The organism is Xanthomonas cucurbitae (assembly GCF_002939885.1).
Taxonomy (GTDB): domain Bacteria; phylum Pseudomonadota; class Gammaproteobacteria; order Xanthomonadales; family Xanthomonadaceae; genus Xanthomonas; species Xanthomonas cucurbitae.
In genome coordinates this window covers 1-57671 of sequence record NZ_MDED01000025.1, presented here as the reverse complement: position 1 = coordinate 57671, position 57671 = coordinate 1, and the positions used below count along the sequence as shown (strand labels likewise).

The 57671-nt window shown below is 66.1% G+C and carries 47 protein-coding genes, 4 tRNA genes and 2 pseudogenes (1 of these 53 running past the window's edge); 31 read left to right on the top strand and 22 right to left on the bottom strand.

The window, feature by feature from the left end; all coding sequences use genetic code 11:
• Both XcuCFBP2542_RS13715 and XcuCFBP2542_RS13710 read left to right on the top strand, forming a co-directional pair.
• On the top strand, positions 1–609 hold the 3' end of the coding sequence (locus XcuCFBP2542_RS13715; RefSeq protein ID WP_104604108.1) for a class II 3-deoxy-7-phosphoheptulonate synthase. Its footprint begins 789 nt before the window's first position; only the last 609 of its 1398 coding nucleotides appear in the window; the start codon falls outside the window, past its left edge; it ends in the stop codon at positions 607–609.
• Positions 610–694: 85 nt separating this feature from the next.
• On the top strand, positions 695–1822 hold the full coding sequence (locus XcuCFBP2542_RS13710) for a mechanosensitive ion channel family protein (RefSeq protein WP_104604107.1): 1128 nt from the start codon (positions 695–697) through the stop codon (positions 1820–1822).
• Between the two features lie 152 nt (positions 1823–1974).
• Here the strand turns inward: XcuCFBP2542_RS13710 and XcuCFBP2542_RS13705 are convergent, their stop codons facing one another.
• The 3 genes from XcuCFBP2542_RS13705 to typA all read right to left on the bottom strand — a co-directional run bounded on the left by XcuCFBP2542_RS13705 (position 1975) and on the right by typA (position 6028).
• Positions 1975–3606: an amidase gene (locus XcuCFBP2542_RS13705; protein ID WP_208800620.1), complete on the bottom strand. Its 1632-nt coding sequence runs from the start codon at positions 3604–3606 to the stop codon at positions 1975–1977.
• 106 nt (positions 3607–3712) lie between these two features.
• Positions 3713–4180 (bottom strand): DUF2127 domain-containing protein, encoded by a 468-nt coding sequence (locus XcuCFBP2542_RS13700; RefSeq protein ID WP_104604105.1) that lies wholly within the window; start codon positions 4178–4180, stop codon positions 3713–3715.
• Between the two features lie 18 nt (positions 4181–4198).
• Entirely contained in the window at positions 4199–6028 is a 1830-nt protein-coding gene (gene typA, locus XcuCFBP2542_RS13695; protein ID WP_104604104.1) for a translational GTPase TypA, read from the bottom strand.
• 243 nt (positions 6029–6271) lie between these two features.
• Here typA and XcuCFBP2542_RS13690 point away from each other — a divergent pair, with 243 nt between their 5' ends.
• The gene (locus tag XcuCFBP2542_RS13690; RefSeq protein ID WP_010368631.1) at positions 6272–6766 is read left to right on the top strand and encodes a peptidylprolyl isomerase; all 495 of its coding nucleotides are present in this window, start codon (positions 6272–6274) and stop codon (positions 6764–6766) included.
• A 121-nt stretch (positions 6767–6887) separates the two neighbouring features.
• A complete protein-coding gene (locus tag XcuCFBP2542_RS13685) occupies positions 6888–7874 on the top strand; it encodes a malate dehydrogenase (RefSeq protein WP_104539831.1) in 987 nt (328 codons plus the stop codon).
• 170 nt (positions 7875–8044) lie between these two features.
• On the opposite strand, the gene XcuCFBP2542_RS13680 is transcribed toward XcuCFBP2542_RS13685, so the two are convergent.
• The 4 genes from XcuCFBP2542_RS13680 to XcuCFBP2542_RS13665 all read right to left on the bottom strand — a co-directional run bounded on the left by XcuCFBP2542_RS13680 (position 8045) and on the right by XcuCFBP2542_RS13665 (position 12929).
• Positions 8045–8659 (bottom strand): glutathione binding-like protein, encoded by a 615-nt coding sequence (locus tag XcuCFBP2542_RS13680; RefSeq protein WP_104604103.1) that lies wholly within the window; start codon positions 8657–8659, stop codon positions 8045–8047.
• 226 nt (positions 8660–8885) lie between these two features.
• Entirely contained in the window at positions 8886–9347 is a 462-nt protein-coding gene (locus XcuCFBP2542_RS13675) for a cell wall hydrolase (protein ID WP_104604102.1), read from the bottom strand.
• A 270-nt stretch (positions 9348–9617) separates the two neighbouring features.
• Complete coding sequence (locus tag XcuCFBP2542_RS13670; RefSeq protein ID WP_104604101.1) at positions 9618–11657, bottom strand: NADPH-dependent 2,4-dienoyl-CoA reductase; 2040 nt, start codon at positions 11655–11657, stop codon at positions 9618–9620.
• A 249-nt stretch (positions 11658–11906) separates the two neighbouring features.
• Positions 11907–12929, bottom strand: a complete 1023-nt coding sequence (locus XcuCFBP2542_RS13665; RefSeq protein WP_104604100.1) for a zinc-binding alcohol dehydrogenase family protein — start codon at positions 12927–12929, stop codon at positions 11907–11909.
• 414 nt (positions 12930–13343) lie between these two features.
• Here XcuCFBP2542_RS13665 and XcuCFBP2542_RS13660 point away from each other — a divergent pair, with 414 nt between their 5' ends.
• From XcuCFBP2542_RS13660 to XcuCFBP2542_RS13650, 3 genes are all read left to right on the top strand, one after another.
• Entirely contained in the window at positions 13344–14438 is a 1095-nt protein-coding gene (locus tag XcuCFBP2542_RS13660) for an OmpA family protein (RefSeq protein WP_104604099.1), read from the top strand.
• Positions 14439–14641: 203 nt separating this feature from the next.
• Positions 14642–15157: a hypothetical protein gene (locus tag XcuCFBP2542_RS13655; RefSeq protein ID WP_104604098.1), complete on the top strand. Its 516-nt coding sequence runs from the start codon at positions 14642–14644 to the stop codon at positions 15155–15157.
• 19 nt (positions 15158–15176) lie between these two features.
• Positions 15177–16037 (top strand): pseudouridine synthase, encoded by an 861-nt coding sequence (locus XcuCFBP2542_RS13650; RefSeq protein ID WP_104604097.1) that lies wholly within the window; start codon positions 15177–15179, stop codon positions 16035–16037.
• Here the strand turns inward: XcuCFBP2542_RS13650 and XcuCFBP2542_RS13645 are convergent.
• Both XcuCFBP2542_RS13645 and kbl read right to left on the bottom strand, forming a co-directional pair.
• Positions 15976–16380 carry an HNH endonuclease gene (locus XcuCFBP2542_RS13645; RefSeq protein WP_104604096.1) on the bottom strand — a complete coding sequence of 135 codons (405 nt, stop codon included), beginning with the start codon at positions 16378–16380 and terminating at the stop codon, positions 15976–15978. The two genes, XcuCFBP2542_RS13650 and XcuCFBP2542_RS13645, sit on opposite strands and share 62 nt — an antisense overlap.
• Before the next feature lie 2 nt (positions 16381–16382).
• A complete protein-coding gene (gene kbl / locus XcuCFBP2542_RS13640) occupies positions 16383–17591 on the bottom strand; it encodes a glycine C-acetyltransferase (protein WP_104604095.1) in 1209 nt (402 codons plus the stop codon).
• Between the two features lie 170 nt (positions 17592–17761).
• Here kbl and XcuCFBP2542_RS13635 point away from each other — a divergent pair, with 170 nt between their 5' ends.
• From XcuCFBP2542_RS13635 to XcuCFBP2542_RS13615, 5 genes are all read left to right on the top strand, one after another.
• The gene (locus XcuCFBP2542_RS13635; protein WP_104604119.1) at positions 17762–18778 is read left to right on the top strand and encodes a sulfate ABC transporter substrate-binding protein; all 1017 of its coding nucleotides are present in this window, start codon (positions 17762–17764) and stop codon (positions 18776–18778) included.
• Between the two features lie 2 nt (positions 18779–18780).
• On the top strand, positions 18781–19641 hold the full coding sequence (gene cysT / locus XcuCFBP2542_RS13630; protein WP_104604094.1) for a sulfate ABC transporter permease subunit CysT: 861 nt from the start codon (positions 18781–18783) through the stop codon (positions 19639–19641).
• Positions 19638–20591 carry a sulfate ABC transporter permease subunit CysW gene (gene cysW, locus XcuCFBP2542_RS13625; protein ID WP_104604093.1) on the top strand — a complete coding sequence of 318 codons (954 nt, stop codon included), beginning with the start codon at positions 19638–19640 and terminating at the stop codon, positions 20589–20591. The genes cysT and cysW overlap by 4 nt, the downstream gene beginning before the upstream one ends.
• Positions 20592–20598: 7 nt before the next feature.
• Entirely contained in the window at positions 20599–21630 is a 1032-nt protein-coding gene (locus tag XcuCFBP2542_RS13620; protein WP_104604092.1) for a sulfate/molybdate ABC transporter ATP-binding protein, read from the top strand.
• A 273-nt stretch (positions 21631–21903) separates the two neighbouring features.
• Positions 21904–22620 (top strand): TorF family putative porin, encoded by a 717-nt coding sequence (locus XcuCFBP2542_RS13615; protein WP_104604091.1) that lies wholly within the window; start codon positions 21904–21906, stop codon positions 22618–22620.
• Positions 22621–22789: 169 nt separating this feature from the next.
• Here XcuCFBP2542_RS13615 and tdh read toward each other — a convergent pair whose 3' ends face one another.
• Complete coding sequence (tdh, locus tag XcuCFBP2542_RS13610) at positions 22790–23824, bottom strand: L-threonine 3-dehydrogenase (RefSeq protein ID WP_167526823.1); 1035 nt, start codon at positions 23822–23824, stop codon at positions 22790–22792.
• Between the two features lie 381 nt (positions 23825–24205).
• A complete protein-coding gene (locus XcuCFBP2542_RS13605) occupies positions 24206–26620 on the bottom strand; it encodes a TonB-dependent receptor (protein WP_104604090.1) in 2415 nt (804 codons plus the stop codon).
• A gap of 104 nt (positions 26621–26724) precedes the next feature.
• Between XcuCFBP2542_RS13605 and XcuCFBP2542_RS13600 the strand changes: the two genes are divergently transcribed.
• The 10 genes and pseudogenes from XcuCFBP2542_RS13600 (at position 26725) to XcuCFBP2542_RS13555 (ending at position 39806) form a co-directional block, all read left to right on the top strand.
• Entirely contained in the window at positions 26725–28806 is a 2082-nt protein-coding gene (locus XcuCFBP2542_RS13600; protein ID WP_104604089.1) for a phosphocholine-specific phospholipase C, read from the top strand.
• Between the two features lie 192 nt (positions 28807–28998).
• Positions 28999–31081: pseudogene (locus XcuCFBP2542_RS13595) on the top strand (S46 family peptidase).
• An 89-nt stretch (positions 31082–31170) separates the two neighbouring features.
• A complete protein-coding gene (locus tag XcuCFBP2542_RS13590; RefSeq protein WP_104604088.1) occupies positions 31171–31815 on the top strand; it encodes a histidine phosphatase family protein in 645 nt (214 codons plus the stop codon).
• Between the two features lie 137 nt (positions 31816–31952).
• On the top strand, positions 31953–33221 hold the full coding sequence (gene folC / locus XcuCFBP2542_RS13585) for a bifunctional tetrahydrofolate synthase/dihydrofolate synthase (RefSeq protein ID WP_104604087.1): 1269 nt from the start codon (positions 31953–31955) through the stop codon (positions 33219–33221).
• Between the two features lie 68 nt (positions 33222–33289).
• Entirely contained in the window at positions 33290–34363 is a 1074-nt protein-coding gene (locus XcuCFBP2542_RS13580) for an SPOR domain-containing protein (RefSeq protein ID WP_104604086.1), read from the top strand.
• A 202-nt stretch (positions 34364–34565) separates the two neighbouring features.
• Entirely contained in the window at positions 34566–35312 is a 747-nt protein-coding gene (locus XcuCFBP2542_RS13575) for a CvpA family protein (protein ID WP_104604085.1), read from the top strand.
• 30 nt (positions 35313–35342) lie between these two features.
• Positions 35343–36809, top strand: a complete 1467-nt coding sequence (gene purF / locus XcuCFBP2542_RS13570; RefSeq protein ID WP_104604084.1) for an amidophosphoribosyltransferase — start codon at positions 35343–35345, stop codon at positions 36807–36809.
• A 120-nt stretch (positions 36810–36929) separates the two neighbouring features.
• Positions 36930–37733, top strand: coding sequence for a ferritin-like domain-containing protein (locus XcuCFBP2542_RS13565; protein ID WP_104604083.1), 804 nt, complete (start codon positions 36930–36932; stop codon positions 37731–37733).
• Between the two features lie 274 nt (positions 37734–38007).
• Positions 38008–39255, top strand: a complete 1248-nt coding sequence (locus XcuCFBP2542_RS13560) for a zinc-dependent metalloprotease (protein ID WP_104604082.1) — start codon at positions 38008–38010, stop codon at positions 39253–39255.
• A gap of 131 nt (positions 39256–39386) precedes the next feature.
• Positions 39387–39806, top strand: a complete 420-nt coding sequence (locus XcuCFBP2542_RS13555) for a hypothetical protein (protein WP_104604081.1) — start codon at positions 39387–39389, stop codon at positions 39804–39806.
• Between the two features lie 60 nt (positions 39807–39866).
• Here the strand turns inward: XcuCFBP2542_RS13555 and lpxH are convergent, their stop codons facing one another.
• The 8 genes from lpxH to XcuCFBP2542_RS13515 all read right to left on the bottom strand — a co-directional run bounded on the left by lpxH (position 39867) and on the right by XcuCFBP2542_RS13515 (position 50266).
• Positions 39867–40610 (bottom strand): UDP-2,3-diacylglucosamine diphosphatase, encoded by a 744-nt coding sequence (lpxH, locus tag XcuCFBP2542_RS13550; protein ID WP_104604080.1) that lies wholly within the window; start codon positions 40608–40610, stop codon positions 39867–39869.
• Between the two features lie 50 nt (positions 40611–40660).
• Positions 40661–41203, bottom strand: coding sequence for a phosphatase PAP2 family protein (locus XcuCFBP2542_RS13545; RefSeq protein ID WP_104604079.1), 543 nt, complete (start codon positions 41201–41203; stop codon positions 40661–40663).
• Positions 41184–42323, bottom strand: a complete 1140-nt coding sequence (locus tag XcuCFBP2542_RS13540) for a glycosyltransferase family 4 protein (RefSeq protein WP_104604078.1) — start codon at positions 42321–42323, stop codon at positions 41184–41186. Before XcuCFBP2542_RS13540 ends, XcuCFBP2542_RS13545 begins: the two co-directional genes overlap by 20 nt.
• A gap of 197 nt (positions 42324–42520) precedes the next feature.
• Positions 42521–44041, bottom strand: a complete 1521-nt coding sequence (ppx, locus tag XcuCFBP2542_RS13535) for an exopolyphosphatase (RefSeq protein WP_208800624.1) — start codon at positions 44039–44041, stop codon at positions 42521–42523.
• A 63-nt stretch (positions 44042–44104) separates the two neighbouring features.
• Positions 44105–46207: a polyphosphate kinase 1 gene (gene ppk1, locus XcuCFBP2542_RS13530; RefSeq protein ID WP_104604117.1), complete on the bottom strand. Its 2103-nt coding sequence runs from the start codon at positions 46205–46207 to the stop codon at positions 44105–44107.
• A gap of 121 nt (positions 46208–46328) precedes the next feature.
• Positions 46329–47657, bottom strand: a complete 1329-nt coding sequence (gene phoR / locus XcuCFBP2542_RS13525; RefSeq protein ID WP_167526825.1) for a phosphate regulon sensor histidine kinase PhoR — start codon at positions 47655–47657, stop codon at positions 46329–46331.
• Between the two features lie 75 nt (positions 47658–47732).
• Positions 47733–48422 (bottom strand): phosphate regulon transcriptional regulator PhoB, encoded by a 690-nt coding sequence (gene phoB, locus XcuCFBP2542_RS13520; protein ID WP_002806631.1) that lies wholly within the window; start codon positions 48420–48422, stop codon positions 47733–47735.
• 197 nt (positions 48423–48619) lie between these two features.
• Entirely contained in the window at positions 48620–50266 is a 1647-nt protein-coding gene (locus XcuCFBP2542_RS13515; RefSeq protein WP_104604075.1) for a M48 family metalloprotease, read from the bottom strand.
• A 149-nt stretch (positions 50267–50415) separates the two neighbouring features.
• Here XcuCFBP2542_RS13515 and grxC point away from each other — a divergent pair, with 149 nt between their 5' ends.
• The 3 genes from grxC (at position 50416) to XcuCFBP2542_RS13500 (ending at position 52484) form a co-directional block, all read left to right on the top strand.
• Positions 50416–50721: a glutaredoxin 3 gene (grxC, locus tag XcuCFBP2542_RS13510; RefSeq protein WP_104604074.1), complete on the top strand. Its 306-nt coding sequence runs from the start codon at positions 50416–50418 to the stop codon at positions 50719–50721.
• Positions 50718–51113: a carboxymuconolactone decarboxylase family protein gene (locus XcuCFBP2542_RS13505; RefSeq protein WP_104604073.1), complete on the top strand. Its 396-nt coding sequence runs from the start codon at positions 50718–50720 to the stop codon at positions 51111–51113. The genes grxC and XcuCFBP2542_RS13505 overlap by 4 nt, the downstream gene beginning before the upstream one ends.
• Positions 51114–51476: 363 nt before the next feature.
• Positions 51477–52484 carry an isocitrate dehydrogenase gene (locus XcuCFBP2542_RS13500; protein WP_104604072.1) on the top strand — a complete coding sequence of 336 codons (1008 nt, stop codon included), beginning with the start codon at positions 51477–51479 and terminating at the stop codon, positions 52482–52484.
• 139 nt (positions 52485–52623) lie between these two features.
• On the opposite strand, the gene XcuCFBP2542_RS13495 is transcribed toward XcuCFBP2542_RS13500, so the two are convergent.
• Complete coding sequence (locus tag XcuCFBP2542_RS13495) at positions 52624–53385, bottom strand: Bax inhibitor-1/YccA family protein (RefSeq protein WP_104604071.1); 762 nt, start codon at positions 53383–53385, stop codon at positions 52624–52626.
• A gap of 166 nt (positions 53386–53551) precedes the next feature.
• Here XcuCFBP2542_RS13495 and XcuCFBP2542_RS13490 point away from each other — a divergent pair.
• The 6 genes and pseudogenes from XcuCFBP2542_RS13490 to XcuCFBP2542_RS20065 all read left to right on the top strand — a co-directional run.
• Positions 53552–53628 (top strand) — tRNA-Pro (locus XcuCFBP2542_RS13490).
• Between the two features lie 42 nt (positions 53629–53670).
• Positions 53671–53747, top strand: a tRNA-Arg gene (locus XcuCFBP2542_RS13485).
• 32 nt (positions 53748–53779) lie between these two features.
• Positions 53780–53856 (top strand) — tRNA-His (locus tag XcuCFBP2542_RS13480).
• Positions 53857–53947: 91 nt separating this feature from the next.
• Positions 53948–54023, top strand: a tRNA-Lys gene (locus XcuCFBP2542_RS13475).
• Between the two features lie 90 nt (positions 54024–54113).
• Positions 54114–54452: a hypothetical protein gene (locus XcuCFBP2542_RS13470; protein ID WP_146090334.1), complete on the top strand. Its 339-nt coding sequence runs from the start codon at positions 54114–54116 to the stop codon at positions 54450–54452.
• 25 nt (positions 54453–54477) lie between these two features.
• Positions 54478–54588, top strand: a pseudogene (locus XcuCFBP2542_RS20065) (site-specific DNA-methyltransferase); the annotation flags it as partial.
• A 36-nt stretch (positions 54589–54624) separates the two neighbouring features.
• Here XcuCFBP2542_RS20065 and XcuCFBP2542_RS13460 read toward each other — a convergent pair.
• Entirely contained in the window at positions 54625–55371 is a 747-nt protein-coding gene (locus XcuCFBP2542_RS13460; RefSeq protein WP_104604069.1) for a hypothetical protein, read from the bottom strand.
• On the bottom strand, positions 55301–57671 hold a 2371-nt coding region (locus XcuCFBP2542_RS19600), incomplete at its 5' end, for a coiled-coil domain-containing protein (RefSeq protein ID WP_484606940.1). The genes XcuCFBP2542_RS13460 and XcuCFBP2542_RS19600, both read right to left, overlap by 71 nt.

Here is a 57671-nt window from a genome sequence, read left to right as displayed (position 1 = left end):
TGGGGCTGGTTCAACCTCAGTACGCACTACCCGTGGATCGGCATGCGCACGGCGGCGCTGGACGGCGCACATGTGGAGTACCTGCGCGGTGTGCGTAACCCGATCGCGATCAAGGTCGGCCCGTCGGTGCAGCCGGACCAATTGCTGCGGCTGATCGATGTGCTCAATCCGGAAGACGAACCCGGGCGGTTGAGTTTCATCCACCGCATGGGCGCGGCGCAGATCGCCGAGAAGTTGCCGCCGCTGCTGGATGCGGTCAAGCGTGACGGGCGCCGGGTACTGTGGGTCTGCGATGCGATGCACGGCAATACCGAAAGTACCGGCAACGGCTATAAAACCCGGCGTTTCGACAATATCCGCAGCGAGGTGGAAACCTCCTTAGACCTGCATGCGGCCGCCGGTACGCGACTGGGTGGCGTGCATCTGGAGCTCACCGGCGAGGATGTCACCGAGTGCACCGGTGGTGCGCGCGAGCTGACCGAGCGCGATCTGGAACGCGCCTACCGCTCCAGCGTGGATCCGCGATTGAACTACGAGCAGTCGCTGGAGATCGCGATGGCGATCGTGCGCAAGCAGCAACAGGCCGCATCGCAGCCGCTGGGGAGCTGACCGGGCCGTGTGCATGACGTGATGCTCATGCCGCTTGCGGCATGCTCTTGCAGCCATCCCTCTTTCCCCCCACAGGAGGAACGGTTTGACTGCCGATTGGAACGTCATCCGCGAATACGCAATTCCCTTGGGTGCCGCGCTGCTGGCCGGTGCCGTCATCTGGTCGCTGATGCTGTGGTTGTTCCGCCGCATGCAGGGCCGCGATTACCGGCGCGCGCGCATCATTCGCGTGGTTGCCTTGCCTGCGGCCTTCATCCTGCCATTGCTGTTCCTGGGGATTGCCACCGAGGCCACGCCGCTGACCGGCAAGGCGTTGGCAGCGGTGCAGCACCTGCTGCATGTGGGCATCGTCGGCTGCGTGACGTGGTTGCTGGTACGCGCGGTGGCCGCTGGCGAAGCGGCAATCCTGCGCAGCAACCCGATCGAGGTGTCGGACAATCTCACCGCCCGTCGCATCCAGACCCAGACCCGGGTGCTGAGCCGGGTAGTGATGGGTGCGGTGATCCTGCTCGGTCTCTCGGTGGTGCTGCTGGGGTTTGAGCAGGTGCGCCAGATCGGCAAGACCCTGCTGGCCTCGGCCGGCATCATTGGCCTGGTGGCGGGCATCGCGGCCAAGCCGGTGTTCGGTAACCTGATTGCCGGTCTGCAGATCGCGTTGACCCAGCCGATCCGACTGGATGACGTGGTGATCGTGGAAGGCGAGTGGGGCCGCATCGAGGAGATCGGCAGCTCGTATGTGGTGGTGCGGATCTGGGACGAACGACGCATGGTGGTGCCGCTCACCTGGTTCATCGAAAATCCGTTCCAGAACTGGACACGCGCCAGTGCGGATCTGCTGGGCACCGCGTTCCTGTGGCTGGATTACCGTACGCCGATTGCGGCAGTGCGCGCGGAGCTGGAGCGCATCTGCCGGAGCGAGACGCTGTGGGATGGGCGCGTGTGCGTCACGCAGATCACCGATACCAGCGACAACACCATCCAGGTCCGCCTGCTGGTGAGTGCGCGCAATTCCGGCGACGCCTTCGATCTGCGTTGCCTGGTGCGCGAGCGGATGATCGACTTCCTGACCCGCGAGCATCCGTATGCGCTGCCCAGGATGCGCGCCGAGATCGCCGCGCAGGAACAGCCGGCCTCGCGCGCCGCCGCGCCGATCGCGCCGGATGGCGTGCGTTCGCCGGGCGCCGAAGACGGCGAGCCGGCGGCGCTGGTGTAGTGCGTCGACTGCTGCCTTCTGCCTGCTGTGGGAGTCGAAGGTGTACGGCCGGTGTCGCTGTACGCCGCGCCGGCGACGGTGCCGACGTGCGTGCAGGCACCATCGGCGCCTGCACGCGCTACGGGCAATGCCGGATGTCAGCCGGTCGTCGGCTACCGCTTGCCAGCTGATTCATCACGCTTGGGCGGGGCTGGCGCCGCATCCGGTGCAGCGCGCGCACTCGGCGCGTAGCCGGGTGCGAAGCGCGCATGGCTACGTTGTTCGTACGCGTACGCCAGCTCGATCAGGCGTGGCTCGCTCCATGCGGTGCCCATGAACAACAAACCCAGCGGCAGGCCTCGGGTCTGGCCCATCGGCACGCTCAGGCTTGGATAGCCGGCCACTGCAGCGGCGCCATAGCCGGCACCGGGAAAGGTATCCCCCTTGCCGAGCGTGGTGACCCAGGCGGGGCCGGTGGTCGGGACGATCAAGGCATCCAGACGATCTGCCAGCAGCGTCGCATCGATGCCTTCCGGCCCGGCCAGCCGTCTGGCGTTGGCGCGCGCGCTCAGATAGCCCGGATCGTCGAGACCGCGTGCGGCCTGCGCTTGTTCGAACAGCTCCTGCCCGAAGTACGGCATCTGGCGCTGCGCATGGTTGCGATTGAAGGCAATCAGTTGTTCCAGGTTCGCCACCGGTGCGTTGTGGCTGCGCAGATACGCGTTCAGGCCCGCCTTGAATTCGACCAACAAGACCGTCTGCTCATCGGTATCCCACTTGCCATCGGTGGCCAGGCGGGTTTCGATCACGGTGGCGCCGGCCGCACGCAGCGTCTGCACGGCGCGGTCCAGCGTGGCGGCGATGGCGGGGTCTTCGCGTAGCCGATTGCGCAACAGACCCAGGCGCGCGCCGCGCAGGCCGTCGGCTTTCAGGTGCGCGGGATAGTCGACGCGCGTGGCGGGCGCCGTGCCGGTGGCCGGGTCCTGCGGATCGGGCGCGGCGATCGCCTGCAACACGGCGGCGGCATCGGCCACGCTGCGCGTCATCGGCCCGGCGGTGTCCTGGCTGGCCGAAATCGGGATGATGCCGTCGCGGCTGACCAGGCCCACCGTCGGCTTGAGCCCCACCAGGCCGTTGACCGAGGCCGGGCAGGTGATGCTGCCGTCGGTTTCGGTGCCGATCCCCACCGTGGCCAGGCTGGCAGCGATTGCCGCACCGGTGCCAGCGCTGGAGCCACACGGGTTGCGGTCGAGCGCGTAGGGATTGCGGGTCAGCCCGCCACGGGCACTCCAGCCGGAGCTGGACTGGGTGGAGCGGAAGTTGGCCCACTCGCTCAGGTTGGTCTTGCCCAGGATCACTGCGCCGGCCGCGCGCAGGCGCTGCACCAGAAAGGCATCGCGCGTGGGTTTGAAATCGGCCAGCGCCAGCGAGCCGGCGCTGTTGACCATGGGCACGGCATCGATGTTGTCCTTGAGCAGCACCGGGATGCCATGCAGTGGCCCGCGGGTGTGCCCGGCGCGGCGTTCTGCATCCAATGCGCGCGCGTCGGCCTCGGCCTGTGGATTGCGTTCGATCACCGCGTTGAGCTGCGGGCCGGCGCGGTCGATGCTGGCGATGCGTTGCAGGTAGGCGCGGGTCAGTTCGAGGCTGGTGGTAGTGCCGGCCTGCATGCGTGCCTGCAGGCCGGCCACATCGGCCTCGACCAGATCGAGCGGTTCGGCGCCGGCGGCGGTGGCGGGCCCATGGCGTGTCGGCGCGTCGGCATGCGCACAGCCGCACAGCGCCAGCAGCAAGGCAAAGGACAAGGTGGTGGATCGCATCGGCGCTGGCTCCCGGGAAGTCTGCGCAGGCTAACGGCGCAGGAGCGGGGTGACAACGGATGGCCACGTCCAGATGGACGGGCAGGGGGGATCAGCGGCGACGCCGGACCAGGTCGCGTGCCAGCACGCCGACCACGATCAGATTGACCGCCAGCACCGCCCAGGCCGTCCAGCCGGGATGGCGGACGATGGCGTAGATATCGAAGGGTAGATAGATGGCCGCCGACAGGCAGCCCAGCAACGAGGCCCAGGCCTTGGCGCGCCACAGGCCCCAGGCTTCCACCACATGCAGCAGGCCGTAGCCCAGCATGGCGGCAGCGGCCAGATGCACCGCATCGGGGCTGATGGTCTTGAGCAACGACGGCAGGGCGCCGTGGTCGGGATCCAGATTGAACCGGTGGATCAACGTACGCACCGCATGCTGCAGCGGGAGCGGGCCCAGAATTTCCAGGCCCGTCGCCGCCAACAGTGCAAGCACGCCCTTGGTCGCCTCCAGCAAGGCGATCGCGTGTAGGCCCGGATGCGCACGCGGATCCGGGCTGTAGGGCTTGCGCTGCATGAGCGTGGACGCCGGGGCTTAGCCGGAACGGCCCGCGCGCTTACGGTCGCTTTCGGTCAGGAACTTCTTGCGCAGGCGGATTTCCTTCGGGGTGACTTCCACCAGCTCGTCGTCCTCGATGAAGTCCAGTGCCTGTTCCAGCGTGTACTTGATCGCCGGGGTCAGCTTGATCGCATCGTCCTTGCCCGAGGCGCGCATGTTGGTCAGCGGCTTGGTCTTGATCGCGTTGACGGTCAGATCGTTATCCTTGGAGTGGATACCGATCAGCTGGCCTTCGTACACGTTGTCGCCTTCGGCGGCGAACAGGCGGCCACGCTCTTCCAGCGGCCCCAGTGCATAGGCCGGGGTTGCGCCCGGTGCATTGGCAATCATCACGCCGTTCTGGCGCTTGGCGATGGCGCCCTGTTCCTTCGGGCCGTAATGGTCGAACACATGGAACAGCAGGCCCGAGCCCTGGGTCAGGGTGCGGAACTCGTTCTGGAAGCCGATCAGGCCACGCGCCGGGATCATGTAGTCCAGGCGCACGCGGCCCTTGCCATCCGGCTCCATGTTCTTCAGCTGGCCCTTGCGGGTGCCCAGCTTTTCCATCACGCCGCCCTGGTGCTGTTCTTCGATGTCCACCACCAGCTGTTCGATCGGCTCCATCTGCTTGCCGTCGATTTCCTTGATGATGACTTCCGGGCGCGACACGGCCAGCTCGTAGCCTTCACGGCGCATGTTTTCGATCAGCACCGACAGATGCAGTTCGCCACGGCCGGAGACCAGGAACTTGTCGGCGTCGGAGCCTTCCTCGACCTTCAGTGCCACGTTGTGCACCTTCTCGCGGTCCAGACGGTCGCGCAGCTGGCGGCTGGTCAGGAACTTGCCGCCAGACAGGTCCTTATTGCCGGCGAACGGCGAGTTGTTGACCTGGAAGGTCATCGAGATGGTGGGTTCGTCCACGGTCAGCGCCGGCAGCGCTTCCGGGGTGTCGAGGGCGCACACGGTGTCGGAAATGGTCAGCTCGGCCACGCCGGAGATGGCGACGATGTCGCCGGCTTCGGCGGTGTCCTGCTCGATGCGCTCCAGGCCCAGGAAGCCCAGCACCTGCAGCACCTTGCCCTGGCGCTTCTTGCCTTCACGGTCGATCACGCTGACCGGCATGTTCTTCTTCAGCACGCCGCGCTGGATGCGGCCGATGCCGATCACGCCGACGAAGTTGTTGTAGTCCAGCTGGCTGATGCGCATCTGGAACGGGCCGTCCGGATCGACGTCCGGTGCCGAGACGTGCTGCATGATCGCTTCGTACAGCGGGGTCATGTCGCCGTCGCGCACGCTCGAATCCAGGCTGGCGTAGCCGTTTAACGCCGAGGTGTAGACGATCGGGAAGTCCAGCTGCTCGTCGGTGGCGCCGAGCTTGTCGAACAGGTCGAACACCTGGTCGATCACCCAGTCCGGGCGTGCGCCCGGGCGGTCGATCTTGTTGACCACCACGATCGGCTTGAAGCCCATCGCGAAGGCTTTCTGGGTCACGAAGCGGGTCTGCGGCATCGGGCCGTCCATCGCGTCGACCAGGATCAGCACCGAATCCACCATCGACAGCACGCGCTCGACTTCGCCACCGAAGTCGGCGTGTCCAGGGGTGTCGACGATGTTGATGCGGTTGCCCTGCCAGGTGATGGCGGTGTTCTTGGCCAGGATCGTGATGCCACGTTCCTTTTCCTGATCGTTGCTGTCCATCACGCGCTCAGCGAGGACGGTGCGTTCGGACAGGGTGCCGGACTGCTTCAGCAGGCAGTCGACGAGGGTAGTCTTGCCGTGGTCGACGTGCGCGACGATGGCGATATTGCGGAGTTTTTCAATGGACATGCGGAAAAGGCCCCTGTCTGGCGCCAGTCTATGAGATGAGGTAAGCCGAATATTATAGCGGTTTCGTGGCACTGCCGTGGCGGAGTGCCCAATGCCGTCCCGGATCGCCCATTCAGGCAGCGTGAAGACAGGCGACGACGAGGCGGGCGAGACGCTTGGACCATGGTCGTAGCCGCGCAGCCGGGCGCGTGCGCGGGTGTATCCTAATGGGCTGTTGATTCCCCAGAACCTGCAAGGATTTCCATGTCCCTGATCGCCACTTTCGATACCTCCCGCGGCCCCATCGTCGTCGAGCTGTACCCGGAGAAAGCGCCGCTGACGGTTGCCAACTTCGTCAACCTGGCCAAGCGCGGCTTCTACAACGGCCTGAGCTTCCACCGCGTGATCGCTGACTTCATGATCCAGGGCGGTTGCCCGGAAGGTTCCGGCCGCGGCGGCCCGGGCTACCGCTTCGAAGACGAGGCCAACAATGGTGTCGGTCACGAGCGCGGCGTGCTGTCCATGGCCAACGCCGGCCCCAACACCAATGGCAGCCAGTTCTTCATCACCCACACCGCCACCCCGTGGCTGGACGGCAAGCACACCGTGTTCGGCAAGGTCACCCAGGGCCTGGACGTGGTGGACAGCGTTGCCCAGGGCGACACCATCAACACGCTGACCATCGAAGGCGATACCGACGCCGTGCTGGCCGCCAAGGCCGACCGTGTCGCGGAGTGGAACAAGATCCTCGCCGCCTGATCGCAGCCCCCATCGAACGGCCGCCTTGTGCGGCCGTTTGCGTGTCAATGCGCGCCGCCACGCCTTGCGGCCCCGCCAGCGCGCCACCCCCACCAACGCTTCTTAGCAGAGGAAACACCCCATGAAAGCACCTGTTCGTGTTGCCGTGACCGGCGCTGCCGGCCAGATCGGCTATGCCCTGCTGTTCCGCATCGCCTCGGGCGAAATGCTGGGCAAGGATCAGCCGGTGATCCTGCAATTGCTGGAACTGTCCAACGAGAAGGCCCAGGCCGCGCTCAAGGGCGTGATGATGGAGCTGGAAGACTGCGCGTTCCCGCTGCTGGCCGGCATGGTCGGTACCGACGACGCCGAAGTGGCGTTCAAGGATATCGACGTGGCCCTGCTGGTCGGCGCGCGTCCGCGCGGCCCGGGCATGGAGCGCAAGGACCTGCTGCTGGAAAACGCCAAGATCTTCACCGCGCAGGGCGCGGCGTTGAACAAGGTGGCCAAGCGCGACGTCAAGGTGCTGGTGGTCGGTAACCCGGCCAACACCAATGCCTACATCGCCATGAAGTCGGCGCCGGATCTGAACCCGAAGAACTTCACCGCCATGCTGCGCCTGGACCACAATCGCGCCCTGAGCCAGCTCTCGCTCAAGCTCGGCAAGCCGGTCGGCGGCATCGAGAAGCTGGTGGTGTGGGGCAACCACAGCCCGACCATGTATCCGGACTACCGTTTCGCCACCGCCGATGGCGCGTCCATTGGCGATGCGATCAACGACCAGGAATGGAACGCCAACACCTTCATCCCGACCGTGGGCAAGCGCGGCGCGGCGATCATCGAAGCGCGCGGGCTGTCCTCGGCTGCGTCGGCCGCCAATGCCGCCATCGACCACGTGCGTGACTGGGTGCTGGGCAGCAACGGCAAGTGGGTGACCATGGGCGTGCCGTCCGACGGCTCCTACGGCATTCCGGAAGGCGTGATCTTCGGCTTCCCGGTCACCACCGAGAACGGCCAGTACACCCTGGTCAAGGACCTGCCGATCGACGACTTCAGCCAGAAGTACATCGACAAGACCCTGGCCGAACTGGAAGAAGAGCGCAGCGGCGTGTCGCATCTGCTGGGCTGAATCATCCGTGTGGTGCAAGTCAAAAACGCCGGGCATTGCCCGGCGTTTTTATGTCCGCATGCCTGCGATGACGGCGGCTCTGCTGTGCGTGGCGGTGGTGCTGCGGGCGGTGCAGCGCGCGGCGACCCAGCGAATCAGTGCGCCGCCGCGCGCCAGGGCCGCGCTATCGCTTATTCCAGGCCTTCGGCCTTCAGTGCGGCCTGCACGTCGGCATCGGCCTGCATGCGCTGGAAGAAGGCATCCAGTGCCGTCAGTCCACTCAGGTCCACGCCGACCTTGCGCGCCCAGCGCAAGGTCACGAACAGATAGGCATCGGCGCCGGTATGGCTGTCACCGGCCAGCCATTGGCGCGTTTGCAGATGTGCATCGGCACGCGCGTAGAGCGTGCGCAACTTGCTGCGCGCATCGTCCTGGCTGCGCGCGATCAAGGCCTGATCCTGCAGGTAGGCAGTGCTGCCGAAGATCGGCTTGAAAGTCGGGTGGACGTCGGCATTGGAAAACGCGATCCAGCGATTGATCTCGGCGCGGCTGCGCGCGCTGCCATCGCCGCCCAGGCCGGTCAGCGGCGCAACGTCGGCGATGTAATTCAGGATGGCGGCGTTCTGCGTCAGCGCCCAATCGTCGACCAGCAGCAATGGCACGGCACCTGCCGGATTGAGCTGCAGATACTCGGGCGACTTCATGCTGGCTGCGTCCAGCACCACCAGCTCGAACGGCAACCCGGACCAGCGTAGGACGATGTGATCTGCGAGCGAACAGGCACCCGGCTTGGTGAAGAGTTTCATCGTGGATTCCAGAGACGGTCGAAACCGCAAGCTTAGCCGGGTTGCGCAGTGAACCGTAAGGCGCCGGCGCGGTGATGCGCTTGCCGACGATGCCGCCGCCGCGCGTGAAGCACGCCGTTGGCCACATGGGTGCAGGGCCACGCCATCGGGGCATTGTGCGCAGCGGTTGGGCGAGGTGCCACGCAGGTGTGTCCTGCTGGCTGATGCCGGGTTGGCGCCGCGCGGCCTACGAAGCGGTGCGGGGGCGCAGCGTCTGCACGCGATAGAACGTGTGGTCGCCGATGGTGGCCACCTGGTAGGCGTTGCGCCAGCTGGGGCTGGCAATCGCGCTTGCCGCGAAATGGCTCGCACCCGGCACGATTTCCTTGCGTTGACCGACTGGCAGTGCCCAGTTGCGCTCTGCGGCCAGGGCCACGCCCAAGGCCTTGTTCCAGGCATCGTCGTTCTTGAGTTGCGTGCCCGGGGAGACGATGGTCGGTGCGAACTGCTTGCGCGCAGTGACGACCTGGCACATCGAGTCGCCCCATAGTCCGCTGTCCAGGCGCCGCAGCGCCACTTCGGCAACGGCCTGCTGGCCGCGCAGGGTCTGGTCGCGCGCTTCCAGATAGACGGTAGTACTCAGGCACAACGAATCTGCAGCGGGCTGCGGCAATAACTGCGACAGCCAAAGTATCCAAGCCAGTTTCATGGGACTCCTTGCTCCGTATGGGCCGATCCGCAGGGCATCCGACACTGGACACGCGCATGCGAAGGGCTTGGCGTCATGGGGAGGCGACCTGTCACGGGCCGCCCGGTCTTCGGCAAAAGGACGTTGCTGCCGAAGCTGCCCGCCAGGTCCGGCGGGTCGAAAGTGGGCGCAAGGTAGATGGCGGTCACGCAATCCTGGCTGAATGGACACGCTTCACCACGCCACTCACCCGCCGAGTCGGCACGGTGGCGGTGGGGTGCGACGTCGCTGCTACAGCCTCGCCGCCAGCCGGCTTGCCTGGTTGATTGCGCGTTTGGCATCCAGCTCGGCAGCCACATCCGCACCGCCGATGAGGTGCGGCTGCTTGCCAAGCGCCTGCAAGGCGGCCAGCAGCTCGCGGCGCGGTTCCTGGCCGGCGCAGATCACCACCGTGCCGACAGCGAGCAATTGCTCGGTCCCTTCCACGCGGATCTGCAGGCCGGCATCGTCCACTCCCAGGTATTCCACGCCACCGAGCATCTTCACGCCCTTGGCCTTGAGCGTGGCGCGGTGGATCCAGCCGGTGGTCTTGCCCAGCCGCGCACCGGGCCTCCCGGCGCTACGTTGCAGCAACCAGACCTGGCGGGCGGGGCGCTCGGGCTGCGGTTTGGCCAGCGCGCCGCGGGTTTCGAAGCTCGGGTCCACGCCCCATTCGGCCATCCAGCGCGCCGGGTCCAGCGACACCGACTCGCCTTCGTGCACCAGAAATTCGCCGACATCAAAGCCAATGCCACCGGCCCCGATGATGGCGACCTTGTCGGCGGGCACATGGCGGCCCAGCACCACATCCAGATAGCTGACCACCATCGGGTGGTCGGCACCCGGGAAGTCGACCTTGCGCGGTTCGATGCCGGTGGCCAGCACCACCTCGTCGAACGCAGTGAGGTCGGTCGCCTGCACATGGGTGTTCAGGCGCAGCTGCACGCCGGTCGCCTCGATACGGTGGCTGAAGTAGCGCAGCGTCTCGTTGAATTCTTCCTTGCCGGGGATGCGCCTGGCGATGTTGAACTGCCCGCCGATCGCACTGCTGGTATCGAACAAGGTCACCTGGTGGCCACGCTCGGCCGCCACGGTGGCGCAGGCAAGGCCGGCCGGACCGGCGCCGACCACCGCAATGCGCCTGGGCGTGGTGGTGGGGGTGTAGACCAGCTCGGTTTCGTGAGCCGCACGCGGATTGACCAGGCAGGTGGCCAGCTTGTTCTCGAACACATGATCCAGGCAGGCCTGGTTGCAGGCGATGCACGTATTGATGGTGTGCGATTGCCCGGTAGCGGCCTTGTTGGCCCACTGCGGGTCGGCCAGCAACGGCCGCGCCAGCGACACCATGTCCGCCGCACCGTCGGCGAGGATGCGCTCGGCCACTTCCGGCATGTTGATGCGGTTGCTGGCCACCACCGGAATGCGCAGGTGCGGCTTGAGCTTGGCGGTCACGCCAGCGAACGCGGCGCGCGGTACCGAGGTGGCAATGGTCGGGATGCGCGCCTCATGCCAGCCGATGCCGGAATTGATGAGGGTGGCGCCGGCGGCTTCGATCGCCCGGGCCTGGGCCAGGATGTCCTGCCACTGGTTGCCGTCTTCGACCAGATCCACCAGCGACAGCCGGTAGATGATGATGAAGTCCGGCCCGCAGGCTTCGCGGATGCGGCGCACGATCTCCACCGCAAAGCGCATCCGCCTGGTCGCATCGCCGCCCCAGGCATCGCTGCGCTGGTTGGTGCGTGCCGCGGTGAATGTGTTGATCAGATAGCCTTCCGAACCCATCACCTCCACGCCGTCGTAGCCGGCCTCGCGCGCCAGCCGCGCCGAACGCGCATACGCGGCGATCTGGCGGTCCACTGCTGCTGCAGACAGGGCGCGCGGGGTGAACGGATTGATCGGTGCCTGTAGCCGGGATGGCGCCACCGACAGCGGGTGATAGGCATAGCGCCCGGCGTGCAGCAGCTGCAGGCAGATCTTGGCGCCATGGGCGTGCACGGCGCGGGTGACCTGGCGGTGCGGGCGCACTTCCCAGGGCCAGGACAGCTTGCCGCCGAACGGCTTGAGCCAGCCCACCACGTTCGGGGAGAACCCGCCGGTGACGATCAGGCCAACCCCGCCGGCCGCACGCTCGGCGAAATACGCCGCCAGCTTGGGGAAATCGCGCGCACGATCTTCCAGTCCGGTGTGCATCGATCCCATCAGGACGCGGTTGCGCAGTTGGGTGAAGCCCAGATCGAGCGGCGTGAACAGGTGCGGGAAGGGCGAGGGCGAAGGGCCGGTGGCGGGCGACATGATATGGATACGCTGGCGTACGGAGTGCGCACGATGCCGGCAAACGAACGTGGCGGCAAGTCCCGGGGTGTCGGCGCCCGTGCCGCCTGCGGCAGTGCCGACGCTGCAGGAGCGTGACGATGCCGGCGACTGCGCGCCACCCTGGTTGTGCGCAATGCCTGTGGGGGGGCGCCGCGCTCGGCCAGGACCAACGATGCACCCGGCTGGGCGCCGAGTGCGGCGTAGCTGGCAGCGCGACGCCCGCTGTAGTTACCAGCCGGCCAACGTCAGCTTGCCGATGGTGCTGCCGCTTTCCAGCCGTCGATGTGCCTCGCGCAGGGTGTCGGCATTGATGGGGGACAAGGTGTCGGTATGCGTCGTGCGCAGCTCGCCGGCATCGATCAGGCTCGCCACGCGGTTGAGGATGCGGTGCTGTTCGACCATGTCGTCGGTGGCATAACGTGCGCGCGCGAACATCAGCTCCCAATGGATGCCGATGCACTTGGATTTGTACGGGTCGCCAATCGCCAGCGGGCCGCTCGGTTCAACGATCAGGCCCACATGCCCCTGCGGTGCCAGCACCTCGCCCAACTGTTGCCAGTAGCGGTCGGTATCGGCCAGGTTGAGTGCCGCGTCCACTGTCTGTAGCCCAAGCGCCTGTAGTTGCGGCTGCAGCGGTTGATGATGGTCGATGACGTGGTGCGCGCCCATCTGCCGCACCCATTCAATGCTTTCCGGGCGCGAGGCGGTGGCGATCACCGTAAAGCCGGCATGCCGGGCCAGCTGGATCGCGATCGACCCCACACCGCCGGCGCCACCGACGATCAACAACGGCCTGCCGCGATTGCGCGCGCCATCGAAGGTGAACGGCATGCGCTGGAACAGCAATTCCCACGCGGTGAGCGTGGTCAACGGCAGCGCCGCGGCCTGGGCAAAGCTCAGCGAGGTGGGCTTGCAGCCGGCGATGCGCGCATCCACCAGCTGGTATTGCGCGTTGCTGCCGGGGCGCCCGATGTCGCCGGCGTAATAGACCTCGTCGCCCACCGCGAAGGCGGTGACCTCCGGACCGACCGCCTCGATCACCCCCGCCGCGTCGTAGCCCAGGATCTTCGGTGCCTGCAGCGGCTGGGGCTTGGGGGCGCGCACCTTGGTGTCGACCGGGTTGACCGAGACCGCCTCCACGCGGACCAGCAGGTCATGGCCCGAGGGCGGCTGCGGCGCGGCGAGCTCCATGTCCAGCAACGAGTCGGGGTCATCGATCGGGAGGTGGCGGGTGAGGACGACAGCTTTCATCGGGACACTCCTGGTGGGGAGGTTCAGGGTGCGTTGTGCGGTAAGTCCGCTGCAACCACCGGCGCGCTGATTCATGTCTGAAGCGGCCTGGCGTTCACCAATGTGGTGAAGCAATAGCAAGCGCCGGTCGCCGCGGAGCTGGCACCATCCCCACGGCGGGTATCCGATTGGGCTGCCATTCAGAGGGGGTAAATGCGTGAACTGGGGACTCGGTCCTTTTCTTCATCAAGCTGTATACGTAATATCCGCAAGCGTCGCATGGGCTGGCGATTGCTTTCACATGTTATATGACCGTTAACGCGATCTTCACCGAGGCCGGCTTAATCTGCGCCCCGATGGCTCTGGATGTGACGAGCATCTTTACCAAGAACACCGCCTCTATCGGTTTTATCTCCCAAAGAAGGAGCTGTATAAATGAACAAGAAAATTCTCACTGCCGCGTTGCTCGGCGGTCTGGCGGTTGCCCAGGCTGCGTCCGCGCAGGAGTTCGATGACCGTTGGTACCTGACCGGTGGCGCTGGCTTCAACTTCCAGGACAACGATCGTCTGACCAACGATGCACCGTTCGTCACCCTGGGCCTGGGCAAGTTTGTCAGCCCGAACTGGTCGCTCGATGGTGAGCTGAACTACCAGAACCCGAACTTCGACGCCAACCAGGACCAGAACTGGAGCCAGTACGGCATCTCGTTCGACCTGCGTCGCCACTTCGTGCAAGAAGGCCGCGGCTGGAACCCGTACCTGCTGTTCGGCCTGGGCTATCAGCGTTCGGAAGAAGAATTCAACAGCGGCACCGCAGTGTCGCCGGGTCAGCGTAAGGACGGCAACTTCGCCGCCAAGGCTGGCGTCGGTCTGCAGACCACCTTCGACAAGCGCGTTGCCGTGCGTGCCGAACTGGCCTACCGCGCCGACTTCGACGACCAGAGCATTGCTGCTCCGCGGGAAGACTGGTTCGGCGACGTGCTGGCTTCGGTCGGCGTCGTGATTCCGCTGGGACCGGCTCCGGCCACCGCACCGCCGCCGGCTCCGGCTCCGGTTGCTCCGAGCTGCGCCGACCTGGATGACGACGGCGACGGCGTCAACAACTGCGACGACAAGTGCCCGGCTTCGCAGCCTGGCCAGACCATCGGTCCGGACGGCTGCCCGGTGCCGGTGTCGATCGACCTGAAGGGCGTGAACTTCGACTTCAACAAGTCGACCCTGCGTCCGGATGCCGTGTCGATCCTGAGCGAAGCGACCGAGATCCTGAAGCGTTACCCCGACCTGAAGGTCGAGGTTGCCGGTCACACCGACTCGAAGGGTACCGACGCGTACAACCAGAAGCTGTCCGAGCGTCGTGCGACCACCGTGTATGACTACCTGACCAAGAACGGCGTCGATGCGTCGCGTCTGGTCGGCCCGATCGGCTACGGCGAGAGCCGTCCGATTGCTCCGAACGCCAACCCGGATGGTTCGGACAATCCGGAAGGCCGTGCGAAGAACCGTCGTACCGAGCTGAACGTCCAGAACTGATTGGACCGCTAGCTTTGCTGCACACAAAACCCGGCCTCGCGCCGGGTTTTGTCTATGTGCGATCCGAAACACCTCCGAATCCTTGTGCACACGGGCAGCCAATCTGTCTGTGTTGCCCTCCCGGCACGGTTCCGGTTGAAACAGCGTTCATCGCTGCCTACACTCGCCGCGTCGACACCACACTTTGACTGGAAGAACTCACGATGCTGCGTACCGCTACGGCAGGACTGCTCTGTTTCGCTTTGATTCCCGCCGCCTACGCCGCTCCGAACTGCGCCGGCAGCGCGGTGTCCCAGCCGCTGCCGTTGCCCGCGACCGTGATTGCGCCGGCGGCTGCCGAGTTCTACACCCGCAGCGTGCAACTGGGCATGCCGACTGGCGTGCTGGCCCAGCCGTCTGGCGGCGAGCAATCGGTGGACCGCGTGTTGCTGCGCCTGCGCGTGGAAGGCTGCCAGGACGTGGCCAAGGTGATTCCGCCGGGCGGCACCGTCAACCCGAACGATCCGGCGGCCTACAAGGCCACCACCGCCTTCGACAACACCCCGTGGCGCTTCGACATGAGCCAGAACGGCAAGCGCATGACCGCCGAAGAATTCGACGCCTGGATGAAGGCGCGTGGCGTGCGCGTGGTCAAGGCGCGTCCGGCTCCCGGCGCGCCCGCGCCTGCGGTCGCACCCGCAGCGCCTGCGGCCGACGCCAAGCCGGTCGAGAACAAGTAAGCCACGCGGTCGGGACAGCATGACCCGGCGGCCCCCGCCGGCCACGTCCCGGCCTCGTACGCATGGCCCGGCCTTGCCGCCGCGTGCCGAGCGTGCGTCCACCGCCGCGCAGGGCAGCTCCGCGCCGCGGCATGGGTTGGCGCGGGTGCTGTCCAAGCTGGGCGTATGCTCGCGGACCGAGGCGACACGTTGGATCGCCGATGGGCGGGTCAGCGTCGATGGACGGGTGGTCGGCGACCCCGAATTCCCGATCCGCACCGATCGCCAGGCGGCCATCCGCATCGATGGCCAACCGCTGGCCGGGCCGTCGCGGGTGTATCTGATGCTCAACAAGCCGCGCGGGGTGGTTACCACGGTGCGCGACGAGCAGGGCAGGGACACCGTGTACCGCTGTTTCGATGGCGCCGGCCTGCCGTGGATCGCCCCGGTCGGGCGTCTGGACAAGGCCAGCGAAGGTCTGTTGCTGTTCAGTAACGACCCGCAATGGGCGGCGGCGGTGACCGACCCCGCCAGCGGGCCGGACAAGACCTATCACGTACAGATCGACTGCCGCCCGGATGCCGGGCAGCTGGCGCAGTTGCGCGCGGGGGTGATCGACCCGGATCCGGACGGCGATGGCGCTCTATTGCGCGCCAGGCAGGTCGGCGTGCTGCGCGAAGGCGAGCGCAATGCCTGGCTGGAAATCGTGCTGGACGAAGGCCGTAACCGGCAGATCCGCCGGTTGCTGGCGGCCGTGGACATCGGCGTGCTGCGGCTGGTGCGCGTGGCGATCGGGCCACTGCCGATGGGGGAGTTGGCCAAGGGCGCCTGGCGGTTGCTCAGTGCGGCGGAAGTCCTGGCGCTGACGCCGGGTCGCGCCAGCGTGCCAGGCGGGCGCTGAGCAAGGCGCTGACCACTTCCACCGCGCGTGCGTCGCCGGCGCCATTGGCGTCATGGCGGCGGCCCTTGGCGTGATTGCAGCCGGCACAGGCCAGCGCCAGATTGCGCGCGTCGTTGGGGTCGTCGCCCACCCGTAGGCATAAACCGGCTGCGGCGCGGCGACCGAACCAGGCCTGCGGCACGATGTGTTCGAGCGTGGTATGCCCCAGCGGCTCGCCATCGACACCGATGCGCAGACGGCGACGGCAATGCAGGCAGCGGGTTTCCCAGCTGCCGTCCAGCCACTGCGCCTGCGCATCGGTGCGCGCCGCGAGCAGGAGCCGTTGGCGAAGCACTGTCCGCATGCTCAGGTCTTGATGACGTGCAGTTCGCGGCCGATCTTGATGAAGGCGTCGATGGCCTGATCCAGCTGCGCGCGGGTGTGCGCAGCACTGATCTGGGTGCGGATGCGCGCCTGCCCCTTGGGCACCACCGGGAAGAAGAAACCGATGGCGTAGATGCCTTCTTCCAGCAGGCGCTCGGCAAATTTTTGCGCCAGCGGCGCGTCGTAGAGCATCACCGGGCTGATCGGGTGCACGCCGGGCTTGAGGTCGAAGCCGGCTGCGGTCATGCGTTCGCGGAAGTAGCGGGTGTTCTTCACCAACTGCGAGCGCAACTCGCCGGCCGCGTCCAGCATCTCGAAGGCCTTGATGCCGGCAGCCACCACATGCGGCGGCAGCGAATTGGAGAACAGATAGGGGCGCGAGCGCTGGCGCAGCAGTTCGATCACTTCGCGCCTGGCGGTGGTGAAGCCGCCCAGTGCGCCGCCCATGGCCTTGCCCAGCGTGCCGGTGAAGATGTCGATCTGGTCCAGCACGCCCTTGACCTCGGCCGAGCCGCGGCCGGTGGCGCCCAGGAAGCCGGTGGCGTGGCATTCGTCGATATGCACCAGCGCGTTGTACTTGCGGGCCAGGGCGGTGATCTGGTCCAGCGGGGCGATGAAGCCGTCCATGGAGAACACGCCGTCGCTGGTGATGAGCTTGGTCTTGCAACCGGCTGCATCGGCGGCCTGCAGCTGTGCTTCCAGGTCGGCCATGTCGCAGTTGGCGTAGCGGAAGCGCCTGGCCTTGCACAGGCGCACGCCGTCGATGATGGAGGCGTGGTTGAGTGCGTCGGAAATGATGGCGTCGTGCTCACCGAGCAGCGGTTCGAACAGGCCGCCGTTGGCGTCAAAGCAGGCGGCATAGAGGATGGTGTCCTCGGTGCCGAAGAACGTGGCGATGGTGCGTTCGAGCTGCTTGTGCAGGTCCTGCGTGCCGCAGATGAAGCGCACCGAGGCCATGCCGAAGCCGTGGCTGTCCAGCGCATCCTTGGCGGCCTGGATGATGTCTGGGTGGTCGGCCAGGCCAAGATAGTTGTTGGCGCAGAAGTTCAGCACGCTGCGGCCATCGGCCAGCGTGATCCGTGCCGACTGCGGGCCGGTGATGATGCGCTCGGACTTGAACAGGCCCTGCGACTGGATGGTGTCCAGCTCGGCGGCGTAGTGGGCGGTGAGCGCGGCAGGCGGACGGGTCATGGCGGTCGCAGTGGCAGGGAAGAAGCGCAATCTTAACGATCACCATGCCATACCACTACGTCATGCAGAATCGGCATAAGCAGCAGTGCGGATGTTATTTCACCGTCCGCGTGACGCTGCGCAGCATGGCATGCTTGCTGTTCAGCCGTGCCCCCGGCCAGGAGATCGTTGTGACACACCCCCGCTTCCGTCTTGTTTCCCTCGTCTGCATTCTGCTGGCCCTGGCCGGCCCGGCGGGCGCACGCGACATCGGGCTGCTCAATGTGAGCTACGACCCCACCCGCGAGTTCTACCGCGACTTCAACACCGCGTTCGCGGCGCAGTGGAAACACCAGCACCCGCAGGACACGGTCACCGTGGAGACCTCGCACGGCGGGTCCGGCAAGCAGGCGCGCGCGGTCATCGATGGCATCGAGGCGGATGTGGTGACCCTGGCGCTGGCCTACGACGTGGATGCGATCGCGCAGAAGGCCAAGCTGATCGACAGCAATTGGGAACAACGGCTGCCGGACAATAGCGCGCCGTACACTTCCACCATCGTGTTCCTGGTGCGCAAGGGCAACCCGAAGAACATCCAGGACTGGCCCGACCTGCTGCGTTCGGGGGTCGCGGTGGTGACGCCCAACCCGAAGACCTCCGGTGGCGCGCGCTGGAATTATCTGGCCGCCTGGGCGTATGCCGACCACATTTTCAAGGGCGACCGCGAGCGCATCCTGCGCTATATGCAGGCGCTGTTCCGCAACGTGCCGGTGCTCGATACCGGTGCGCGCGGGGCTACCACCACCTTCGTCCAGCGCGGCATCGGCGACGTGCTGCTGGCCTGGGAAAACGAGGCGCTGCTGGCGCGCGAGGAACTGGGCAAGGACAAGTTCGAGATCGTGGTGCCCAAGCTGTCGATCCTGGCCGAGCCGTCGGTGGCGCTGGTGGACAAGAATGTCGACCGGCATGGCACGCGCGAGGTGGCCGAGGCCTACCTGCGTTATCTGTATGCGCCGGAAGGCCAGAAACTGGCGACCAGACATTTCTATCGCCCGCGTCATCCGGAGTTTGCCGACCCGGCAGATATGGCTCGCTTCCCTGACATCAAGCTGGTGACCATCCAGCAGGCATTCGGGTCCTGGGACAAGGCGCAGCAGGAGCACTTCGCCGACGGCGGCCTGTTCGACCAGATCCAGGCCAAGAAATAGCCATGCAGGCATCGGTTGCATCCCGCCCGGTGTCGCCATCGCGCCGACGCGTGATGCCGGGGTTGGGTCTGAGCCTGGGCATCACCCTGACCTGGCTCGGCCTGATCGTGCTGATTCCGCTGCTGGGTATCTTCATCAAGACCAGCGGGCTGGGGTGGGATGGCCTGTGGCAGGTGTGGAGCCAGCCACGCGTGCTGTCGGCGTTGCAGGTGAGCTTCGGCACCGCGCTGGTGGCCGGTGCGTTCAACGCGGTGATGGGCACCTGGGTGGCCTGGGTCTTCGTGCGCTACCGCTTCCCGGGCAAGCGCTTGCTCGATGCGGTGATCGATTTGCCGTTCGCGCTGCCTACTGCGGTGGCCGGCATCGCGTTGACCGCGCTGTATGGCGGCAACGGCTGGATCGGGCGTTGGCTGGAAGCGGCCGGCATCAAGGTGGCCTATACCCAGCTGGGGATCGTGCTGGCGCTGGTGTTCGTGGGCCTGCCGTTCGTGGTGCGGGTGGTGCAGCCGGTGCTGGCCGAAAGCGATCGTGAAGTGGAAGCCGCCGCCGCCACGCTGGGCGCCTCGCGCTGGCAGACGGTGCGGCGGGTGGTGCTGCCGGGGCTGTGGCCGGCTGTGCTGACCGGCTTCGCACTGGCCTTCGCGCGCGGGGTGGGCGAGTACGGGTCGGTGATCTTCATCGCCGGCAACCTGCCCAACGCCACCGAGATCGCGCCGCTGCTGATTACCATCCGGCTGGAAGAATTCGACTACGCCGGCGCCACCGCGATCGCCGCAGCGATGCTGTTGCTGTCGCTGGTGATCCTGCTGGTGGTCAACACGTTGCAGGCACGCCTGTTGCGCTATCAACCGAGGCCGGCATGACGGATGCTGTTTCCTCGTTGCCCTCGATGCCGCAGACCCGTGCGATGACCGAGCAGGCGCGCCGCATCACCGATTCGGCCACCAACGAGCCGCGCTGGGTGCAGTGGCTGATGATCCTGGGCGCAGTGGCATTTCTGCTGGCGTTCCTGCTGCTGCCGCTGGTGCTGGTGTTTGCCGAAGCACTGCGCGGCGGCTGGGAGACCTTCCTGCGCGCGGTGGTCGACCCGGATGCGCTGTCGGCAATCAAGCTGACGCTGCTGGTCACCGCCTTCGTGCTGCCGTTGAACCTGGTGTTCGGCGTGGCGGCCGCGTGGGCGGTGAGCAAGCACCAGTTCCGCGGCAAGCGCCTGCTGGTCAGCCTGATCGACCTGCCGTTTTCGGTGTCGCCGGTGGTGGCGGGGTTGATCTTCGTGCTGATCTTCGGCCGCAGCGGCTGGGCGTGGCCGTTGATCGACGAAGGCTGGCGGCTGCAATTGCCGGTGCTGGGCGAGACCTTGATCCAGTTGCCGCGGATCGTGTTCGCGCTGCCGGGCATCGTGTTGGCGACGACCTTCGTCACCTTTCCGTTCATCGCACGCGAGCTGATGCCGCTGATGGAGCAGCAGGGCAGCGACGAGGAACTGGCCGCGCTGAGCCTGGGCGCCAACGGCTGGCAGATGTTCTGGCGGGTGACGCTGCCCAATATCCGCTGGGGCCTGTTGTATGGGGTGCTGCTGTGCGCGGCGCGGGCGATGGGCGAGTTCGGCGCGGTGTCGGTGGTGTCCGGGCATATCCGCGGGCGCACCAATACGCTGCCGCTGCACGTGGAAATCCTCTACAACGAATACGCCTACAGCGCGGCATTCGCCTGCGCCTCGCTGCTGGCATTGACCGCGCTGCTGACGCTGGCGCTGAAGACGTACCTGGAATGGCGGCACGGCGATTCGCTGGCCGCCAACCACCGCCACTGAGGTCACCATGGGCATCCGTATCCACCGCCTGCGCAAGCAGTTCGAGAGTTTCACCGCACTGGACGACATCAGCCTGGACGTGCGTCAGGGCGAGCTGCTGGCGTTGCTGGGGCCGTCCGGGTCGGGCAAGACCACCCTGCTGCGGATCATGGCCGGGCTAGAGCACGCCGATGGCGGGCAGGTGCTGTTCGGCGACGAGGACGCCACCCGCATGAGCGTGCAATCGCGCAGGGTCGGCTTCGTATTCCAGCACTACGCGTTGTTCAAGCACATGGACGTGTTCGAGAACATCGCCTTCGGGCTGCGCGTGCGGCGCGGCAACGCCCGCTGGGACCAAGCGCGGATCCGTGCGCGGGTGGAAGAACTGCTGGTGCTGGTGCAGCTGCAGGGGCTGGAGCAGCGCTATCCCACCCAGTTGTCCGGTGGCCAGCGGCAGCGGGTCGCATTGGCGCGCGCCCTGGCGATCGAGCCGCGCGTGCTGTTGCTGGACGAGCCATTCGGTGCGCTGGATGCGCAGGTGCGCCGCGACCTGCGGCGCTGGCTGCGTGCGTTGCACGAGCGCACCGGCCTGACCACGGTGTTCGTGACCCACGACCAGGAAGAGGCGCTGGAGCTGGCCGACCGGGTCGCCATCCTCAACCGTGGGCGTATCGAACAGCTCGACACCCCGGCGGTGATCTACGACACGCCGGCCTCGCCGTTCGTGTATTCCTTCGTGGGGGCGGTGAACCGCATTCCCGGCATACTGGAACAGGGGCAGATCCAGGTGGCCGGCCACGCCTTGCCGGCAGCCAATGCCGCGCTGGCTGCCGGGCCCGTGGACGTCTATGTGCGGCCCGAGGATCTGGTGCCCGATGACGCCGGCTGGCCGGCCACGGTGGCCTGGTCGCAGCGCAGCGGCCCACGGCTGCGGCTGCGCGCCAGGCTGCAGCCGGCCGGTAACGAGGTGGAAGTGGAACTGCCTGCCTCGGCCGGGGGCTTCCAGCCGGGCCAGCAGCTGCGGCTGGCGGCGCGGCACTATGGTGTCTTTCCGGCCTGAGCAATGGCCGGGTCGCGCGGGCAGTGAGCGGGCGCGGACAACGGGGCAGGAGGGAGCGATTCGTGGTGCCCATGGTAGCCACGACGCGCAGGTCAAGATTCCGCGCGCCCAGTCGATGACATGGCGAGTCGATCTGCACTGGATCGGGAACAAAATGCGCGCTGGATCAAGCGATCACGCAATGTATGTTGCAGTGCAGCGATGGTTCGTTTAAGTAGGTACTGCAGACCTCGCTTCGCTCTGTTCGACTTCTCTGCGCTCCAGGAGATGCCCATGACGCCGTTCCCGCTTGCCTGCTGTCTGTCGTTGCTGTTGTGCGGTGTCGCGCCGCCGGTACTGGCCCAGGACGACGGTCCGCCGGCGCCCGTGCTCAGCGGCACCTTCGCGGTCACCAGCGATTACCTGTTCCGCGGCATTTCCCAGACCAACGAAGGCCCTGCCTTCCAGGCCGGGCTGACCTATACGCTGCCCAGTGGCCTGTACATGGGCGCCTGGGGATCCAATGTGGATTCCACCACCAGCGATCCGAACTGGGAAGTGGACGGCTTCGTCGGCTACAACACCAACCTTGGCAGTCGCTGGAATGTGGACGTGTTGGTGAACCGCTACCAATACCTGGGTGCGCGCGCGTCTGACTACGCCGAGTTGATTACCAAGACCACCTTCCTCAAGACCTACAGCCTGACGCTTGCCTATACCAACGATCTGTATGGGTCAGGGACCGATGGTTATTACTACGCAGTAGATGCCCGCTGGGCGCTGCCACATGACTTCACCATCGGCGCGCATGCCGGACACAGCATCTACACCTCGGCATTGCGCAAGGTGGATCACGACTACAACGACTTTGGCGTGAACGTGGGCAAGACGTTCGGGCCGCTGGGGCTGAGCGTGGGCTATTACGACACCAGCGAAGCGGCCGAATTCGGTTTTGGGCCGCAGAATTCGCAGAACCATCTGGTGGCGACCGCCACGGTCGCCTGGCCGTGAGGTGCGCCGGCCAGCACTGGCTGCTGGCGTTGCCAGCGGTCAGATGCGGCGTGCACGGCGGCAATGCGATACGTGTCGCCCAGGCCATGGACGAGTGACGCCAAGGTCGAAGGCGGCGCCCAGCGCACACGCAGAAGGCGCCCTGGGGCGCCTTCTGCGTGTGGACGGATCAGTTCCAGCTCAGGACCACCTTGCCGGCCTTGCCTTCTTCCATCAGCTCGAAGCCCTTCTGGAAATCGTCGATCGGCATCTGGTGGGTGAGCACCTTCTGCAGCGGGAAACCCGACAACACCAGCTGGGTCATCTTGTACCAGGTCTCGTACATCTTGCGGCCGTAGATGCCCTGCACGGTAAGACCCTTGAAGATGATCTTGTCCCAGTCGCAACCGGCGCCGCGCGGCATGATGCCGAGCATGGCGATCTTGCCGCCGTGGTACATGCAGTCGAGCATGTCGTTGAAGGCGCGCGGGTTGCCGCTCATTTCCAGGCCCACGTCGAAGCCTTCCATGTGCAGGTCCTTCATCACCTCCTTCAACGAGGTGTTGGACACGTTGACCACGCGGGTGGCGCCCATGTCGGCGGCCAGCTTGAGACGGAAATCGTTGACGTCGGTGACCACCACGTTGCGCGCACCGATGTGCTTGCAGATGCCGGCGGCAATGATGCCGATCGGACCGGCGCCGGTAATCAGCACGTCCTCGCCGATGACGTCGAACTCCAGCGCGCAATGCGCGGCATTGCCGTACGGGTCGAAGAATGCGGCCAGTTCGGAGGGAATCTGGTCCGGGATCGGCCACAGGTTACTCGCCGGCATCACCATGTATTCGGCAAAGGCGCCGTTGACGTTGACGCCGATGCCCACCGTATTGGGGCACAGGTGCGGCCGGCCGCCGCGGCAATTGCGGCAGTGGCCGCAGACGATGTGGCCTTCGGCCGAGACGCGTTGACCCACCTGATAACCGGTCACCGCCGAACCGAGCTCGGCCACGCGGCCGACGAATTCATGGCCGATGGTCAGGCCGGGGGTGATGGTGCGCTGGCTCCATTCGTCCCACAGGTAGATGTGCAGATCGGTGCCGCAGATGGCGGTCTTTTCCAGCTTAATCAGCACCTCGTTGGGGCCGGGGGTGGGAACCGGTACCTGCTCCATCCAGATTCCTTTTGCCGCATCGCGCTTGACCAGCGCCTTCATCGTCTGCGCCATATGGCGAGGCCTGCTAAGTGAAATAAGTCCGCAATTATATGCCCGATGCCGCATCCGCCATGCGGCAGTGCAGGACGGTCGCCCACGTCGATCCGGCGCCTGCCGGGCGACGGAGCAGGCGGTGTACGTGCGGGCGCACGCGCCGGACAGGGGGCGACTTCGCGCGCTGCCCCCATCCGCCCTTCGGGCACCTTCCCCCGCATGCGGGAGAAGGGTGGTGCGCAGTGCCGGATGGAGGTCGCCACCGCCTTCACCCTTCTCCCGCACGCGGGAGAAGGTGGCGCGCAGCGCCGGATGGAGGTCACCACCGCCTTCACCCTTCTCCCGCATGCGGGAGAAGGTGGCGCGCAGCGCCGGATGAGGGGGACGACCTGCAGATGCTCAGAACTTCACATCCAGGCTCAGGAAGGTCTGCCGCGGTGCGCCGACCACCATGGTCTGGTTGTAGCCATCCGGATCGGAAGCGACATAGCCGTTGGTGCCGGTGCTGGCGAAGTAGCGCTTGTCGGTGAGGTTGGTGACATTGAGCGCCAGGCCCACATCCTGTGCCGGACCCACGCGGCCGAAGTCGTAGCGCGCACCGGCGTTGAACAGCCAGTACGAGGGAACCTGCGAGTCGTTGAGGAAGGTGATGTAGCGCTTGTCCACGTACTTGCCGTCCAGGTCCAGGCGCAGGTTGCCGACCTGGTAGCTGGCGCTGGAGGAGAACATCAGTGCCGGGATGCCGACCACGTCCTTGCCAGCGGTGGCAACCACGCCGTTGTTGAGGTAGTTGTCCTGGTAGCGCGAGCGATTCCACGACAGCGAGTTCAACCAGCTCAGGCCTTCGACCGGGCGCCACATCAGCGCCAGGTCGGCACCGGCGCTATGCACGGCGCCGACGTTGCTCAGGATCGCCGCGCAGGTCTGCACCGCGCTGCACGGCGAGGTGGTCAGCAGACGATTGGAAAACTTGGTGAAGTAGGCATCGGCCGAAAGCTGGAACTGCGCGTCCTGCACGCGGTAGCCCACCTGCACGGTCTGCGATTGTTCCGGCTCCAGCGTGGAGCGGCTGCGGTCGAACGCGGCCTGCGAGGTGGCGAACGGCGTGAAACCGAACGCAGCGATGTTCTTGCTGTAGGACGCGTAGATGTCTTGCTGCTCGTCGAGTTTGTAATTCACGCCCACCTGCGGCAGGAAGTTGTCCTCGGCGCTGATGCGGCCTTGCGCCAGTGCGGTGGTTGGCAACAGCGATTGCGCACGGGTGGTGGTGTCGAGTGCCTTTGCGCCGTAATTCAACGTGAATCGATCATCGAGCAGACGCACGGTGTCCTGCAGGTACAGCATGCGGGTCTGGGTGGTGTAGCGCTGCAGGAAGTCGCGGCGGAACGGGGTCTGTGCGTCGTACACGTTGTACAGCGAGGTATAGCCCTCGTTACCAAGCGCAAAATAGTTGCGGCTCTGCGTGGTGCGGGCATTTTCTACCCACATGCCGGCTTCCAGATCGTGATTGCCCCATGACCACTTCAATGCGCTGGTGCCGCCGAAACGATCCAGGCCGTAATCGGTGGTACGCATGGATAGCGGAATCTGCGCCGAGGTCACCACGTACGGCGTCACCCACTGCCCCTCGCCCCGATTGCCGTGGTAGTACCCGGTGGTATCCAGGGTGGCGCCGCCGAACACGAAGGTACCCGACAGCCCGGCCAGATTGTCGCGACGCAGGCCGCCGCCGGCGTAGTAGCTGGCATCCAGCCAGCTGTAGTCGTTGGGTAGGCCGGCCAGCGATTGCGGATAGCCATTGGCCACGCCGCTGGTGGCGCCGGTAGTCTGGTAGGCGCGAGCCATCCGCACGGCGGTGGCCCAATCCGGCTGCAGATAATCGAAATCCCAGCCCAGCACACGCTGGCTGGTCAACGACAGGTCCATGTAGTCGTACTCCTTGCGCCGCGAGGTATCCAGCAACAGGCTCAGGCGATTGCCGTCACCCCACTGGTAGACGGTCTTGAGGTTGGCCTGTTCGGATTGTTGGTCGCCGAAGCCCTTCCACTTGTCGGTGCTGGCATTGGCGTAGGACAGGTACGCCGACAATCCATTGCGGTCGCCGGTGTCGGCGCGCACGAAGGTGCGGCGCGTTGCATCGCTGCCCACCGTCTGCACCAGCCGCGCACCGGGCGTGGTCTGCGGATCGGCCGAGTAGAACTGCATGGTGCCGCCGAGATTGGTGTTGGAGGCGGTGCCCAGCGCACCGGCGCCCTGGGCGATCTCCACCGAGCCGAGGTTTTCGGAAATGATGGCGCGGGTGATGTGCAGGCCGTTGGTGACGCCGTAACTCATGTTGCCCAGCGGAATGCCGTCGAGTGTATAGCCCAGGCGGCTCTGGTCGAAGCCGTGCAAGGTGACCTGCGCGGACCACTCGTAGGTGCCGAACGGATCGGCGGATTGAAACTGCACGCCCGGCAATTCTTCCACTGCCTTGAAGGGGCTGCTGCCTGGAGTCAGTTGTTCGATGTCCTGTTGGCTGATGCGCTGCACCTGGCGCGTGCTGCCTTGCGACACCACGTTGATCGCATCCAGGTCGGTGGCGTTGCCTGCGGCATCGACCACCGCGGCCGGGGCATCTGCAACGTCGGCAGCGACCGGGGCGGCGGCGTACGCCACGACGGGAAGCAGCGCGGCCAGGGCCAGCGCCAACGCAGTGACATCAAAACGACGAGCGGAAGTCATGGGGGAATCCTGTTCAAGCACGGCTGAGGGCGGACGCGCGGTGCAAGACCGGCGTTTCGCGACGCAGGGTGTCAATGGCTCATGAAACATTGATGACGGCCGCTGTCGCAAAACTGTCGTGGTCGGCGGCTATACGTGTCCTGCACGCATCGCTTCACGCGCTGCGTCGTATCGACTTCTGCAAGGCTTCGGTCATGACCTCATCATCTTCGCGCCGCGATTTCCTCAAGCGGGTTGCCGCGCTCACCGCCGCAGGAGCCTTGCCGTCATCGATCGGCCGCGCGCTGGCGTTGCCGGCCAATGCGCGCACCGGCACGTTGCGCGACATCGAACATGTGGTGATCCTGATGCAGGAAAACCGCTCCTTCGATCATTATTTCGGCGCACTGCGCGGCGTGCGCGGCTTCGGCGATCCGCACGCGCTGCAGTTGCGCGACGGCAACCCGGTCTGGAGCCAGCCCGCCGCCGATGGACGGCGGTTGTTGCCGTTTGCGTTCGATTCGCAAAACACCAGTGCGCCGTTGATTAAAAGCCTGGATCACTCCTGGAAGGCCGGTCATGGGCAGGACCCGGCACGCTGGGCCGACTACGATGCCTGGGTGCCGTACAAGGGCGAGCTGGCGATGGGCTATTTCCAGCGTCAGGACATCCCGTACTACCACGCGCTCGCCGACGCCTTCACCATTTGCGATGGGTATTTCTGTTCGATGCATGGGCCGACCAATCCCAATCGCATGTACCTGTTCACCGGCACCAGCGGCTTGAGCGTGGGCGATCTGCGCGCGCAGGTGGCCGACAATGCCGATGACGGCAACTGGACCGCCGACATGGCGCGCGACAAGCCCGGTTACGCGGCAATGGGCTGGACCACGTATGCACAGCGGCTGCAGGCAGCCGGCATCGATTGGCGCGTGTATCAGGAATACGACAACTTCGGCTGCAACTCGCTAGCGTATTTTTCCCACTACCGTGGACTCGATCCCGCCGATGAGCGTTATCGGCGTGCGCGCGCCTGCGTGCCAGGCTCCACCGCGGACAACGCGGCCACCACGCAGGCCGAGCATCTGGTTGCCGCAATCAGCGCCGACGTGCAGGCCAACCGCTTGCCGCAGGTGTCGTGGGTCATTCCGCCCACCGCGTACTGCGAACATCCCGAAGCGCCGCCCGCCTATGGTGAATCGCTGGTGGCGCGGCTGATCGACGCATTGACCTCCAATCCGCAGGTCTGGGCCAAGACTGCGTTGATTATCAACTACGACGAGAACGACGGCTTCTTCGATCACGTACCGGCACCGTTGCCGGCGCTGGATGCGCGCATGGGGCGCAGCAATGTCGATGTGCGTGGTGAAGCCTACAACGGCGTGCCGGTGGGCCTGGGCATCCGCGTGCCGATGCTGGTGATCTCCCCGTTTACACGCGGTGGTTGGGTCAATTCGCAGGTGTTCGACCACACCTCGGTGCTGCGATTGCTGGAGCGCCGCTTCGGCGTGGCCGAGCCCAATATCAGCCCCTGGCGGCGTGCGGTCAGCGGTGACCTGACCAGTGTGTTCGATTTCCGCAAGCCGGACGATTCGGCACTGAGCGCGTTGCCATCGATCCACGACTACCGCGCGCGGACCGCTGCGTTGCGCAACAAGCCGCTACCGGTGCCGCCAAGCAACCCCAGCATGCCACGGCAGGAGCCGGGCCAACGCCCCGCGCGCGCATTGCCGTATGCATTGCAGGTGCATGCACGCGTACTCGATGGCAACGCGCTGCAGTTGCAGTTCGTCAACAGCGGCGCCGCTGCGGCGGCGTTCAACGTCTACACCAGCGCGGCCAGCGGTGGCCCCTGGTATTACACCGTGTTGCCGGGCACGCAGCTCGATGACATCCCGCCAGGTGCGCTGCACGAAGGGACGTACGCGCTGCGCGTGCATGGGCCCAATGGGTTCCTGCGCGAGTTCGCCGGCGAGCTGCCCCCCGATGCCGCGCAGCAGGCCACCCCCTGGGTGGAAGCGCGGCAGGACGGCGATGCGCTGGTGCTGGAGATCGGCAATGCCGGGCAACAGGCCTGTGCGCTGCAACTGCGTGCGCTGGATCATGGCGACCCGACTCCGCGGCCGCTGCGGCTCGCTGCGGGCCAGCGGCAGCGCATTCGCCTGCCGCTGGCGGCAAGCGATCACTGGTACGACCTGGTGATCGAGCAGCCGGGTGCGGCCTTCCGCCGACGCCTGGCCGGCCATCTGGAAACCGGGCGGCCCAGTCGCAGCGATCCGGCGCTGGGGCGTGCCTGAGCTGGCGCTGCGGCGGCGCGCGATCGTGGCGCGCAGACGGCCCCTGCCATTGGTCATGCTTTCAGCTGCAACTGCAGGCGTTACACTATAACTCTTAGGTTTTCGAGGGTTCTTGCGATGCGCCCACACCTGCCTGCCGTTTTGATGTTGTCCACACTCGCCATCGCGTCTTCCGCCCAGGCAGGCGAGGGGATGTGGGTGCCGCAGCAACTGCCCGATATCGCCGGGCCGTTGAAGCAGGCCGGCCTGCAACTGTCGGCGCAGCAACTGGCCGATCTCACCGGCGACCCGATGGGCGCGGTGGTGGCGCTGGGTGACTGCACCGCCAGCTTCGTGTCGCCGCAGGGTCTGGTGGTGACCAATCATCATTGCGCCTACGGCGCGATCCAGCTCAATTCCACCGCGCAGAAGAACCTCATCAAGGATGGATTCACCGCAGCCAGGCCAGGTGACGAACTCAGTGCCGGTCCCACCGCACGCATCTACGTGCTGGACGCCATCACCGATGTGACCACCGCTGCCAAGGCGGCCATGGCCACGGCCGGCGATGATTCGCTCAAGCGCACCCTGGCGCTGGAGGATTTCAGCAAGCAGCAGATCGCCCAATGCGAAGCGCAACCCGGCTATCGCTGACAGTTTTTCAGCTTTGCCGGCGGCAACACCTATCGGTTGTTCAAGAACCTGGAGATCAAGGACGTGCGCCTGGCCTACGCGCCGCCGGCCAGCGTGGGCAAGTTCGGCGGCGACGTCGACAACTGGATGTGGCCGCGCCACACCGGCGACTTCTCGTTCTACCGCGCCTATGTCGGCAAGGATGGCAAGCCGGCCGCCTATGCCAAGGACAACGTGCCCTACCAGCCCAGACACTTCCTGAAGTTCGCCGACCAGCCGCTGGGCGCGGGCGACTTCGTGATGGTGGCCGGCTATCCGGGCCGGACCAACCGGTACGCACTGGCGGCCGAATTTGACAATACCGCCAGCTGGACCTACCCGGTGGTCGGTCGCCACCTGAAGGATGTCATCGCGCTGATCGAGCAGGCCGGCAAGCAGAACCCGGACATCCAGGTGAAGTACGCCAGCACTGTTGCTGGCCTCAACAATGCCGCCAAGAATTTCGACGGTCAGCTGGAAGGGTTCAAGCGAATCGGCGCGCAGGCGCAAGCAGGCCGATGAAGCCGCCGTGCTGGCCTGGCTCAAGCGCCAGGGCGCCAACGGTCGCGCCGCGCTCAAGGCGCACGACACCCTGGTCGCGCTGGCCAAGCGCGACCAGGCCACCCAGCACCGCGACTTCGTGCTGCGCCAGTTCGATACCACCGGAACCGTGGGTGCGGCGGTGAAGCTGTACCGGTTGGCCCTGGAGCGCGCCAAGCCCAATGCCGAGCGCGAATCGGGATATCAGGACCGCGACCTGCCGGCCATCGAAGGCGCGATGAAGCAGATGGAGCGCCGCTATGTGCCGGCCATGGACCGGCAGCTGCAGCACTATTGGCTCAGCCAGTACATCGCGCTTGCGCCGGCACAACGCCTTGCGGCGCTGGACCAGTGGCTAGGCGGCGGTGACGCGGCCGCCGTGCAGTCGGCGCTGGCCAAGCTGGATGGCACCACCCTGGGCAGCACCGAAGCGCGCCTGAAATGGTTGGCCGCCGACCGCGCCGCGTTCGAGGCCAGCACCGATCCGGCGATCCGCTATGCAGTGGCGGTGATGCCGGCGCTGCTGCAGATCGAGCGCGAGGACAAGCTTGAAACCGGCGAAGTGCTCAAGGCGCGGCCGCTCTATCTGCAGGCCCTGGCCGACTACAAGAAGAGCAAGGGCGAGGCGGTCTACCCGGATGCCAACCTGTCGCTGCGCATCACCTTCGGCAACGTCAAGGGCTACGCGCCCAGGGACGGCATGGCCTATACGCCATTCACCACGCTGGAAGGCGTGGCGGCCAAGGACACCGGCGCCGACCCGTTCGACTCGCCCAAGCCGTTGCTGGAGGCGATCAAGGCCAAACGCTATGCCGGCCTGGACGACAAGCGGCTGGGTTCGGTGCCGGTCAACTTCCTGTCGGACCTGGATATCACCGGCGGCAATTCCGGCTCGCCGGTGATGGACGCGCACGGCAAGCTGGTCGGCCTGGCGTTCGACGGCAACTGGGAATCGGTGAGCAGCAACTGGATCTTCGACCCGGCCATGACCCGCATGATTGCGGTGGACAGCCGTTACCTGCGCTGGATCATGACAGAGGTGGCGCCTGCGCCGCAGCTGCTGAAGGAGCTGGGCGTGCGCTGAGGCCGCCGGGCCGGGGGCGGGGAGCGGTTATGATGCGGTCCGGTTTCGCTGCCGCGAGCCGGCCCCTCCCCCCAAGGAATTCTCAGCGCATGCGCATCCTGCTTGCTCGTCACGGCGAGACGCCGTGGAACGCCGAAGGCCGTTACCAGGGCCAGATCGATATTGCGCTGTCGCCGGTGGGCGAAGGCCAGGCACGCGCGCTGGGCGAACGCTTGCATTCGCTGCAGATCACCCGCGCGGTCGCCTCGCCGCTGTCGCGCGCGCAGGCCACTGCCAAGTTCGCGCTTGGCAGTGCGCGCGAAGGATTGCTGCAGACCGATGCCGACCTGCAGGAAATTGCCCACGGCGAATGGGAAGGGTTGCTCGCAAGCGAAATCAACGACAAGGATCCGGCGCGTCTGCGCGCATGGCGCGAGGAACCCGATACCGTGCTGATGCCGGGCGGCGAGTCGTTGCGCCAGGTACTGGACCGCAGTTGGCGCGGCCTGGCGCGCGCTGCCGACGGCCTGGGTGCCGACGACACCCTGCTGGTGGTCGCGCACGACGCCGTCAATCGCGTGATCCTGTGCAAGATTCTGGGCCTGCCGTTGTCCAGGCTGTGGACCTTCCGCCAGGCCCCGACCACGCTGAACCTGCTCGAAGGCGAGGACGTCGATCACCTGGAAGTGGTGCGCCTCAACGACTGTGCGCATCACACACCGTTCTTTGGTGAAGCCAAACATCGCGCGTTGTAGGGCGAGCTGGCGTCAACGCGCCCGGTAGGGCGTCGCCGCGTGATACCTGACCGGATGCTGAGATGACCACTCGCATCCACAGGCCACCGCGGCAGCGCAAGCGCGATAATGCGCGCTGCGAAACAGCTGGTAACCCCGTGACTATCCCGACCACACTTTCCGATTGGCTGGCCTACATCGAGCAGCAGCATCCCAGCGCGATTGCCATGGGGCTGGAACGCGTGCACGAGGTAGCGGCGCGTTTGCAGCTGCAGGCGCCGGCCAGGCACGTCATCGTGGTGGGCGGCACCAACGGCAAGGGTTCGACGGTGGCCTTCATCGAGGCGATCGGGCGCGCTGCCGGTTGGAAGGTCGGCGCCTATACCTCGCCGCATTTGCTGCGCTACAACGAGCGCGTGCGTGTCGATGGCAACGAGGCCAGCGACGCGCAGTTGGTTGACGCGTTCGCCGCAGTCGAGGCGGCGCGTGGCGACACCGCACTGACGTATTTTGAATTCGGCACGCTGGCAGCCTTGTGGCTGTTCCAGGGCGCCGCGCTGGATCTGGCAGTGCTGGAAATCGGCCTGGGCGGGCGGCTGGATGCGGTCAACATCGTCGAGTCGGATGTGGCGGTCATCACCACCGTGGACATCGACCACACCGAGTGGTTGGGCGAGGACCGCGAGGCAATCGGTGCCGAGAAGGCCGGCATCATCCGCGCCTGGAAGCCGGTGGTGCTGGGCGAGATCGACCCGCCATCGAGCGTGCTGCGCCGCGCCTACCTGCTGGGCGCCAATGCGATCCGTGCCGGCAGCGACTATTTCCATGAATCCGTCGATGCGCAGCACTGGCGCTGGCGCGATGTGGCGGTGCGCCTGGAACTGCCGATGCCCGCGCTGCAGGCACCGGTGCAGTTGGCCAATGCCGCTGCCGCGATCGCCGCACTGCAGGCATTGCCGGTGGAGGTACCGCAGGCGGCGTGGGCGCAGGGGATTGTCGCGGCACAGGTGGCGGGGCGTTTGCAGCGCCTGGAGGTCGCCGGCGTGGAGGTGTTGCTGGATGTGGGGCACAACCCGCAGGCGGCGCGCGCGCTGGCCCAGGCGCTCGCCGCGCAGCCGGTCGCCGGCACCACCTGCGCGATCTACGCCGCGCTGGCCGACAAGGACGCGCGGGGTGTGGTGGAGGCCTTGGCGGCGCAGGTCGATCACTGGGTGCTGACAGGGTTGGACGGCACGCGTGGTCAGTCGGCCCAGGCCCTGCAGCACCGCCTGCACGACACCGCCGCCGCACAGGCACCCTGTCACGCCGACGTTGCTGGCGCGCTGCAGGCGGTGCTGGCCACCGCCCAGGCCGGCGATCGTGTCCTGGTGTTTGGCGCGTTCCACACCGTTGCCGACGCGCTGGGCGCACTTCGTTCAGCCGGTTAGGGCCGGCAGGCGGGCGCGGGCCTTATAATCGCTGCGGCACCCCGCCACGCCGCCCCTAGCTCTCTTCTGTGGACACTGCTCTGAAACAGCGACTGATTGGCGCCATCGTTCTGGTGGCGCTCGCCGTGATCTTCCTGCCGATGCTGGTCAAGGGCCCTGCGCCGTCCAGCGGCGTGGCCGATGTGCCGCTCGAGGCGCCTGCCGCGCCCGGCAAGGGCGAATTCGAAACCCGCGAGCTGCCGCTAGTGACGCCGGGCAATGCCCCGGCCGGTGGCGCGCTGGGAATGGCCGGTGCCCCCAGTGTTCCGGCAGCGATGCAGGACAACCCCGATGCAGCGGATCTGGCCACGCCGTCCAGCACGCCGTCCACACCGGAAGTGGCGGCCGGCAACTACGCGGTCAACTTCGGCGCCTATGCCACCAGCGCCGATGCCGATGCGGTGATCGCCCGGCTCAAGCAGGCACAATTGCCGGCGTTCAGCGAAAAGACCCAGATCAGCGGCCGTCCGGCCTGGCGCGTGCGCGTGGGCCCGTACGCCGATCAGGCCCAGGCCGAATCGGCCCGGCTGCAGGCGGTGAAGGTGCGCAGCGACGTCAACGCCCAGGTGGTGACGCTGGATGTGGGCGCCACCGCTCCGCCGCCGGTCCCGACGCCGACGCCAGCGCCCAAGCCGGCCAGCAGCGTCACCGCCGCCGCGGCGCCCGCCGCCACCAAGACCGAAAGCCTGCCACCGGAGCCAGCCAAGCCGGTCGCCGCCACGCCCAAGCCGGCCGAGGTGCCGAAGCCGGTACCGGCCAAGCCCGAGGTTGCCAGGACCACGCCGGCCACGCCTGAACCGGCCAAGTCGGAGCCGGCCAAGCCCGCTGCGTCCGCCCCCATGGTCCCGGCAGCGCCGGCTGCCAGCGGCGTCGGGTTTGCGGTGCAGCTGGGTGCCTTCGGTCGTGCCGACGATGCCAACGCGCTGCGCGACCGTGTGCGTGCGGCCGGCTTCAGCGCCTTCGTCGAACAGGTGCGTACCGACAAGGGCGCGCTTAACCGCGTGCGCGTCGGCCCGGTGGCCAACCGCGGGGAGGCCGAGCAGCTGCGCGCGCAGGTGGCGGCCAAGGTCGGCATTTCCGGCATGGTGCGTCCGCACCCGTGAGACCCCAGCGCACTGCGCCGCGTCGCCGTCAGGCGATTGCGGCAGCACTGCGAGGTGGCAGGGCGTCTACTGCATGCATGGCAGACGCGGCCGTTATCGGCTTCACCGAATCGTTCGACAGCCTCACGCCCAGGAAGGGGACAGCCATGAAGACCCAGCCACGCTGTACAAGCGGCGCGCATGCCGTGTGGAGTTCCCGCCGATGATCGACATGGTGTTGGGCGTCATCATCCTGGTGTCGGCCCTGCTGGGCCTGCTGCGCGGCTTTGTTGCCATCGTGGTGGGCACCTTGTCGTGGCTGCTGGCGGGTTGGGCCACGTTTCAGTTCGGCGGTGCGGCGGCGCACTGGCTGGCCGGTGGCAAGCACCCCTCGGCCACCGAATCGTTCGGTGGTTACGCGATGGTGTTCGTCGGCGTGCTGGTCAGCGTGGCGGTGATCGGCATGGTGGTCCGGGCCGGGGTGGATGCAGTCAGGCTTGGGGGGACCGATCGTCTGCTCGGATTCGGCCTAGGCGTGGTGCGCGGCGGCTTTCTGGCCTGCGTGCTGGTCTTGCTGATGGGCTTCACGCCGCTGCCCCGCGAGCCGTCCTGGCGCCAGTCGGTGCTGGTGCCGCTGCTGTCGCCCGGCGCGGGATGGATGCGGGCGCAGTTGCCTGCCTGGCGGATGCCATCGATGGAGATGCCGTCCATGGAACTCGGCGAGCTGCCATCGGAGTTGGGGAAGTTGCCCTCGGCAGGCGATACTACCGACCTGGGCAAGGCGCTTTCGGGGTCCGGGCTGGGTGACAGCATCAAGAGTGCGCTCGGCAAACCTGGCAAACCCGCCAGCGACGGACGCGATCCGGCGCAGGCGATGCCCGCCAATATCGATCCGGCGCAGGTTCGCGGCGGAGAAAGCGACCCGGCTCGGGTCGAGTCCAAGGGCCAGGTACGGCCACCTTCACAGTAACGGCGCAAGCCGAAGCGGAGAACACGCACCATGTGTGGCATCGTCGGTATTGTCGGCAACCAGAACGTCGCCGGGCAGCTGTATGACGGCCTGACCGTCCTGCAGCATCGTGGGCAGGACGCCGCAGGCATCGCCACCGCCGATGGCACGCGCCTGCGTGTGCAGAAGGCCAACGGCCTGGTGCGCGATGTCTTCGATGAAAAGAAGATGGCGGTGCTGGAAGGCCGTGTCGGCATCGCGCATTGCCGCTACCCGACCGCCGGTTCGGAAGGCATGGATGAAGCGCAGCCGTTCTACGTCAATTCGCCGTATGGCATCGCGCTGGCGCACAACGGCAACCTCATCAACACCGAGGCCCTGCGCCAGCAGGTGTTCGAAGCCGACCGCCGCAACATCAACACCGATTCGGACAGCGAAGTGCTGCTGAACGTGTTCGCCTACGAGCTGGACGCGCAGCGCATGCTCACCCCCGAAGCGGCAATCCGCGCGGTCGCCGGCGTGCACCGCCGCTGCAAGGGCGGCTATGCGGTGGTCAGCGTGGTGCTGGGCCTGGGCCTGGTGGCGTTCCGCGACCCGCACGGCATCCGCCCGCTGGTGCTGGGCAAGCGTGACCACGCCGAAGGCACCGAATACATCGTGTCCTCCGAATCGGCCGCGCTGGACATCCTTGGCTATCAACGCGTGCGCGACGTGCGCCCGGGTGAGGCGCTGGTCATCACTGCGCGCGGCGAGCTGTTCTCGGAAATCTGCGCCGCGCCCACCGACCATGCGCCGTGCATTTTCGAATACGTGTATTTCGCGCGTCCCGATTCGATGATCGACAACATCTCGGTGCACAAGGCGCGCATGCGCATGGGCCTGAAGCTGGGCGAAAAGATCCTGCGCCTGCGCCCGGATCACGACATCGACACCATCATTCCGATTCCAGACACCTCGCGCGACGTGGCCCTGGAAATGTCCAACGTGCTCGGCGTGAAGTACCGTGAAGGCTTCGTCAAGAATCGCTACGTGGGCCGCACCTTCATCATGCCGGGGCAGGGCGAGCGGCAGAAATCGGTGCGCCGCAAGCTCAACCCGATTCACCTGGAATTCCGTAACCGCGTGGTGCTGCTGGTGGACGATTCCATCGTGCGCGGCACCACCAGCCGGCAGATCGTGCAGATGGCGCGCGACGCCGGTGCACGCAAGGTGTATCTGGCTTCGGCCGCGCCGCCGGTGCGCTACCCCAACATCTACGGCATCGACATGCCGGCTGCCGAAGAATTGATTGCGCATGGCCGCAGCGAGCAGGAGATCCAGGAATTCCTGGGCTGCGACTGGCTGATCTACCAGGATCTGGAAGACCTGGAAGTGGCGGTGCGCGAAGGCAACCCGGACATCAAGCAGTTCGATTCCTCGTGCTTCAACGGCGAATACATCACCGGCATCGAGTCGGGCTACTTCGAACGCATCCAGCAGCTGCGCTCGGACGATGCCAAGAAGCGTCGCCGCGCCTGAGATGGCGGTGCGCGTCGGCCCGGTGGCCATCGTCGCCTGCGAGTTGCGGATCAAGGCGAACGCCTGCGAGCAGGTGCGTGCGGCAGCACCGGGTCAGCAATCGCTTCGGCAGGGACGGTGATGACGGATCTGTTCGACGCCGCGTACGCGTGCCTGGGCGCTGCCGATCCGCTGCATAAAGTCGCGTTGACGCAGCAGTACGCAGCGGCCTGTCGTGCGGGCCAATTGACGATCGATCCCGCGGCCCCCGCACCATTGCCGATCCGCATGCCGGGTCGCCCGCCGACCCCGGTGCTGGTGCATCCGCGTGAACTGCCGCGGCGTGGGCTGGGCACTGCAGATGGGCGGGCGGCCTTCATCCATGCCATCGCGCACATCGAGCTCAACGCCATCGACCTGGCCTGGGACGCGGTGTATCGCTTCCGCGGCCTGCCCGATGCCTTCTACGCCGATTGGGTGGTGGTGGCCGACGACGAATCGCGGCATTTCATGCTGCTGCGCGCGCGCCTGCAGGCACACGGTCATGATTATGGCGACTTTGCCGCGCATAACGGCCTGTGGGAAATGTGCGAGAAAACCGCACACGATGGGCTGGCGCGGATGGCGCTGGTACCGCGTGTGCTGGAAGCGCGCGGCCTGGATGTGACGCCGGCGATGATCGTCAAGCTGCGCTCGCTGGGCGATACCGCCACCGCCGAGGTGCTGGAGACCATCCTGCGCGAGGAAGTGGCGCATGTGGCAGCGGGTTCGCGCTGGTATCGCTGGTATTGCGAGCAGGCGGGCATCGAGCCGCGTGCGCGCTTCAAGGCGCTGCTGCGCGAGTATGCCGGTGGTTATCTGCATGGGCCGTTCAACATCCAGGCCAGGCTGCTCGCCGGGTTTGACGAGGACGAACTGGCCAGCCTGGTGGAGCAGGCCGGCTAGGTGCCGGCGTGAGACTGCACCTGCGCGGCGGTGCCACGTCGGACCTGTTGCGTTGCGTGCGGGAGCAAGCGGTGCACTGCAGGGCTGGACTGTGCGCTGGTTCCTGTCCCATCGCCGCTGGAATCGCATCCAGCTGCCGCATGTCATCACAAAAATGTAATTTTCTGTTGTAACAACTTGCAATCTGTACATTCTCGGGCGCCTTAATGGCGTCCCGGGAACAGGGGCCCGGTGTTTCACATCCGTAACTTCCATGTCTTAGGAGAGAAAGACGATGAAGTCGAAGTCGATGTGCACCACGGTGGGTCTGATTGCCATGTGCCTGGCTGGTTCGGCTGCTGCTGCCGGCACGCCGCTGTATCAAACCGGGCCGGCGCTCAGCCGCAGCGCCGCCACCACGACCGAACCCTCGCTGCAACGCCTGCTGAGCGCACCGTCCACTGCCAATGCGCAGGTGGTCCAGCTCGATGCAGCTGCGGTGACCGCCGGGGAAAAACTGCTGGAGCTGCAGCTGGACGGCCAGACCGTCACCGCCACACAGGCCAAGGTGGAGGCGCTGGAGGGCGGTGACAGCGTCTGGTACGGCAATCTCGGCCCGCGTGCCGGCACTCGGGCGCGCACGCTGTCGGGGGTAGACCCGCTCAATTCGGTCATCCTGGTGCGCAGCGGCGACACCGTGACCGGCACCATCCGCCATGCCGGCAAGCTGTATCGCCTGCGTCCGCTGGCCGATGGCCGCCATGTGCTGGTACAGGTCGATGAGCAGCGCATGCCGCAGGAGCATCCGGCCGAATACAGCCTGCTGCCCAGGTTCGACATGCCCGGCGACGGACGCGTCACCACCGCGGCCGCCTCATCCGGCAGCCCGGCCACCATCCGCGTGCTGGTCGTGGCCACCAACAAGGCGGTCACTGCCTACGGCGGCAACATGCAGTCATTGGTGCAGCTGGCGGTGGCCGAAGCCAACCAGGGCTACATCAACAGCAACGTCGGCATCACCTTGCAGCTGGCGCGCTACGAGACCACCAGCTATGGCGAAACCGGCAACTTCAGCACCGACCTGCAACGCTTCCGGGTGACCAACGATGGTTACATGGACAGCATCCACACCAGCCGCAATACCTACACCGCCGACGTGGGCGTGATCGTGCTGGACAACAGCAGTTACTGCGGCCTGGCCTCGGGCATCGGATCGAATGCGGCCAGTGCATTCGCCTCGGTATACTGGGATTGCGCGACCGGCTACTACAGTTTCGCGCATGAAATCGGCCACCTGCAAAGCGCGCGTCACGACGCCGCCAGTGACCCGAGCACCTCACCGTATGCCTATGGCCATGGGTATCGCTACGGCAACAGCTGGCGCACCATCATGGCCTACGACTGTACCAGTGGTTGCCCGCGACTGAACTACTGGTCCAACCCCAACATCAGCTACAACGGCGTGCCGATGGGCAATGCCAGCACCGCCGACAATCAGCGCGTGCTGGTCAACACCAAGGCTGCCATCGCCGGTTTCCGCTGAGTGTTTTCTTGAATCGCTCCCGTCCAGCATCGTCAGGTGCCGGGACGGAGCGCTACTCCCGCGCACGCTGATCGCGCAGACTACAGACACCGCCGGCACCAGCCGGCGATGTCCTGTCGAGCGGAGTCCTCATGTCCACATCCTTGCGTCTTGCCATCGCGTGCCTAGTGGCGCTGGCAATTGTCGGCTGCCGGCAGCAACCGGCCGAGCCCGCCGCCGCCACGCCAAAACCTGCCGTGGCCGCACCGGCAGCAGTGACCGGCAACGATGCCGAGGCCCGTGCGCTGCACGTGCTCGAAGCGCAGTTGCAGCGCGATCACGCGTATCCGGACAACTGCATCAGCATCCTCACCGAAGCCGGCCAGACGCCTGCTGCCGATGCCTTCGAATTCGCCGTCCACGAACGCCACGGCAATGGCTGCCCGGGCGATCCGCAGACCAGCCCGGTGCGCGATCGCTTCCGCGTGCAGGCCGATGGCAAGGTGCTGTGGTACGACGTGGTCAACGCCGGTTTCGTCGATTACGCCGAGCGCGCGCGCAGCCTGCAATAAGACCTGCGCTCCAATACCAGCGTCTTCAATATCGGCCGCTGGCAACGCATCGGCGGTGCATCACAGCGGCAACTGTTCCAGCACAACGCCGTCGGCATCCACGCGCAGCACCGAACCCTGTGCGTACCAGTCGCCCAGCACGATACGTGTGCAAATCCGCCCGCCGGCCTGCACGGTATGGATGGCGGGGCGGTGGGTATGCCCATGGATCAGGCGATCCACGCCGTAACGCACGAAGGTGGTCTCCACCTCGGCCGGCGAGACGTCGGTGACGGTTTCCAGTTGCGCCTGATCGCCTTGCTGGAGTTCGGCATAGCGGGCCTGGCTGGCCGCACGCGCCTGCTGCGCGAATGCCACACGCGCGGCCAGCGGTTGCGACAGGAATTGCGCCTGAAACACCGGGTCGCGCGTTTGCGCGCGGAAGGCCTGGTACGCGGTGTCGTCGGTGCACAGCAGGTCGCCATGCATCAGCAAGGTGGTGTGCCCGTATAGGTCGATCACCGTGGGGTCGGGCAGGATGCGAAAACCCGCGCGCTGCGCATAGTGTTCGCCGACCAGGAAGTCGCGGTTGCCCGGCATGAAGAACACCGGTACACCGGCATCGGCCACCGCATGCAGTGCGATGGCGACCGCGTCGGCGGCCGTGGATGGAGTGTCGTCGCCGATCCAGGCTTCGAACAGATCGCCAAGGATGTACAGCGCATCGCTGCCGGGAACTTGCGTGCGCAGGAACGCCAGGAACAGTTCGGTGATCGCCGGCCGTGCCGGATCCAGATGCAGGTCGGAAATGAACAGGGTTGTCATCGCGCCATTGTAAGGAGGACAACGTCCCGGTGGGAGAAGGGAAACAACCGCTACCCAATCAGCGCCGGCAGCTCCCACAGCGACAGGCTGGCCAGTAGCACGCCGATCGCCGTGGCGGCGAGTACATCGCTGGGGTAGTGCAGCCCCAGCACCACGCGCGACAGCGCCACGCCGGCAGAGAACGGCACCAGCAGCGGCGCCAGCCAGGGGTAGTACGCCAGCGCGACGATGCTGAAGGACACCGCGTGCAGGGTGTGGCCGGACGGAAAACTGAACTCGTCCAGCGGTGCCACCCAGGCGCGGATGCGCCCGTCGGCCGCGTACGGGCGTGGCCGACGCGTCCAGCGCTTGAGTGCCTTGTACAGCGTCAGCGCCAGCACGCCGGTAGCGGCCATGTGGGCGGAGGCACGCACGCCGTCCATGCCGTCCAGCAGCACCAGTAGCCCCATCAGGCTGTACCAGAACACGCCGTCGCCCAGCCGGCTGATGATGGCGAACGTGCGCCGTACCGGGTAGCGGCGGCACCAATGGTTGGCACGCCGGCACCAGCGTGCCTCGCGGCCACGCAACAGCTCAAGCCGCGTCGACGACATGACGCCCCCGTACGGCAGTGATCCCCAGCAACAGCGCTTCGAAGTCGGACACCACGTTGTCCGGATGCAGTTTCTTCATCGCCTGCGCGGCCGCCGTGCCCATGCGCTGGCGCAGGGCGTCGTCCTCGGTCAGCGCGACTGCTGCCTGGATGAACGCCGCATCGGTGTCCACCGCCGCACCGGTCTGGCCGCTACGCAGGTATTGGCGCGCGGCACCGTAGTCGAAGGCGACCGTCGCCACGCCACTGGCCATTGCTTCCAGCGTCACGTTGCCGAAGGTCTCGCTGTGGCTGGGAAACAGGAACAGATCGCCGCTGGCGAAGTGGCGGGCCAGGGACTGACCACGCTGGACGCCGCAGAAGATGAAGTCGGGATTCTCGTGGGCGATTTTTTCGCGTGCCGGACCATCGCCGACCCACACGAAGCGTGCCTTGGGACGGATCCGTTGCAGCGTGCGAAATGCGTGGATGGCCAACGGCAGGTTCTTTTCGTTGGCGATTCGCCCGACGTAGATCGCGGCAAAGCCTTCGCCTTCGATGCCCCACTGCGCACGCAGCGCCGGATCGCGCCGGGCCGGATCGAACTGTTGGCTGTCCACGGCGCGCGCCAGCACCTGGACGTGCTGGAAGCCGTCATCGCGCAGGGTTTGCTGCAGCTCGTGGGTCGGCACCAGGGTGACTTCGGCCTGGTTGTGGAAGCGGCGCATCCAGCGCAGCGCGGTGCCTTGCAGCCAGGCCGCGCCGTAGTCCGGCAGGTATTGGTCGAAGCGGGTATGGAAGCCGCTGGCCACCGGAATGCCCAGCCGGCGCGCGGCGCGCATCGCCGACCAGCCCAGCGGGCCTTCGGTGGCGATGTAGATCGCATCCGGCTGCGTCGCTCGCCAGTGGCCCAGCAGCCGTTGCATGGCCGGCAACCCGAATTTCAGCCCCGGATAGCGCGGCAGCGCCGCGCCACGCACCAGCAAGGCATCGGCGGTCTGGGGCGAATCGCCGCCCTGGCGTGGGCGCACCACGTCCACCTGATGTCCGCGCGCGCGCAGCCCGGTTTCCAGGCCATGCACGGTCAGTGCTACGCCATTGACTTCGGGGGGGTAGGTTTCGGTAACGATCGCGTAGCGCATGCCCGTTCTCCCGTTTTGGCTAGCTTCCGGGAGGGCGATGGCATTGATGTTGCGCAGACAAGACGTGGCGGTGACAGAGGAATCGGGAATCGGGAATCGCAAAGGCAAAAGCGCTGCTTGCGTTTAGCGTATGGTCGCCTGTCAGCGATCTACATCAGAAGCCGGTGATCGACAATTCCCCATTCCCGATTCCCGCCTCAGGCCACAAACGGCTTGAACACGATGCCCAGCCCGGCCATGCCTTCGATCTCGCCGATCAGGTCGGCACGCAGCAGTGGGCGTGAATCGATCCAGCTCTGCGACAGGATCAACGACAGCCGTGTGTCTTCGGCGGTGAGTTCCAGGGTTGGAATCGGGTCTGCCTCGTGCGCGCGGTGCAGCAGCACCGCCAGCCGCAGCAGCGCGGCCTTGCGGCGGGTCGGCAGTAGCAGGCGATCGGGCAGGGCATCGAAGGCGGTCCGGGAGACATTGCGCCGATGCGTGCGCACCAAGGCGGCCAGCACCTGCTGCTCCTGCCGCGAGAAGCCGGCGATGTCCGAGTGCTCCAGGATGTAGCTGCCGTGGATATGGTACTGGCTATGGGCGATCATCAGCCCCAGTTCGTGCAGGCGCGCGGCCTGGCGCAGCACCTGCGCGTCGTCGCCATCCAGCTGCCAGGAGTCGCACACCTGGTCGAACAGCCGGGTGGCAGTAGCCTCCACGCGTTGGGCCTGCACTTCGTCGATGCCGTAGCGCTGCACCAGCGAAGCCACCGAACTGTCGCGCGGGTCGTTCTGGCCACCGCGGCCGAGCATGTCGTACAGGATGCCTTCGCGCATCGCCGCCTTGCTCACCATCAGCTTCTCCAGCCCCAGCGCCTGGAAGGCCGCTTCGAGTACCAGGATGCCGCCGGCGATGATCGGCCGGCGTTCGGCGGCCAGCCCGGGCAGCTGGATGTCCTCGATGCGCTTGGCCTTGAGCAGTTCCTCGCGCAGCGCCGGCAGCGCCTGAGCGGTGATCGCGCCCTTGGTGAGTTTCATCGCCGCGCAGATCTCGCCGATGGCCTTGTGCGTGCCGGACGAGCCGATCGCTTCATGCCAGCCCAGCGTCTTGTATTGGCCGGCGAACTGCTGGAACTCGGCGCCGATCTCGGTCAGTGCATCCTTCCACTTCTTCCTGGACAGCTTGCCGCCGGGAAAGAACCGCCGCGTGCTGGCGATGCAGCCGGCCTGCAGGCTTTCGCGTTCCAGGGTCTGGAACCCTTGGCCGATGATGAATTCCGTGGAGCCGCCGCCGATGTCGATCACCAGGCGGCGCTGGTCGGGCTTGGGCGGTTGCGCATGGGTCACGCCGAGATAGATCAGGCGTGCCTCCTCGCGACCGCTGACCACTTCGATCGCGTGCCCAAGTGCGGTTTCAGCCGGCATCAGAAAGGTCTGCGGCGATCGCAGCTGGCGCACCGTGTTGGTAGCCAATGCACGCACGCGCAGCGACGGCACATCGCGGATGCGTTGCCCAAACCGCGCCAGGCATTCCAGTGCGCGCTGCCGTGCTTCATTGGAGAGACCGCCCTTGCCATCCAGACCGTCGGCCATGCGCACCGTCTCCCGCAGGCGGTCCACCACGCGCAGCTGACCCATCAGGTAGCGCGCGATAACCATGTGGAAACTATTGGAGCCTAGATCGACGGCGGCGAGCATATCGCCATCGCGCAGGGGCGGGATCGTGGGGGAGGGCATTGGCATGGCCGCATGGTAGCCGATGGGCTGTTGCCCACGTGAGAGGCCACGGGCGTGGCGTTCTCAGATCCGATCGAGCAAGGTCACCTGCGCCGAATGGGCCGGTTCACCGGGTGCGGGCGTGCGCTTGTGGTACACGCCCTCGGCGTCCAGCTCCCACGCGCTGACGTTGTCGTCCAGGTAGTTCTGCAGCACTTCGCGATACACGCGCCGGGCCAGGTCCGGGTCCAGGATCGGGAAGCAGGTTTCCACCCGGCGCAGCAGGTTGCGTTCCAGCCAGTCGGCGCTGGCGCAATACAGCTCGGCCGCCCCGTCGTTGCCGAACCAATACACGCGGCTGTGTTCCAGGAAGCGCCCCACGATCGAGCGCACGCGGATATTGTCGGACACGCCCGGCACGCCCGGCCGCAGCGTGCAGGCGCCGCGAATAATCAGGTCGATCTGCACGCCGGCCTGCGAGGCGGTGTACAGGGCGCGCACCACCTGCGGTTCGTTGAGAGCGTTCATCTTGGCAATGATGCGGCCCGGGCGGCCCTTGCGGGCCAGTCGGGTTTCGCGGTCGATGCGTTTCAGTACGCCGGCATGCAGGGTGAAGGGCGATTGCAGCAGCTGGTCCAGTTTCATGCGCGGGGCCAGCCCGGACAGTTGCTGGAACAGCATGTGTACGTCGTTGCCGATCTCCGCATCGGCGGTAATCAGGCTGATGTCGGTGTAGAGCCGCGCGGTGCCGCTGTGGTAGTTGCCGGTGCCCAGATGCACATAGCGTTTGAGCTTGCGTCCTTCGCGGCGCACGATCAGCAGCATCTTGGCATGGGTCTTGTAGCCGACCACGCCGTACACCACCTGCACGCCGGCTTCCTGCAACTTGTCGGCCAGCCCCAGGTTGGCTTCCTCGTCGAAACGCGCGCGCAGTTCCACCACCACGGTGACGTCCTTGCCGTTGCGCGCGGCCAGGATCAGCGCATCGACGATCAACGAATCCTTGCCGGTGCGGTACAGCGTCTGCTTGATCGCCAGCACGTTCGGATCGACTGCCGCCTGGCGGATGACATCCAGCACCGCGGTGAACGCATCGAAGGGGTGGTGCAGCAGGACATCGCCCTTGCCGACGATCTCGAAGATGCCTTCGCTGTCGCGCAAGGTGCGCGGATTGAACGCGGGGTACTTGAGTTCGGGGCGCTGCACCAGATCGTAGACCTGGGTGACGCGGCTGAGATTGACCGGCCCGACGATGCGGTACACCGCGTTCTCGTTCAGACCGAAGTTCTGCAGCAGGGTGCGCATGATCGGCGCCGGGCAGTCGTGCGCGATTTCCAGGCGCACCGCCGGCCGGTAGCCGCGGGTAACCAGCTCGTCGCGCAAGGCGAGCGCCAGATTTTCGACCTCTTCTTCGTCCACCACCAATTCGGAATTGCGGGTGACGCGGAACTGGTAGGAGCCCTTGACCTGCATGCCCGGGAACAGCTCGTCCACGAACTCCGACAGCACCGAGGACAGGAACACAAAACTCTGCGCACCGTCCGGCGACAGGCTGGCCGGCAGCTGGATGATGCGCGGCAACGAACGCGGCGCACGCACAATGGCCAGGTGGCCGGCGCGTCCGAACGCATCCTGGCCCTCCAGTACCACCACGATGTTCAGGGTCTTGTTGAGGATCTTCGGGAACGGATGCGCCGGATCCAGCCCCAGTGGCGAGAGCACCGGCATGATCTCGTTGCGGAAGTAGGCGCGCAGCCAGCGCTTCTGCCGCGCCGTCCACGTCGAGCGACCGAGTACGGCCACACCGGCTTCTTCCATCGCCGGGCGCAGCACCTCGTTCCAGGCGTGGTACTGCTGCTCCACCAACTTGGCCGCGCGGTCGTGCACGGCATTGAGGATGGCGGTAGGGCTCAAACCGTCCGGTGCCGGCGGCAAGCCGAATTCCTGCGCGTGCCGCACGGTGGCGGCGCGGATCTCGAAGAATTCGTCCAGGTTGGTGCAGGAGATGCACAGGAAGCGCAGCCGTTCCAGTAGCGGCACCTGGTCGTCCAGTGCCTGCGCCAATACCCGGAAATTGAAATCCAGCTGCGACAGCTCGCGGTTGATGTACAGCGCCGGATCCCGCAGCGGATCGGTGGCGATGTCGTCGCCGGGTGTGACGTCGTGCAGTTCTTTGGCGTGGCCCATGGAGTCGGTCATCAAGGCGAAGTGGTGTGCGTGGTGTGCGGCGCATGGGCCGCGACGCAGGCGATGCGACACGGATGGCACCGGTGCATCGCGCCGCGCTGCGGCCTGCACCGCTTACATATCACGCCGAGCGTGACAGTGGCAGGGACGGTTCGCGTTGCACGACACGGGCGGCCACGAAATGGCACGAGAACTCGCTGCCGCGTCCCACCTCGCTTTCGATGTCCAGCCGCGCCTGGTGCAGGCCCAGGATGTGCTTGACGATCGACAGCCCCAGCCCGGTGCCGCCGCTCTCGCGCGAGCGGCTGCTGGACACGCGATAAAAACGCTCGGTGATGCGCGGTAGATGCGAGGCGGGGATGCCGTAGCCGGTGTCGCGCACTGCCAGCGCCGCGCCGTCGCCTTCGCGCACGAAGCGGATCGTGACCGTGCCGCCGCCGGGCGTATAGCGCACCGCATTGGTCACCAGGTTGGAGAACGCGCTATGCAATTCCTTGTTGGAACCGAGCAGATCCACGCCGGCCTCGTCGATCACTTCCACCGTGTGCCGGCCCTGGCTGTGCGCCTCGGCCTCGCGGCGCAGGGTGGACAGCATCGGCGCCATCGCCACGTGTTCTTCGCCGAGTTCTTCCTGCGATTCCAGCCGCGACAGGGTCAGCAGGTCTTCCACCAGCTGTGCCATGCGCTGCGACTGCTTGCGCATCTCCGCCAGCATCGGGCCCGAGTCCGGGAAGTCTTCCGGGTCGAGCATGTCCAGGTAGCCGTGTACCACCGTCAACGGCGTGCGCAACTCGTGCGAGACATTGGCCACGAAGTCGCGGCGCACCTGTTCCAGGCGCAGCAGCTTGCTGACATCGCGCGCCACCAGCAGCCAGTAGTCGTCCGAATACGGAATCAGGCGCAGGTTCAGGCGCAGGTCCGGGTCCACCGGCGAGGCCGCATCCAGCATCGGCTCGGCATTGCGCCCGGCCGCCAGCCAGTGCGCCAACGGCAGCGGTTGCAGGCGTTCCACCACCGACACGCCCATGTCACCAGGATGCTGCAGGCCGAGCAGGCCGCCGGCGGCCTTGTTGAACCACTGCACGCGCTGGTTGTTGCGGTCCACCACCACCACCGCATCCGGCAGTGCCTGCGCGGCGGCGCGGTAGGTCCGCAGCATGTCGATCAGGCGCCGTTTGCGCCCGCGCATTTCGGCCTGGCTGCGGTACAGCAGGCGGTCCAGTTCGTTCCAGGCGCCGATGCCGACCGCAGGCTCGGCACGCTGGCGCGCGGTGAGCCGGCGCAGCACCTGGCGCAGCCGCCAGTAATGCCACCCCAGCACGCCCAGTGCGGTGAAGGTCAGCGCCATCCACACATGCTCGATCAGCACGCCCACCACCACGGCAGCGCCCAGCAACAGCGCGAGAGTGCCAAGCGTCTTGAGCCAGGCGGAACGGATATGTTGGGGCATGGAAGGCGTTACCACGAAGCGTCAGGTAGGTAGCTGCCCGGCCCATGCGGCGGCCAGGCGGCTGTGCGGCGCCGATCAGGTCGCCGACGAAAAACGATAGCCCGATCCACGCACGGTCTGCACCATGTTTTCCAGGCCAAACGGTTCCAGCGTCTTGCGCAGGCGGCGGATGTGCACGTCGATGGTGCGCTCTTCCACGTACACGCTGCCGCCCCAGACATGGTCCAGCAGCTGGGTGCGCGTATACACCCGCTCGGGGTGGGTCATGAAGAAATGCAGCAGGCGGTATTCGGTCGGGCCGATCGGCACCGGTGCATCGCCGGCGAACACGCGGTGCGCGGCGCCATCGATCCGCAGGCGGCCCACGGCCACGCTGCCGTCTTCGTCGTCCTCGCGGGTGCGCCGCATCACTGCACGGATGCGTGCCAGCAACTCACGGGCGGAGAACGGCTTGACCACGTAGTCATCCACGCCGGCTTCCAGCCCGCCGACGCGGTCGTTCTCTTCGCCGCGCGCGGTCAGCATGATGATCGGAATCTCGCGCGTCAGCTGCTCCTTGCGCCAGCGCCGTGCCAGGTCCAGGCCGCTGGTGCCGGGCAGCATCCAGTCCAGCAGGATCAGATCCGGCACCCGGTCGGCGATGGCGGTCTGCGCCTCGCGCGCGTCGCCGGCATGGATGGGCTCGAACTCGCCTTTGCGCAGCGCGAACGCCACCATGTCGCGAATCGCGGGTTCGTCATCGACGATCAGAATGCGTTTTTGCACGCGGGGCTTACCGTCTGGCTTTGGTGATCGCCAGTAGACTACGGTTTTGTGACTCTAATGTGACATGGCCGGCACCGGCTTCTGCCAGCCGGCAGGTCTTCAAAACAGACTGAACCGGCAATGGGCGACACGCCCAGGCTGGACCTGCATGCTTTTAGCCGATTCCCGATTCCCGATTCCCGATTCCCGCCCAAGTGTCATTGTGTGGACAGATCGGGATCGCGAATTCCCTGGCGGCGCAGTTCCAGCACGGTCGGGGTGATGGCGGCGATGCGCGCGTCCACGCGCGCCCGTGTCACGTAGTCGAGTTCCTTCTTCTTGAGTGCTTCCAGCTGGATCAGGGCTTGCTCCGGATGGCCGTTCAAATACGCCGACTCGGCGTAGGCTTCGCTGGCGCGCAGAGGGTCGCCGGCGAGTTCGCAGGCGCGGGCATAGGTCTGCTGCAGCAGCGGATCGTCGCTGCGGCGATGCAGTAATGGTTCAAGCACCTGCCGTGCGCGTTGGCCCGCGTCCTTGCTGGCCTGCGCATTGAGCGCCCCGGCGTAGGTCAGCGCCACCGCGCGGTTGTTCGGCAAGTGTTTCAGCAAGGTGTCGAAACGGGCATTGGCCACATCGCGCTGGCCGACGCGGGCTTGCGCCTCGCTCAGGCCCAGCGCCAGCCACAGATTGTCCGGATGCGCCTCCAGCAGGCTGGCCAGTTCGGCCACCGGCTCGCTCGGGCGGCCGCCGCTGTTGCGCAGCCGCGCCAGCGCCAGCCCGTAACGCTGCGCCTCGCTCAGCCCCTGCTTGGCGCTGCGGCGCAGGTTCTCGTATTCGCGGATGGCCGCATCCGGCGTACTGGCCGTGAGCACGCGCAGACGCTCCTTGGCCCAATCGAAGCCTTGCTGGTCGCCGCCACGGCCGAGCGCGTCCACCGGCAACCGCAGCGCGTAGGGCAGCAGCGCGTTGCCGTTGCGGCTCAAGGGTTCCGACAACGACGGGTCGGCCGGGTCCACACGTTCCTGACGCGTCCCACCCGGCACCGAGGTGGTCAGCACCACGGTGTTCTTCTTCATCTGCTCGGCGCGTGCCTTGGCTTCGCTGATGCGGGTGGTGGTGACCGGGTGGGTCTGCAGGAAGTCCGGCGCGCTGTAGCCGCCCTCGTTGGCGCGCATGGCCACCGACATGCGTTCGAAGAATCCGGCCATCGCGTCCACGTCGTAGCCGCTGCGTGCCAGGGTGCGGATGCCCAGCCGGTCGGCCTCGAACTCGTTGGAGCGGGTGAAGTCGATCTGGCGCTGCTGCATCAGCCCCATCGCGCTGGTGATGGTGGCCATGGTGGCATCACCCCTGGAATTGCCGCCGGCCTGTTGCGCCGCCACCACCGCGGCCAGCATGCCGAGCAGGATCGGGATCTGGTCGCGTTGCGCGCGCTCCACCCCGCGCAGCACGTGCTGCTGGGTGACGTGGGCGATTTCGTGCGACAGCACCGCAGCCACCTCGTCCTCGCGGTCGGCGATCAGGACCAGCCCGGCGTTGACCGCGATATAGCCGCCCAGCGTGGCGAATGCGTTGATCTGGCGGTCGCGCAGCATGAAGAAGGTAAACGGCTGCTGCGGCTGGGCGCTGTTAGCACCCAGGCGGGTGCCCATGGTTTGCAGCCAATCGCCGATCAGCGGGTCGTCCAGCACGTAGTCGTAGCTGCGCAGCTCAGCCAGCATCATCCTGCCGTACTCGGCCTGTCGCGCCGGCGTCAGCAACTCGCCGGCCGATGAGCCGATGTCGGGCAGGCGGTTCTCCTGCGCAGGGGCCACGCCCGTGGCAATGGCCAGTGTCAGGGCGGTAGCAAGCGGAAGCAGGCGCAAGAGGAACTCCCAGGTGATGTGCGGAGCATGCGGGCAGCACGGCGCGGCGGCGTGAATCGGCAATTAATCCACAGTGTTGTGGTGACGAGGTGGAAATTCCAGTCGCCCGTTACCATGTGTCAGACCTCAGACCAACCACGGAGTTTCCCGTGAGCCAAGAACATCCCCGGCAGGACGCGGCCGCCGGCCCGCCCATCACCTTGTATTCCACCGCCATCTGCCCGTACTGCGTGGCGGCCAAGAATTTCCTCAAGAGCAAGGGCCAGACCTGGACCGAGGTGCGGATCGACCTGGACCCGGCCGAGCGCGAGAAGATGGTCGCGCTGGCGCGGCGTACCAGCGTGCCGCAGATCTTCGTCGGCGACGTGCATGTGGGTGGCTACGACGACATGATGGCCATGCATCGCGCCGGCAAGCTGGAACCGCTGTTCACTGGCACGGGCGGTCAGGCATGAGTGGTTCCGACGACGGCAGCGCCGACCGCCTGCGCGAGTTCACGCAATTCCGCCAGCGCATGAACCGGCGCATCCTGGCCGAGCCCAACCAGGTGGTGCGTCGCTTCTTCGCGCTCGACACCCAGACCTACCAGGCCGGCGCGCTGGACGTGAAGACCAAGGAGCTGCTCGGCCTGGTTGCCTCGGTGGTGCTGCGCTGCGATGACTGCATCAGCTACCACGTCGCCCAGTGCAAGGAAGCGGGGGTGACCCGGGAGGAATTTTTCGAGACCTTCTCGGTTGGCCTGGTGGTCGGCGGCTCCATCGTGATCCCGCACCTGCGCCGCGCGGTGGATTTTCTCGACCAGCTCGAAGGCGGCGCACCGCCGCCGGCCCAGCACGCGCACGACTGAGTGTGGTGCTGAGGCGCGGGAGTGGGGATTCGGGATTCGTAAAAGCGAGCAAGACATGCGCCGCCCGATGAGGCGGCGCGTTACGTTCGGGCGCCGGCGGCTCTTGGATGGCTGCGAAAACATCGCGGGCAGTCGTCAGTCAGTGTGGACGGCAGGGAGCAACCGCAGCGCACGGAGGACGGATACATGCCGATTCCGAGCACCGGCTTCCTGACCACGCAGTCGTTGGATGGTTGCCCTTAGACCAAGGTCGGTTTGGGCGCCTTCACCGGCATCGGGCATAATTGCCTGTGAAACCTCCTTGCGCCGGTGAGCCGGGCTCCCGGCTGGCGCTCCCCCCTTCAAGTTCGGAAACCCAACGTTATGACGCAGACAATCACGGTCATCCGCGGCGACGGTATCGGCCCGGAGATCATGGATGCCACGCTGTTCGTGCTCGACGCGCTGCAGGCTGGCCTGACCTACGAGTACGCCGATGCCGGCCTGGTCGCGCTGGAAAAGCACGGCGATCTGCTGCCCGAGTCCACCCTGGCTTCGATCACCAAGAACAAGGTCGCCCTGAAGAGCCCGCTGACCACGCCGGTTGGCGAGGGCTTCAGCTCGATCAACGTGGCCATGCGTCGCAAGTTCGACCTGTACGCCAACGTGCGTCCGGCCAAGTCGTTCCCGAACACCAAGTCGCGCTTTGCCGATGGCGTGGACCTCATCACCGTGCGCGAGAACACCGAAGGCGCCTATCTGAGCGAAGGCCAGACCGTGTCCGAGGATGGCGAGACCGCGTTCTCCGGCACCCGGATCACCCGCAAGGGCTCCGAGCGCATCGTGCGCTACGCCTTCGACCTGGCGCGTGCCACCGGCCGCAAGAAGGTCACCGCGGTGCACAAAGCCAACATCATCAAGTCCACCTCGGGCCTGTTCCTGAAGGTCGCCCGTGATGTCGCCGCGCAGTACCCGGACATCGAATTCCAGGAAATGATCGTCGACAACACCTGCATGCAGCTGGTGATGCGCCCGGAACAGTTCGACATCATCGTCACCACCAACCTGTTCGGCGACATCCTCTCGGACCTGTGCGCAGGCCTGGTTGGTGGCCTGGGCCTGGCCCCGGGCGCCAACATCGGCGTCGATGCGGCGATCTTCGAAGCCGTGCATGGCTCCGCGCCGGACATCGCAGGGCAGGGCAAGGCCAACCCGTGTGCATTGCTGCTGGGCGCCGCGCAGATGCTGGACCATATCGGCCAGCCCGAGAATGCCGAGCGCCTGCGCGAGGCCATCGTGGCCACCCTGGAAGCCAAGGATTCGCTGACCCCCGACCTGGGCGGCAGCGGCAACACCATGGGCTTTGCCAAGGCCATCGCCAGCCGCCTCTGAGCGCGCCGGAAGATCGCACAAAACAAAAGGCGCCTAGGCGCCTTTTGTTTTGCTCGGACGTTGCCGAGAAGCCGCGGCTGCTCACCAGTTGCAGGAAACCGCTCTCACGATTCCCCAATCCCGATTCCCGATTCCCCGCTCAATTGCGCGACTGCAGCTTCGACAGCAGGCGCAGGAACTCCAGGTACAGCCACACCAGCGTCACCATCAGCCCGAACGCGCCGTACCACTCCATGTATTTGGGTGCGCCCTGTTCCACGCCGCTTTCGATGAAGTCGAAGTCCAGCACCAGATTCAGTGCAGCCACCACCACCACGAACAGGCTGAAGCCGATGCCGATCAGGCCCGAATCGTGGATGAAGGGGATGCGCACCCCGAACAGGCCCAGCACGACGGTGGCCAGGTAGACCAGTGCGATGCCGCCGGTCGCGGCCACCACGCCCAGCTTGAAGTTCTCGGTGGCCTTGATCATGCCGCTGCGGTAGGCAAACAACAGCGCGAACAGGGTGCCGAAGGTCAGCAGCACCGCCTGGAACACGATGCCGTCGAAACGCGCCTCGTATACCGCCGAGATCGAGCCCAGGAAGAAGCCTTCCACCAATGCGTACAGCGGTGCGCTGACCGGTGCCCAGGTCGGCTTGAAGCTGGTGGCCAGCCCGAGCACCAGCCCGCCGATCGCGCCGGCGATCATGTACACGCGCGCCGCCGGCAGCGGGTTGCCATCGGCGCCGATCGATTGCGACCAGGCGAAGGCCGCAGTAGCGACGGCCATCAACAGCAGCAGGCCGGTCTTGTTGACGGTTCCATTGAGGGTCATCGCCTCGCCGTCGCGGGTGACCACCGAGCCGGAGCCGAGGTCGAGGAAGGTGGATTCCCGAAGGGCGGGATTGCCGCTACGCATGCGTTTTCTCCATAAAGGTGGGGTGCTCCACGCCGGGGCGCGTGAGCAGGCAGAGTTCAGTCCCCAGGATACCGGATGCGCCAATTGACGCGTGGTGATTGACAGCGGCGCAAATCGTTCCCAAAATAGCCGACCTTTCCAGCCCTTCGGGATTGGAAGGTCCCGCCGGGGTATAGCGCAGTCTGGTAGCGCGCCTGCTTTGGGAGCAGGATGTCGGGGGTTCGAATCCCTCTACCCCGACCATTCCGAGCTCTTGGCGGCGTGGGAATGCGAAGTTCGGTCCGGGCGCCCGTAGCTCAACCGGATAGAGCACCGGCCTTCTAAGCCGGCGGTTACAGGTTCGAGTCCTGTCGGGCGCGCCATCGGCGGTACGGTAGGAAGCAGGTTTTCAGTGGTGGCTGTAGCTCAGCTGGTTAGAGTACTGGATTGTGATTCCAGATGTCGGGGGTTCGAGTCCCCTCAGCCACCCCACTGAATCAGGCAGTGCAGGACAGTTCGACCCGATGCTTCGCGGGGTGTTGCAACGAAGCAAAAACGCGCATACAATGTGCGACCAGTTTCAGGGCCGTTAGCTCAGTTGGTAGAGCAGTTGACTCTTAATCAATAGGTCCAAGGTTCGAATCCTTGACGGCCCACCAAACAAAACAGCCACTTGACGAGAATCAAGTGGCTGTTTTTTTTTGTTCAGGAAAATTGGGGGGGAAATTACTGCACACGAGGTAGATTTTATGGCGAACGATTTTCGGTTAGCTGAGCAGGAAGAGGCTTACGAGGAGTTTCAAGAACATGCAACGCTTTTTTCAGCTGCATGCTCCGTTGCTCTCAACGGCAGTACCCGAGCAAAAGCTGTCGATTCTGAAGATGAGAACCAGCAAGACTGGGGTGACATCGAGCGGTCCGGCACGGGTGTTCAGGATGAGGATGGCCACGCTGTTGCGTTCTTGGACCATCGTGACAGCTCACTTCCGAAGGATAAAATTGCTCAGTGCTATCAGATTTGCAAGTCGATGTGTAGCAAGAAGGGGCTTGAACCCTTACCCCTCAAAAGTCTCTACAGCACCAAATGATAGGTAGCAAGCGCTCAAGGCTTGCGGCAGCGGCACCACGCTGGTCGCTGCCCAACTGGAGGGCCTTGAAGCGGTCGGCATCGAGATGACCGATCAGTACGCAGCGGTCACCCGCGATCGGCTAAACGCCCTGTAGGCCGTGAAGCCGAGCTGCCGCGTGGCGGTTCGGCTTTCATTGCGCAGGCGGTTGGCGCAAGGCCACAACGCGATACTGCTTACTCTTGCCGTAGCGCGGCCCTGCCTTGTCGAGCGTGACGCAGAGCCTGTCCTCGCCGCAGGGCAATAGGTCCGCGCGTGCCACACGGTCCAGAAAGGCGATCTCCGCACGGCGCTGCGAAGCCTCTGCCAGTACTGGTCGGGCGCCCTGGACGGCGTAGCCGACTGCAACCAAACACAGGAGCGTGCCGACCAACAACGCGCCGAGGCCGGCCCAGCTGCGCCGGGTGGCGGTGGTTTCCAGCGATTGCTGTGCCCGTGCATAGCGCGCCGTCGCCTGCTCAAGCGTCCTTTCCGCTTGGACCATCTTCGTGTTGAATCGCTCGGCCCCTGGTTCCAGCGTTTGCGTCAATGCCTGGTTGCTCAACTGCGTTAGCCGGGGAAGCGCGCTCTCCACCACCCGGGTGACGCGTTGATCGGCGCTGTTCACTGCCGCCTGCAGAAGCTGCATTTGATGACGGACGAGATCCTCTAGGGTTTGCTCTCGCCGCTGCATCGCCGCGATGACTGTCGTCATGGCCTTGATCGAGTCCTTCATCGCCTGGTGCGATTCACCGCTGTCCGGCAGCGTCGAGGTGTTCTGGATGTCCATCGTGCTCTCCTGTAGGTTCAATGCGTTTGTTGCGTTCTGGCTATCCGCCACCACCACCACCGCCACTTCCGCCTCCGCCTCCGCCTCCGCCTCCGTCGCCCCCCCCGCCATCACCGGGCGGGCCTGAGCCTTGCATCATCGGCCCGTTGGCGAACTGCGGCAGCGTCAGCACCATCACCGGGCCGCGACTGGTCTGCACCTCTGGTGCGACGTCCATCCCCAGCGCTTGGCGCGTCGTCACCTGTTCCTGGGCTTCCTGCTGAGCCTTGGCGTCCAGATGCTCATGACCTTGCTGTGCCAACGCCGCGCTGTGGGCGCTATTGCCGGCGCGCTTCAAGGCTTGTTCGATGGCCAGATCGTTCTTGGAGTCCAGCGCGTACACCAGATCATCCACGTCCGGATCACCGGTGATGCTCTTGCGCTTGGGCGGCGGTCGATCGTCCTGCTCAACGTCGGTTTGCGCCGGTGTTGCAAAAAGACCCTGCTGCGAGGCGGTGCCTGCCAAGGTGTTCGGTGGTCGTCTCATTGCCGAGGGACCATCGGGGTCGTATCCATCGCGCAGTTCCCGCTCGGTAAACGGCGGCTCACCGCGCGCTATGCGCGCTTGCCGTGCATCTGCGATGCGGTTTTCTATATCGAGATCCTGTTCGGCCTGGATGCGGAGCGCGCGTGCAGAACGCGCTATTTCTGCCCATGAATTGGGATCTGCAGCCGCAACGTTGGCGGGTTTGGCTTGCTCTGGGGCCTGCTTCTGCGCATCCGATGCCGACGTGGGCCGGTTCGATGGGGCGGCGTGTTCTGAGGGATCGGCGGGAGGCTCTGGAGTGGGCGCGCCATGGGACTGTCTGGCTGCATCGGTGACGAGGGCCGCTGTGGGTGGCGCTGCAGGCGCATTCGGTACCGGGGGCTGTGGCGTGAGCGCCCTTTCCCCATCAATACGCTCAGCCACAACCGGTGCGGCGAACGATCGCATCTCCGGTGCCTCTATCAACTGGGCAGTGCGTGCATCGGCAGGCAGGTCCGCGCCTGGTGCTGGCGTGGCGTCGCGTGCGGCCGCTGGCGGCGCTACGGCCTGTTGGTCGCGCGTTTCCATCGCCTGGTGCCGATTTGCCGCAGGCGCTTGCGCGATCACTGCGTGCTGCTCGGACTGGTGCGCGCGCTCTTCTTGTGTCAGCTGGTCCGCCGTGTGCTGCATTTGCCGCGCCACTTCAGCTGGCTGTGCCTGCTCAGGTTGGGCGGCATGCGGTTGGGTCTGGATCTGCGGCCGGTGTGCATCGTGGTCTTGAGCAGGGCGCTGTTCTGCCTCGCGTTGGGCAGTGCCCTGGGCGTGGAGAGTTGGTGGCGCATGGACAATAGCATCGGTGGTGCGCTCGGCTGCTTGTTTGCGCCCCGGAGCATCCTGGCCCTGCACCGGTGGCTGCTCTGCCAGCTGCGCTTCCTGCAACTGTAGGCGCTGTTGTTCGTTGTGTTGAGCATCCAGTGCTTGGCGTGTCTGTTGCTCACTCTGCTGCTGTGCTTGTTGGTGCTGCTCGATGTCGTGTGCCTGCCGCTGCTCCTGCTCCTCCTCGCGCTGCTGGGTGTCCTGTGCCTGGCGTTCTTGTTGCTCCAGTCGCAGCGCTTGTTGCCGTGCTTCCAGTGCCGCATGCGCCTGCAGCGACTGGTTCGCCTGCGTCCGGTCCTCACGTGAGGCCTGTTCCTGCAGCGCGTGCGCCTGCGCCAACTGCTGGTCTTGCGCCTGCCGTCCCTCCTGCTGCCGCTGCTGGTTCTCCTGCGCGGCGCTGGTGGCCTGGCCTGGGGCCGGCACGTTGAGCGCCTGCTGGTTGGAGGGCGGCGACCCGGACGTGTCCGGATCTGTGGAGCCTTCAGATGAAGGCGGCGCGGAGGCCAGTTGCTGCACCGGTGCGTCCAGCTGCTGGCGAGCCTGCAGCTCCTGCAGCGCCTGACGGATGTCGTCGGTGCTGGTGACTGCTGCAATGCGCTCCACGCCATCGGCACCGCGCTGCAGATGGGCGATCGGGCTGTCGGCGCCGTACTGACCGCCTGGCCCGCGCTGCAGCTGCATGGCGCCATCGCCTGCGAGTCCTTGCGCTTCGCGGGTGCGCTGGGTTGCCAGCTCGATCGCTTCGCGCCATTGCGGCTGCAGTTCCGTGCCCACGATGCGGTACTGGTACAGCGTCTGCTCGCGCTGCACGTCCTGCGGCGATGGCGGGGTCTGCTGGATGGCGGCAATCGCCTGGGCCTGCTCGGCGAGCGCCGGCTGCAGCATGGCGCGCGTGGTCTCCAGCTCCAGCACCCGGTTGGCATCGGGCGAAGTGCCGTGGCTGGTCCACCGGCCTTCGATGTCGCGGTAGTAGCGCTGGCCGTTCGAGGCAGTCAACGCATCCGGATCCGGCAACGCCTGCTGGACGGCC

Bases quoted from the DNA above. Each gene is read 5' to 3' on its own strand.
- kbl (WP_104604095.1), bottom strand. From the start codon at position 17,591: ATGACCCGTCCGCCTGCCGCGCTCACCGCCCACTACGCCGCCGAGCTG.
- ppx (WP_208800624.1), bottom strand. From the start codon at position 44,041: ATGCCCTCCCCCACGATCCCGCCCCTGCGCGATGGCGATATGCTCGCC.
- XcuCFBP2542_RS13690 (WP_010368631.1), top strand. From the start codon at position 6,272: ATGTCCCTGATCGCCACTTTCGATACCTCCCGCGGCCCCATCGTCGTC.
- XcuCFBP2542_RS13495 (WP_104604071.1), bottom strand. From the start codon at position 53,385: ATGCGTAGCGGCAATCCCGCCCTTCGGGAATCCACCTTCCTCGACCTC.
- phoR (WP_167526825.1), bottom strand. From the start codon at position 47,657: ATGCCCCAACATATCCGTTCCGCCTGGCTCAAGACGCTTGGCACTCTC.
- XcuCFBP2542_RS13675 (WP_104604102.1), bottom strand. From the start codon at position 9,347: ATGAAACTGGCTTGGATACTTTGGCTGTCGCAGTTATTGCCGCAGCCC.
- XcuCFBP2542_RS13540 (WP_104604078.1), bottom strand. From the start codon at position 42,323: ATGCGCTACGCGATCGTTACCGAAACCTACCCCCCCGAAGTCAATGGC.
- XcuCFBP2542_RS13545 (WP_104604079.1), bottom strand. From the start codon at position 41,203: ATGTCGTCGACGCGGCTTGAGCTGTTGCGTGGCCGCGAGGCACGCTGG.
- XcuCFBP2542_RS13700 (WP_104604105.1), bottom strand. From the start codon at position 4,180: ATGCAGCGCAAGCCCTACAGCCCGGATCCGCGTGCGCATCCGGGCCTA.
- XcuCFBP2542_RS13470 (WP_146090334.1), top strand. From the start codon at position 54,114: ATGGCGAACGATTTTCGGTTAGCTGAGCAGGAAGAGGCTTACGAGGAG.
- XcuCFBP2542_RS13645 (WP_104604096.1), bottom strand. From the start codon at position 16,380: ATGCGGACAGTGCTTCGCCAACGGCTCCTGCTCGCGGCGCGCACCGAT.
- cysT (WP_104604094.1), top strand. From the start codon at position 18,781: ATGCAGGCATCGGTTGCATCCCGCCCGGTGTCGCCATCGCGCCGACGC.
- XcuCFBP2542_RS13575 (WP_104604085.1), top strand. From the start codon at position 34,566: ATGATCGACATGGTGTTGGGCGTCATCATCCTGGTGTCGGCCCTGCTG.
- XcuCFBP2542_RS13560 (WP_104604082.1), top strand. From the start codon at position 38,008: ATGAAGTCGAAGTCGATGTGCACCACGGTGGGTCTGATTGCCATGTGC.
- XcuCFBP2542_RS13590 (WP_104604088.1), top strand. From the start codon at position 31,171: ATGCGCATCCTGCTTGCTCGTCACGGCGAGACGCCGTGGAACGCCGAA.
- XcuCFBP2542_RS13505 (WP_104604073.1), top strand. From the start codon at position 50,718: ATGAGTGGTTCCGACGACGGCAGCGCCGACCGCCTGCGCGAGTTCACG.
- XcuCFBP2542_RS13685 (WP_104539831.1), top strand. From the start codon at position 6,888: ATGAAAGCACCTGTTCGTGTTGCCGTGACCGGCGCTGCCGGCCAGATC.
- XcuCFBP2542_RS13620 (WP_104604092.1), top strand. From the start codon at position 20,599: ATGGGCATCCGTATCCACCGCCTGCGCAAGCAGTTCGAGAGTTTCACC.
- tdh (WP_167526823.1), bottom strand. From the start codon at position 23,824: ATGGCGCAGACGATGAAGGCGCTGGTCAAGCGCGATGCGGCAAAAGGA.
- XcuCFBP2542_RS13660 (WP_104604099.1), top strand. From the start codon at position 13,344: ATGAACAAGAAAATTCTCACTGCCGCGTTGCTCGGCGGTCTGGCGGTT.
- XcuCFBP2542_RS13460 (WP_104604069.1), bottom strand. From the start codon at position 55,371: ATGGCGGGGGGGGCGACGGAGGCGGAGGCGGAGGCGGAGGCGGAAGTG.
- cysW (WP_104604093.1), top strand. From the start codon at position 19,638: ATGACGGATGCTGTTTCCTCGTTGCCCTCGATGCCGCAGACCCGTGCG.
- typA (WP_104604104.1), bottom strand. From the start codon at position 6,028: ATGTCCATTGAAAAACTCCGCAATATCGCCATCGTCGCGCACGTCGAC.
- purF (WP_104604084.1), top strand. From the start codon at position 35,343: ATGTGTGGCATCGTCGGTATTGTCGGCAACCAGAACGTCGCCGGGCAG.
- XcuCFBP2542_RS13670 (WP_104604101.1), bottom strand. From the start codon at position 11,657: ATGTCGCCCGCCACCGGCCCTTCGCCCTCGCCCTTCCCGCACCTGTTC.
- XcuCFBP2542_RS13680 (WP_104604103.1), bottom strand. From the start codon at position 8,659: ATGAAACTCTTCACCAAGCCGGGTGCCTGTTCGCTCGCAGATCACATC.
- XcuCFBP2542_RS13605 (WP_104604090.1), bottom strand. From the start codon at position 26,620: ATGTTTCATGAGCCATTGACACCCTGCGTCGCGAAACGCCGGTCTTGC.
- lpxH (WP_104604080.1), bottom strand. From the start codon at position 40,610: ATGACAACCCTGTTCATTTCCGACCTGCATCTGGATCCGGCACGGCCG.
- XcuCFBP2542_RS13665 (WP_104604100.1), bottom strand. From the start codon at position 12,929: ATGAAAGCTGTCGTCCTCACCCGCCACCTCCCGATCGATGACCCCGAC.
- ppk1 (WP_104604117.1), bottom strand. From the start codon at position 46,207: ATGGGCCACGCCAAAGAACTGCACGACGTCACACCCGGCGACGACATC.
- XcuCFBP2542_RS13565 (WP_104604083.1), top strand. From the start codon at position 36,930: ATGACGGATCTGTTCGACGCCGCGTACGCGTGCCTGGGCGCTGCCGAT.
- XcuCFBP2542_RS13655 (WP_104604098.1), top strand. From the start codon at position 14,642: ATGCTGCGTACCGCTACGGCAGGACTGCTCTGTTTCGCTTTGATTCCC.
- XcuCFBP2542_RS13615 (WP_104604091.1), top strand. From the start codon at position 21,904: ATGACGCCGTTCCCGCTTGCCTGCTGTCTGTCGTTGCTGTTGTGCGGT.
- XcuCFBP2542_RS13500 (WP_104604072.1), top strand. From the start codon at position 51,477: ATGACGCAGACAATCACGGTCATCCGCGGCGACGGTATCGGCCCGGAG.
- XcuCFBP2542_RS13650 (WP_104604097.1), top strand. From the start codon at position 15,177: ATGACCCGGCGGCCCCCGCCGGCCACGTCCCGGCCTCGTACGCATGGC.
- XcuCFBP2542_RS13555 (WP_104604081.1), top strand. From the start codon at position 39,387: ATGTCCACATCCTTGCGTCTTGCCATCGCGTGCCTAGTGGCGCTGGCA.
- XcuCFBP2542_RS13600 (WP_104604089.1), top strand. From the start codon at position 26,725: ATGACCTCATCATCTTCGCGCCGCGATTTCCTCAAGCGGGTTGCCGCG.